Source organism: Lysobacter sp. Soil_C_59, from assembly GCF_057656415.1.
This window is the reverse complement of the sequence record NZ_JBDGKK010000003.1, coordinates 282,731-338,741: the sequence shown is the minus strand read 5'-3', so window position 1 is coordinate 338,741 and position 56,011 is coordinate 282,731. Positions and strand designations below refer to the sequence as shown.

Here is a 56,011-nt window from a genome sequence, read left to right as displayed (position 1 = left end):
GTCACGCTGGTGGCGCCCGACTACGGGACCGGGCCGCAGTCCTGCGACGATGGCAACGAAGGATTCGAGATCCTTCGCCTGCCGTCGCGCGAGATCTTCTTCGACCCCGAAGACCGCCTGATCAAGGGCCGCGACCTGGCACGGGCCGAGGCGGCGCTGCGTGAGCGCGAGTGGGACGTGATCCACATCCATACCCCGTTCCGCGCCCACTCGCTCGGCGTGCGCCTGGCGCGCCACGGCGACTGGCCGACGGTGGAGACCTACCACACCTATTTCGAGGAGTACGTGGGCCACTACCTGCCGTGGCTGCCGTCCTCGCTGACTCGCCTGCTGGCCCGGCGCGCCTCGCGCCACCTGTGCCACGGCGTGGACGAGCTGATCGTGCCGAGCCGGCAGATGGTCGAGGTGCTGGACCGCTACGGCGTGACCACGCCGTCGGCGGTGATCCCCACCGGCATCGACCTGGAGCAGTTCCGCGACGGCGACGGCGCCCGTTTCCGCGCCGCCCACGGCATCTCGCCGGAGCGGCCGACGCTGGTGACGGTCAGTCGCCTGTCGCTGGAAAAGAACATCGGCTTCCTGCTGCAGGTCGTACGCAAGCTGGTCGCGGCCTTCCCGGACCTGTTGTTCCTGATCGCGGGCGAGGGCCCGGACGAACCACGCCTGCGCCGACTCGTCCAGGAACTGGGCCTGCAGGGCCACGTGCGCTTCTTCGGCAACCTCGATCGCCGTACCACGCTGCTCGACGCCTACCGCGCCGGCGATGCGTTCGTGTTCGCATCACCCACCGAAACACAGGGCCTGGTGCTGATCGAGGCGATGGCACTGGGGGTTCCGATCGTGTCTACCGCTGTCATGGGCACGGCGACCGTGCTTCGCGACGCGCGCAGCGCGCTGGTCGCCGAACCCGATGTCGAGGATTTCGCGCGCCAGGTCGCGCGCTTGCTGCGCTCGCCTGAACTGCGCGCACAGTTGGCCGCCGCCGGTCCCGAGGATGCCCGCGCATGGGGTTCGGAAGGCATGGGGCGCAGGCTCGAGGCGTTGTATGCGCGCATGGCGCAGCGTCACGAGCTCGTGCCTGCGACCTGAACGCAGCGGCGCCCGAGTAGCGCGGCATCGCAACACATAAGCACGTCAATCGCGAGCCGATGACGAGCAAGAAGCATGCCGGTGCAGGCGCATCTCATGCGTGAACTTTTTCACGGTAACTCCACGTCCAAGGCGTGAGCCTCCGTTCAAGCATGTGATTGCGATGCCTGCGTGAAGGAAGACCCCTGCGTCGTCGCGCGTCTGGCGTTCGTTCATCTGCGATGGGCGTTGAGGGAATCAATGCCACGCATGACCCCGGATGCGTCATCGGGAGGCCGCGAGGCGGCCGTCGTGCACTTATTGCGTCTCGCGAGACTGCGCTGACACGTGGCGGGCTTTACGGGACCCATTCGCGAATTTTCAGCTCGCATGAGGAGCCCGTCGTGAACACCATTCCTGGCGTGTATGAGAACCAAGGTCGTCGTCGTGATTCAAACGTGCTGCGGATTGCAGTCGCGCTGGTGTTTGCCGGGGCATCGCCACTGGCCTTGGCGCAGGCAGCGTGCACGGGCGTGTTCACGCAGACGGTGGCCGGCGCCGGCTCGTTCGCCTGCGGCAGCAATGCCACGGCGACCGGCGGTAACGCGACCGCGTTGGGGAACCTGGCCGTGGCCACCGATCCCGGGGCGACGGCCGTGGGCGCGGGGGCGACCGCCTCGGCCACGAATTCAGTGGCCCTTGGCACCGGCTCCGTTGCCGACCAGGCCGACACCGTTTCGGTCGGCACGGCCGCGGCGCAGCGCAGGATCGTCAATCTCGCTCCCGGGACCGCCGCGACCGACGGTGTCAACGTCAGTCAGCTCGACGCCGTCATCCAGGCCACCGAGGGCATCCGCTATTTCCAGGCCGACGGACTGGGCGACGGTTCGGACGATGCCATTGCCGTGGGTCCATTCACCATTGCCGCTGGCAGCAGCGCGTCGGCCAACGGTCCTGGCGCTACGGCGCTGGGCTCCAATTCCGTTGCGGCAGGTGAGGCCGCACTCGCTGTCGGTGCGTTCGCCAATGCCGCGACCGACCAGACTCTGGCGGTCGGCACCGGCGCGCAGGCCACGGTCCTGGGCGCGCAGGCCTTCGGCATCGCCGCCAATGCCAGCGCCGACCGCAGCCTCGCGGTCGGTGGCGGCTCGCAGGCGAGCGGTGCGACCAGCATCGCGGTCGGCAACGAGGTGGTGGCCAGCGGGATGAGCAGCGTCGCTCTCGGCTATCGCACTTCGTCCACCAACATACTCACCACCGCGATCGGTGGTTGGAACGACAGCAACGCCAACGGCATCGTCGAAGCCAACGAGGTCACGCTGGCCTCGGGCCCCGGCGCGATCGCGCTTGGTCCCGCTGCGCAGGCGACCAATCAGGGCTCGGTGTCCATTGGGGCAGACAGCACTGCCACGGCGGCAGCAAGTACCGCGGTCGGTACGATTTCGCACGCCACCGGGACGGGCAGTGCCGCGTTCGGTTTTGATGCCCAGGCCACGCAGCAGGCGGCGTTGGCACTCGGCGGTGGAGCGCGCGCCACGGCGGCCAACAGCACCTCGGTCGGCACGCTGGCGCAGGCACAGGCCAACAACACCATCGCGGTGGGCTTCCAGGCCGTCGCAGCTGCCACCGACAGCATCGTGCTGGGAACCAACGCAGGCGTTGTCGTAGCAGGCATCAACGGCATCTCCATCGGCAACAACAGCGCGGTCAATTCAAGCAACGGCCTGGCGGTCGGTACCGGCGCAATAGTCGCAGCGACCGATCCCAGCGGCACAGCGGTCAACAACGGCATCGCGATCGGCAACAACAGTCGTTCCAACAACTCCGATGCCACGGCGGTGGGCGCCAATGCGATCGCCAACGGCCAGAACAGCGTCGCCTTCGGCACCGCGGCCAATGCGCAGGGGCCGCAGGCCAGCGCGATCGGCCAGGGCGCACGCGCGATCGGCAGCAACTCGGTGGCATTGGGCACCTCGGCGCTGGCGCAGGGCAACGTCAGCACCGCGCTCGGCCAGAACGCGACCGCGACCGGTTCGCTCAGCGTTTCGCTGGGACAATCCGCCGACGCCACCGCCAGCGAAGCGCTGGCGGTCGGCAACAACGCGCAGGCGACCGCATCCAATGCGACCTCGCTGGGGCGTTCGGCCAATGCCTCGCAGACCGGTGCACTGGCGCTGGGTGCGGACTCGATCGCTTCAGCCGTAGACGCATTCTCCGGCGGTCGCGGCAGTGCCGCGGTCGGTGCCGGCAGCACCGCGCTCGGCGCGGCCAGCCGAGCCGCCGGGCCTGACGACACTGCCATCGGCAGCGGTGCACAGGTGCTGGCCGACCAGAGCACGGCCGTGGGTGCTGACAGCATCATCGCCGTCGGTGCGCTGCGGTCGTCGGCCTTCGGTGCGACCAGCAGTGTCACCGTCAGCCAGGGAACGGCGCTCGGATTCGGCAGCCGCGTGACCGCAGTCAATTCGGTTGCCCTCGGCAATGCTTCCCTTGCCGACCAGGCCAACACCGTTTCGGTCGGCACCGTCGGCGGCGAGCGCAGGATCGTCAACGTCGCCGCAGGCACCGCGCTGACGGATGCTGTGAATGTCAGCCAACTCACCACGGCCACCGGCAGCCTGCGCTACTTCAAGGCCATCGGACTGAACGACGGCACCGACGATGCGCAGGCTACCGGCGCGGCATCGGTTGCAGTCGGCGCCGGCGCCATTGCCGATCGTGACAACACGACGGCGCTGGGCACTGGAGCAAGGGCCACCGCCGCTTTCGCCACCGCGCTGGGTCGCTCCGCCCTCGCCAACAGCACCGCGTCGACGGCGCTGGGGCAATTCAGCCAAGCCGATGGCGTCAACTCGTTGGCCGTCGGCGCGGATTCCCGGGCGCAAGCCGACAGTGCTGTCGCGGTGGGGCAGGCGAGCGTCGCGGCAGGCGTGGGAAGCGTCGCGGTCGGATCGCGGGCGGTGGCCTCGGCCAATGGTGCGTTTGCCGCCGGTACCGCCGCCAATGCGGCAACCGACGGTGCAGTCGCGATTGGCCGCAACGCGGCGGCCGGCGGTGGCGCGTCGGTGTCCATCGGCGATGCCAATACCGCCAGTGGCAACGGCGCAGTGGCGATCGGTGATCCCAACGTGGCCACCGGCGACGGCGCCGTCGCACAGGGCCTGGACAATACCGCCACCGGCAATGGTGCACTGGCCATCGGCAACACCAACAGCGCGTTGGGGCAGGGCGCAGTGGCGCTCGGCTTCCAGTCGCAAGCGCAGCAGGCCGGGGCGCTGGCCCTCGGCGACACGGCGGTGTCGTCCGTCGTCGGCGCGGTCGCGCTGGGATCCGGGTCGGTCTCCAATCGCGCACTCGCACCGACCACGGGATCGATCCCGGCCGGTTCGACGGCGATTCCCATCGACACCACCGATGCGACGCTGCTGGGCGCGGTCTCGCTCGGTTCGGGTACGTCCTATCGCCAGATCATCAACGTCGCCGACGGTACGCAAGCGCAGGACGCGGTGACCCTGCGGCAGTTGCAGGGTGCGTTGAACGCGGTCACCACGACCAGCACCGCCTACTTCCACGCAAATTCGGTGCTCGGCGATTCGCTAGCGGTCGGTACCGATTCGATCGCGGTCGGACCGACCACCGTGGTCAACGCCGACAACGGCATTGGCATCGGCAATGGCGCCGTGGTCGACGCGGCGGCTGCGGGGGCGATTGCCATCGGTCGCGACGCGCAGGTGCTGCTCGCTTCGGGCATCGCAATGGGCAGCCAGGCCCAGGTCAACGCCGAACAGGGCGTGGCGCTGGGCGCGGGCTCAACTGCCAACCACGCCCTGAGCGTGGCATTGGGTTCGGCGTCGCAGACCACCGTCGGTGCGCAGAGCGGCTACACCGCCTATGCGCTGGCCGCGCCGCAGAACTCGTTCGGCGAGGTCTCGGTAGGCAGTGCCGGGGCGGAGCGCCAGGTCACCAACGTCGCCGCGGGCAGTGCCGTCACCGATGCGGTCAACGTGGGTCAGCTGTCGACGATGAGCCAGAACGTGGTGACCATGTTCGGTGGTGGCGCGGCGGTCGGCCCGGGCGGCGCGATCACGCCGCCCAGTTACACCATCGGCGGCAATGTGTTCAACGATGTCGGCAACGCCCTGGCCAACCTGGACGGTCGCGTGACCAGCATCGAGGTCAACGGCGGCGGCGGTGGCGGCAGCCGCGATCCGCGTTTCATCGCCAACGGCGGCAGCGCCACGGCCACGGCAACCGGGAACAACAGCGTTGCCGCCGGTGGTGGTGCCAGCGCGACCGCCGCCAACAGCGTCGCCGTCGGCGCGAACTCGGTCGCCGACCGTGACAACACGGTCTCGGTCGGTTCCGCCGGCAACGCCCGCCAGGTGGTCAATGTCGCGGAGGGAACCGCGGCGACCGATGCGGTCAACGTGCGGCAGATGTCGAACCAGGCGGCGGTTACGCTGAACCAGGCCAACGCCTACACCGACCAGCAGGTCAACCAGATCGTGGCCCTGCCGATGCAGGCGATCGAGGACCTGCGCGGCGAGGTCAACGACGAGTTCCGCGCCACCGACCAGCGCATCAACCGCCAGGGCGCGATGACCGCGGCGATGGTGCACATGGCCAGCAGCGCGGCCAACATCCAGACCCTCAACCGCGTTTCGGTCGGTGCCGGCTATGCAGAAGGCGAGGAAGCTTTGGCGGTGGGCTACCAGCGACTGGTCAAGCGCAACGTCTCGCTGTCGGTGGGTGCGGCATTCAGTGGCAGCGAGCAGTCGGCCGGCGTAGGCATCGGCATCGGCTGGTGACTGCGATGGCGTCCCGGCCTTCATGCCGGGACGCTATGTTGCGCACGGCAACGGCAAGGTCGGAGCCGTCGCCCTGTACCATGCGCGGCTACGTCAACCAAACTTGAGGCAAGGCATGTCCATTTCGATGTACGACGCGTCGGTTCCGGTGTTCAGGCAGATGCTCGGCGCCATGGCCGGCCTGTTGGAAAAGGCCGAGGCCTATGCCGCGGAGAAGAAGATCGACGGCGGCGTGCTGCTGCAGTCGCGCCTGTTCCCCGACATGTTCCCGCTTGTGCGCCAGGTGCAGATCGCCTGCGACTTCGCAAAGAGCGTGCCGGCGCGCCTGGCCGACGTCGAGGTCCCGGCCTACGACGACACCGAGCAGGACTTCGCCGAGCTGCACGCGCGCATCGCGCGCACGCTGGCCTTCATCGACGGCCTCGACCCGCTGCTGTTCGAAGGCAGCCACGAGCGCGAGATCGTGCTGCGCCCGGGCACGCCGAAGGAACGCCGCTTCACCGGTACGGCCTACCTGCTGCACTATGGCCTGCCGCAGTTCTACTTCCACGTTACAACCGCATATGCACTGCTGCGCCACAACGGCGTCGCGGTGGGCAAGCTGGATTTCATGGGCGTGCGCTGATCGTTGTTTAGAGACCATCATCAATTCGGATCGTGGGAGTCGGGGTGATGTCGGGCATCGATGTCTCCGTGGGAATCAAGTACAGGGAGCGGGCACTGGCCCGCAACCTGGGGACTGTCGCGCTGGTGGCCATCGCCTGGTTCGCCTTCACTTGCACCGTGCTGCAGGGACTGCGCGACGACCTCGACTGGGTCCGGGCGCCGCTGAGCTTCTACCTGATCGGCCCCTACGGGCCCTGGCTGCAATTTGCCTACGTGATCCTGGCCAGCGCGATCGCGGTGCTGGCGATCGGCTACTACCGCGTCACCGTTCCGGGCCCGGGACGGCAGACGGTGCTGTTGCTGTTCCTGCTCGGTGCGGTGGCGCTGGCGATCACGGCCCAGGCCGAGACCGACCTGGGTGGCGACCGCAAGCTGACCGTGGGCGCCATCATCCACGCCATCTCCGCGCCGCTGGCGTTCCTTGGCACGACCCTGGGCATGCTCGGGCAGTCGTGGCGCTTCCGAGCCGACCCGCACTGGCGGCGCTGCTTCGCCATAGCCTTTGGCCTGGCCGTGTTCTGCTTTGCGGCGCTGTGGATCCACGCGCTGTGGCGCGAGCTGCCGCGTGGCCTGAGCCAGAAGTTCGTGGTCCTGGCGATCCTGGGATGGCTCGCCCTGGCCGCTGCGTGGCTTCGCCAGCCGCCGTCGATGAATCCAGATTAATCAATGACTTGGGCGGCGGGTCGGAGGTCCGCCCGGCGGCGCTTACAATGCGCACCATGCTGCTCAATATCGCCGCCTACCACTTCACCCCCATCCCGCACCCCGAAGACCTTGCCGCCCAGCTGCATTCGCGCGCCGAGGCGGCCGGGCTGCGCGGCTCCATGCTGGTGGCGGGCGAGGGCATCAACCTGTTCCTGGCCGGCACGGACGAAGCCATCCACGGCTTCCTCGATGCGCTGCGTGCGCAGGAAAGTTTTGCCGACCTCATCGTCAAGTTCAGCCGCAGCCGGCGCCAGCCGTTCGCGCGGCTGAAGGTAAAGGTCAAGCCGGAGATCATCGCCTTCCGCCGCGACAACGCCTCGCCGCTGACCGGCCGGGCGCCGGCAGTGATGCCCGAGACGCTGGCGCGCTGGCTCGACCAGGGCCACGACGACGCGGGCAAGCGCGTGGTGATGCTCGACACGCGCAACCGCGAGGAGTTCGGCTACGGCACCTTCAGCGATGCGTTGACGCTGCCGATCGACAACTTCACCGACCTGCCGCAGGCGCTGGAACCGCACCGCGATGCGCTCGGCGACGCCACGGTGGTCAGTTTCTGCACCGGCGGCATCCGCTGCGAGAAGGCCGCGTTGTGGATGCAGGCCGAGGGAATGAGCAACGTATTGCAGCTCGATGGCGGGATTCTGGGTTACTTTGAACGCGTTGGCGGACGCCACTACGACGGTCGCTGCTTCGTGTTCGACGAGCGCGTGGCGCTCGACCCGGAACTGAAACCGCTGATTGATGGCGTGATGGATGACGCGATCGACGACGCTGCCTGAGGGCAGTTCGAACCCGGCACGGCGTTACTCGCCAGAGGTTGCCGAGGGCGCGCCAGCGCCGTGGACCATGACAAGTGAGGACACTGATGGCATCTGCACGAGCGGTGAGTAAAGCGATCCCCAGCCTTCGCGCCTGCGGCGCCTTGACCATGGTGGTCGCCGCCACGTTGCTGCTGGCCGCATGCGAGAAGCAGGCGCCGGTCAACAGCGCTCCGCCGGAAGAAATCACCGCCCCTGCACCGGCGGCCAATCCGCAACCTGACGTCAACGCAGAGCCGGTCGAGCGCGCCGCGCCGCCGATGGTCAAGGCCGTGGCGATGGGAGAGTTCGAGCCGGGCAATCCGGTGGCGACGGCGGTGACGGGCAAGCTGACCATCGAAGACAACATGATGCGCGGCGACAACGGCGCCAGCTTCACCACCGAGCGCGTGGCGATCGTCAACGGCGCCGACCAGTACTCGGCCGGAAATACATTTGCCCAGGCGATGATGGTGCCGGCCGATCAGGAAATCGAACTGCGCCGCGTGCTCGAGCAGACCCCGCCGACGCAGATGCCGTCCAACGCCATGTGCGGCGGCAACCCGACCGGTTTCATCGCGCTGGCCAAGGTGACGGATGCTAACGGCGAAACGGTCAAGGTCATCGGCCTGAAAGGCACCGACATGCCGGCTGCCAGCGCCAAGGGCATCGAACTGTGTGCGAGCACGATGTACCTGCCTGTCGCTGCACCCCCCAAGGGCTGACCCGGTAGGAGCGAGCTTGCTCGCGATGCTCCGCGCCGATCGCGAGCAAGCTCGCTCCTACGAATGGGAGTCTTGCAGCCACGCGACCGCGCCGCGTGCGGCCCGCAATCCGCTGGCGAAGCACGCAGTGAGCAGATAGCCGCCAGTCGGCGCTTCCCAGTCGAGCATCTCGCCGGCGCAGAACACGCCGGGCATCGAACGGATCATCAACGACTTGTCGAGCGCCTCCAGCCGCACGCCACCGGCGCTGCTGATTGCTTCGGCAATCGGCCGCGGACGCAGCAGACGCAATGGCAGGCGCTTGATCGTTCGCGCCAGCGTCGCATCGTCGTGCAACCCTTCCTTGCCCAGCACCTCATGCAGCAGGCCGGATTTGACGCCGGTGATGCCGGCATGGCGTCGCAGGTGCTCGCTCAGGCTGCGCCCGCCGCGCGGCCGGGAGAGGTCGTGCTGCAGGCGTTGCAGATCGCGTCCCGGCGCCAGGTCCAGCTCGATGCGGGCCTCGCCGTTGGCCGCGATCGCATCGCGCAGGGTCGCCGACAGCGCGTAGACCAGGCTGCCTTCGATACCGGTCGCGGTGACGACGCATTCGCCTTGCAGTGCGTGTTCCGCGCCGGCATCGTCGCGCCAGTGGGCGATGACTGGCTTCAACGGCGCGCCGGCGTGGCGACCGGCGAAGTGCTCGCTCCAGCCGACGTCGAAACCGCAGTTGGACGGTTGCAGCGGGGCGACATCGACGCCACGCGTGCGCAGCAGATCCTCCCAGGTGCCGTCGGAACCCAGCTCCGGCCAGCTGCCACCGCCGAGCGCGAGCACGGTCGCGTCGGCGGCGAATGCCTGTTCGCCATCGGGCGTTTCGAAGCGCAGGACGCCGTCGTCGTTCCAGCCCAGCCAGCGGTGCTGGACGTGGAAGCTCACGCCCTGTTCGCGCAGCCGTCTCACCCAGCCACGCAGCAGTGGGGCGGCCTTGCGGTCCATCGGGAAGACGCGGCCGGACGTGCCGACATAGGTGTCGATGCCGAAGCCGTCGCGTGCCCATTCCCGCAACGCGTCCGCATCGAAATCGTCGAGCCAGGCGGCGATGTCGTCGCGACGTGATCCGTAGCGCGCGTCGAATCCGGGGCGCGGTTCGCCGTGGGTGAGGTTGAGGCCGCCCTTGCCGGCGATCAGGAACTTGCGGCCCACCGAGCCCTTGGCCTCGAACAGGTCAACCTGCAGCCCGGCCGCGCGCGCGACTTCGGCCGCCATCAAGCCGGCGGGGCCGCCACCGATGATGGCCAGGCGTGCGGGAGTGCGGGGCGGGGCGGGCATTGGCAAGGCAGCTGCAGGGTGGGGAAGAGCGGAATTATGCCTGCTTGCCTGGCAAGCGCCTCTTTCCTGCAAGGGGCAGGGCAAGGCGAAAGGGGTTGGGATCGCGTCCCTGTTTGGCTAAGGTGGCTGCAACCCTGGGGAGCAGACCACCGCATGTCTTTGCGATTGATTCCGGCGCGCGGCGCCGTATTGGGCCTGGCGCTGATGGCGCAGGGCATGGCAGTGGCGCAGGAAGCTCCCGCAGCGACGACGCTGCCGCCGCAGTTGCAGGACTTCGATGCCTATGTCGAAGGCGTGCGCAAGCAGTTCGATGTCCCCGGCGTCGCCGTGGCCATCGTCAAGGATGGCCAGGTCGTGCTCGAGCGTGGCTTTGGTTCGCGTGAAGTCGGCAAGGACGGCAAGACCCAGCCGGTCGACGCCAACACCCTGTTCGCCATCGCCTCCAATACCAAGGCGTTCACTGCAGCGGCGCTGTCGATCCTCGCCGACGAAGGCAAGCTCAACCTCGACGATCGCGTCACCGACCACCTGCCGTGGTTCCGCATGTCCGACCCGTACGTGACCCGCGAGATGCGCGTGCGCGACCTGCTCGCGCATCGCAGCGGCCTGGGCCTGGGCGCGGGCGACCTGCTGTACTGGCCCGGCACCGACTACAGCACCGAAGAGGTCGCACGCCGGCTCAAGGACGTGCCCCTGACCGGCAGCTTCCGCGGCCAGTACGCCTACGACAACATCCTGTACGGCGTGGCGCAGCTGGTGATCGAGAAGGCCAGCGGCCAGTCCTATGCGCAGTTCCTGCAGCAGCGCATCTTCAATCCGCTGGGCATGCGCGACACGCGCTTCAACAGCGACGCGTTGCGTCCACGCGACAACGTCGCCACCGGCTACGCCAAGGCCGACTTCAAGGACCTGCAACCGGCGCCGCGCATGTCGTGGGGCAATGTCTCCGGTGCCGGCGGCATCTATTCCAGCGTGCACGACATGAGTCGCTGGATGAACATGCAGCTCGCCGGCGGCACCTACCGTGATGCACGCGGCACCGAACACCGGGTGTTCAGCGAGGAGCGCCAGCAGGGCATGTGGTCGGTGCTGACGCCCATTCCGATCGCCAAGCCGTCGGTGCCGGAACTGGAAGCGGCCAAGCCCAACTTTCTTGGCTACGGCGAGGGTTGGCAACTGTCCGACTACCGCGGCAGCAAGCTGGTCTGGCACACCGGCGGCTGGCCGGGCATGGTCTCGCGCCTGACCCTGGTGCCGCAGCACAAACTGGGCGTGATCGTGCTGACCAACGCCGAGGTCGGCGGGGCATTCAACGCGGTCACCTTGCGCGTGCTCGATGCCTACCTCGATGCGCCAAAGACCGACTGGAGCGCCGCCTACGCCGCCGCCCTGGCCAAGTCGAAGGGCAAGGCCGACGAGGACTGGCAGAAACACCTGGACGCGCGCGCGTCCGCCGCGCCGCCGTCGCTGCCGCTGGCACGCTATGCGCGCACCTACCGCGACCCGTGGTACGGCGACGTGCTCGTCGAGCAGCGCGGCGACAAGCTGGTCATGCGCTTCAGCCGCACCCCGGAACTGGTGGGCGAACTCACGCCCTGGCAGCACGACACCTTCGTGGTCCGCTGGAACGAGCGCTGGCTCAATGCCGATGCCTTCGTCAGCTTTGCCCTGGATGCCGATGGCGGAATACGCGAAGCGCGCATGGAAGCGATCTCGCCGTTGACCGACTTCAGCTTCGACTTCCAGGACCTGCGCCTGGTGCCTGTGGCCGAAGGCGGCGGCAAGGCATCGGGGTAACGTTTGCTGCTCACAATCACCTCACGGCGATCGCAGGAGGCTGTTGCAATGGACGACGACCAGCGCTGGTGGCAGGACACGCAGGACATCCCGCGCCTGGTGCGGGCGATCTACGAGTGCATTTCCGGTCCGGCCGGGGCGCCGCGGGATTGGCCGCGCTTCCGCTACCTGCAGCATCCGCAGGCCCGCAGCCTGCGCACCGTCGTGGACGCCGATGGCAGTACGCGGGCGATGGTGTTCGACGTCGACAGCTACATCCTGGACGTGGCGCCGTTCTTCGCCGCCAACGATTTCCATGAGGTCGAGGTCGACCAGCGCATCCAGCGCTATGGCCAGGTCGCCCACGTCTGGAGCCGTTACGAAGCGCGGCCGGCGGCGGACTCGCCGGTGCTGCTCAAGCGCGGCGCCAACAGCATCCAGCTGTGCCACGAACATGGGCGCTGGTGGGTGTTCAGCACCATCTGGGACAACGATCGCGAAGGTGTAGTGTTCGATTTGTGGTGATTCCTCCGCTGGCGCGTCGCTGCAATGCTGCTCGCACACGGTTGGAACACTGACGCTCTGGAGTCGCCTCGATCCGCCCCCAGATCGTCGGTTCGCGCCAAGGAGTGCCCCCATGATTCATGCTCCAGTGATTCCATTCTCCGTCCTCGACCTGGCCCCGATCACCGAAGGCAGTGACGCCGCACAGGCCTTCGCCAACAGCCTCGAACTCGCCCAGCTTTCCGAGCGCCTGGGTTATCAGCGCTACTGGCTGGCCGAGCACCACAACATGCCGGGCATCGCCAGCGCCGCCACGGCGGTGCTGATCGGCCACATCGCCTGCGGCACCAAGTCGATTCGCGTCGGGGCCGGTGGCGTCATGCTGCCCAACCACGCGCCGCTGCAAGTGGCCGAGCAGTTCGGCACGCTGACGGCGCTGTATCCGGGTCGCATCGATCTGGGGCTGGGGCGTGCGCCGGGCACCGACCACGCCACCGCGCATGCTTTGCGTCGCTACTTCGAAGCCGCCGACATGTTTGCCCAGGACGTGGTCGAGCTGCTGCATTACTTCGAACCGGCGCAACCCGGCCAGGCCGTGCGCGCCGTGCCCGGTGCCGGCATCGAAGTGCCGGTGTGGCTGCTGGGGTCGAGCCTGTTCTCGGCACGCCTGGCCGCGCAGCTCGGGTTGCCGTTCGCGTTCGCCTCACATTTCGCACCCGATGCGATGGACATGGCGCTGTCCTCGTACCGGCGCGAGTTCCAGCCGTCCAAGCGCCTGGAGCAGCCTTACGCGATGCTGGCGCTCAACGTGGTCGGCGCGGAAACCGATGTGCAGGCGCGCCGGTTGTTCACCACCCAGCAGCAGGCGTTCGTCAACCTGCGTCGCGGCAAGCCGGGGTTGATCCCGCCGCCGATCGAAGACATCGAGTCGTACTGGACACCGCTGGAAAAGAGCGGCGTCGAGCAGGCGCTGGCGTGCGCGGTGGTCGGCGACGAGAACACGGTCCGTGACGGAATCGCCGCCTTCATCGAGCGTCACCGTCCCGACGAACTGATGATCACCGCCAACGTGTTCGATCACGCCGCGCGGCTGCGCTCGTTCGAGATCGCCGCCAAGGCACGCGAATCAATAGCCGCCTAAAACGGGGTCAGAGTACCTTTTCAGGGGCGTGCCGATGGGCTGCCGTGCTCGCGCACGTCGAGCAACTCGACTTCGAACACCAGTGATCCGTTCGGCGGAATGACGCCGCCCGCGCCGGCGCTGCCGTAACCGTAGGCGGACGGAATCATCAGCACGCGGCGACCGCCGACGCGCATGCCGGCCACACCTTCATCCCAAGCGCGGATGACGCGGCCGGCACCGAGCAGGAAGGTGAAGGGCTGATTGCGATCGCGCGAACTGTCGAATTTGCTGCCGCGACCGTCGGCGGCCTTCTGCTCGTAATTCCAGCCGGTGTAATGGACGGTCACGTCCTGGCCGGACTTGGCGACCGCGCCGGTGCCGACCTGCTGGTCGATCGCCTCGAAGCGGGCGATGGTGCCGCCGGGCGGCGGGCCCGGATCGGCGCAGGCGGCGAGGGCGGACAAGACGAAGATGACGAGGAGGCGCGACGCGGTTTTCATCGCAATAGCGTAGCGGCTTTCAAACCGGGGCCTCAAACCGGGGTCAGCCTCAAACCGGGGTCAGAGTACCTTTTCGCGAGAAAAGGTACTCTGACCCCGGTTTGGTTTGCTCTGACCCCGGTTTGAGGCCACAGGCTCACTCGCGCGGAAGCCGCTGCTCGTACTCGGCCTCGACGCGTGTGTGCGTTGCCCAGAACCCGGGTGGCGTACGACCGGCGAGGCGGTCGGCGAGGATGCCCAGGTGCGTGTGCCAGCCCGCGGCGACGCTGGTCATGTCGTTGCGAGTTGCCAGGCGACTGTGCGTGACGACCAGTTGCACATCCTTGCCGCGCGGTGTGAGTTCGAAGCGCACCTGTGAATCCGAGTCGGCCTCGCCCCAGGTGTATTCCAGCAGTCGTGGCGGATCGCAGGCGATGATGCGGCCGCGCATCTGGCTTGGGCCTGCGTACTGCGCGTACTTCTGCGGTGGCGGCTCGTCGTTCTCGGTCAGTTCCGAGTTGCGGAACTCCATGTCGACCCGGCCACCGGCGCGCAGCTCCATTTCGCCGGAGGCGAGCCAGCTGCCGCGCTTGTCCGACTCGGTCAGGTAAGCCCAGACGCGTTCGATCGGCCCCGGAAGGGTGCGCTCGATGCGCACGGTGTCGGCCGCGGTGACGACACCGAAATCATCGTTGGGGAGTGATGGGGGCATCTGGAACTCCTGCGGTATCGATCAGTCAAATTGGCGAGCGAGAGCGGCCAGCACCATCGTCCAGCCCGATTCGGCGGGCTTGGCGTACTCAGCGTTTTCCGGGGCCATCTCATGGGTCAGGGTCAGCAGGCTGCCATCGCCGTCGGCTGCGATCTCAACGGTTATGCGATCCCCTTGCTCGGCGTCTTCTTCCATGGCCAAGGTGAAAACCAGACGGCGCGGGCGGTCGATCTCCAGATACCGCCCGAAGTGCTCGGCATCGCCATTGGGTCGTCGCTCGACGATGGCGTAGTGACCACCCACGCGCGCTTCGATCTGCACCCGCTGCATCTGCCCGTCGGCGGTCGCGAACAGCCAGCGCCCGACCGTCGCCGGGTCGAGCCAGGCATCGAAGACACGTTCGGGCGTGGCGTCGAATCGGCGGGTGACACGGACGACGACAGGACTCATCGCTTGCTCCTGGAGGACTTGTTCGCGGGTTTGACGGTGGCGGGCGAGGCGCTCGTGGCAACTCGGTCCTCGGCATTGAGCAGCGCATCGAGAGCGTCGAGCCGCTGATTCCAGAAGCGCTCGTAGTGGCGCATCCACTCGAGCCCGGCGTGGAGTGGGCCGGCATCGAGCCGGCAGACATGCAGGCGGCCCTGCACTTCGCGCTGCACCAGGCCCGCACGCTCGAGGACCTTGATGTGCTTGGAGGCAGCCGCCAGCGAAATGTCGAACGGGGCCGCCAGCTCGCCGACACTGCGTTGCTGTCCGGACAGGTCGCGCAGCATCGCCCGCCGCGTCGGGTCGGACAGGGCGTGGAAGATCGCGTCGAGACGCTGGGCGTTACCTTCAACCATGTGGTTGAGGATTGCGGCGTCGGTCGTGATTGTCAACCATCTGGTTGAGCATGCCGACGAATGGCCGCCTTGGCCTACGCACATGGCTGTTCACGTTTGATGTTCACGGGGGGAGCCGCACGTTCAGGAACCACGCCGGAATCCAGTCGAATGCCGCACCAGACAAAGTCAGCTCCCCTCCGGCATTACGGCAAGCACCGTGGCGTGGTCGTCGACAACATCGATCCGCTGCAGCTCGGACGCGTGCTGGTGCAGGTGCCCAAGGTGATCGACGGCGGTGGCTCGCGCTGGGCGATGCCGTGCGTGCCGGTGGCCGGCCACCAGAGCGGTCTGTTCCTGCTGCCGGCGATCGGCGCACCGGTCTGGGTGGAGTTCGAACAGGGCGATCCCGAATTGCCGATCTGGGTCGGTGGTTACTGGGTGGATGCCGGCGAGCTGCCGGTGATGGCCCCGGCTGGCCAGGGCGTGCCGGCGATGCTGCTGCAGACGCCCGGCCAGAATTCGGTACTGGTGTCGGACATGCCCGGTCCCGACGGAGGCGTGCTGCTGCGCGCGCAGAACGGGGCGACCATCGCGGTCAATGAAGCGGGCATCACCATCAGCAACGGCCGCGGGGCGAGCATCGTCCTGGCTGGCACGATGGTGACCATCAACGACGGCGCATTGACGGTGGTGTAGCCATGGGCGGAGCCATCCTGCATCTCGGCGCGAGCGTCGCCTGCGCACACGGCGGTCCGGCCACGCCGACCGCGCCGTATTCGCGCGTCACCGTGTCCGGGCGGCCGGTGGTGACGGTCGCCGCGCCTTACACCATCGCCCACTGCAACCTGCCATGGCCGGCCGAGGCGCTGCGCTGCACGGGCGGGCAATGGCTGCAGGGCAGCACCCGCGTTTTTGCCGGCGGTCGCGCGCTGGTGCTCGATAGCAGCACGTCGATGTGCGTGCCCAATGGCGCGGCGATGGTGGTGATGGAATGCCAGCTGCGGGTTACGGCCTTGTAAGAGCGAGCTTGCTCGCGATCAGGCGAACAGGCGCAGTGCGATCGCGAGCAAGCTCGCTCCTACGCTGATGTGCGCAACGCTTCCGCAGTGGCGGCGTCGGCGGGGAAAAACGATTCGATCGCTATCTCCGCCAGGGTGATGTCCATCGGCGTGCCGAAGACCGTGGTGGTGCTGATGAAGGACAGCTCGCCCGACGCCGTGCGCAGGCGCAGGGGCACGACCACCGCAGGCGTGCCGGTCGTCGCTGGAGCATCGTCCGGTGCCGGATATGCGGCGAGTTCGTCGTACAGGGCGGCCAGTACTGCATCGCCGGTTGCATCCGCCTGGTGACGCAATCGATGCAGGATGTGCGCGCGCCACTGGCCAAGATTGACGATGCGCGGCGCGACGCCATCAGGATGCAGGCTCAGCCGCAGCACGTTGACCGGTGGTTGCAGCAATGCCGGTGCGGCGCCGTCCAGGAGCGGTGCGAGCGCGCGATTGGCGGCGACCAGGTTCCAGTGGCGGTCCACGGCCAATGCGGGGTACGGCTCATGCCCGGCGAGCACCAGGTCGATCGCGGCCTGCGCCTGCGCCATCGCCGGATCGTCGAGCCGGCGTTCGCTGTACATCGGCGCCAGTCCCGCCGCGGTCATCAGCACGTTGCGTTCGCGCAGCGGCACGTCGAGGCGGTCGGCCAGGCGCATCAGCATCGCCCGGCTCGGCAGCGAGCGGCCGGTTTCGATGAAGCTGATATGGCGCGTGGAGGTGTCAGCCAGGCCGGCGAGATCGAGCTGGGTCAGGTGGCGGCGCTGCCGCCAGTCGCGGATCAGCTCGCCGAGGGGACGGATCATGTTCATGGCCAGACCTTAGCCGTCCCGGGCGGTGAAGTGCATTACCCCTCAGGTAATCGCCATCGCGGCGCGACTAGACCGCCATGCCCGCCGCATGCCCGGACGCCCAGGCCCACTGGAAGTTGTAGCCGCCGAGCCAGCCGGTCACGTCGACCACTTCGCCGATGAAATACAGCCCGGGCACGCGTCGGGACTGCATGGTGCTGGACGACAGCTCGTCGGTGTCGACGCCGCCGAGGGTGACCTCGGCCGTGCGATAGCCTTCGCTGCCACTGGCGACCAGCGGCCAGTTCGAGAGCACGTCCGCGATCTCGCGCAGCTGCGGAAGGTTGAACTGCTTGATCGGCTTGTTCGGCAGCCAGACCTCGCACAGCCGCTGGGCGAAGCGCTTGGGCATTACTTCGCCGAGCACGGTCTTGAGCTCGGCGGCGGGGCGCTCGTGTTGCCACTGCTGCAGCGATTCCAGCGCGTCGCGTCCCGGCAGCAAGTCCAGGCGCAGGTCGTCGCCGGGTTGCCAATACGAGGAGATCTGCAGGATCGACGGGCCGCTGATGCCGCGGTGGGTCACCAGCATGAAATTGCTGAAGGACTGGCCGTTGCAGTTGGCGGTGACCGGCAGTGCCACACCGCTGAGGTCGGCCAGGCGCTCCTGGTGCTTGCCGCTGAGCGTGAGCGGCACCAGACCGGCACGGGTGGGCAACACCGCATGGCCGAACTGGCGGGCCAGTTCGTAGCCGAATCCGCTGGCGCCCATCGACGGGATGGACAGGCCGCCGCTGGCCACCACCAGCGCCGGTGCGGCGAACGCGCCGTGGCTGGTATGCAGGCGGAAGCTGGCGTTCTCGCCCTCGCCATGGCTGATCCGCTCGATGCTGCAGCTGGTCTCGATGCGCACGCCGGCGGCATGGCACTCGTCGACCAGCATCTTCACGATCAGCTTCGAGGAGATGTCGCAGAACAGCTGGCCGAGTTCCTTCTCGTGGTACGCGACGCGGTGGCGTTCGACCATCTCGATGAAATGCCACGGCGTGTAGCGCGCCAGCGCCGACTTGCAGAAATGCGGGTTGGCCGAGAGGAAATTGGCCGGGGTGGTGCCGGTGTTGGTGAAATTGCAGCGACCGCCACCGGACATCAGGATCTTCTTGCCAACGCGGTTGGCGTGATCGACCACCAGCACGCGCTTGCCACGCTGGCCGGCGGTCAGCGCGCACATCAGTCCGGCTGCGCCGCCGCCAATGATCGCGACGTCGTAGTGCCCCGTCATGCCCGCGCGGCTTCCTCGTCTGAGGCCATGCGGGTGAGGGGTCGGAAGGTGAAGGAGTGGCCTTCGCCCAGCCATTGCACTTCGCCGTCCTGGATCAGCACGTTCACGCGCATGCCGCGCTGCTGCACGCCAGCCAGCGCCTCGACGATGTCGGCGCCGATGTCGATGACGGTGAGGTTCTTCAGGCGCTTGAGGGCGTAGCTGTTCTTCTCCCACCAGATATCCGAGGAGCGGCCCGCGTAGTTCACGACCACGACCTGGCGCGCGCGTCCGCAGGCCTTGCGGATCCGCGACTCGTCGGGCTGGCCCAGGTCGATCCACTGCTCGATCTCGCCGGTGTAGTCGCGGCGCCACATGTCCGGGTCGTCCTCGCTGCTCAGGCCACGGCCGAACTCGAGCCGATCCTCGGCGAACAGGGCATAGGTGAGCAGCCGCACCATCAGCCGCTGTTCCGTCTCCGACGGATGCTGGGCGAGGGTGAGGTTGTAGGTTGCGTAGTGATGGCGGTCCAGGTCGCTGACTTGCAGCTCGGCCTTAACCACGGTGGCCTTGAGCGCCATGGGGGTACATCCGGTGGGGGCAGGAAAACAGGGCGCATTCTAGGCGCTGGCGGGGTGGCGTGCCGTTCTCATCGTCATTGCGACGGGGAGGCCGCCCTTCGGGGGACAATGTGCTGTGGAACCACTCCCTACCCATCGAAATGGCGTCGCCGCCAGCCGATTGCAACTGCCGCCAGGACCGTGGTCGACGGTGCTGGAGGGGCTGTGCGCGCGGTTCCCGGCGATCGGGCGTGAGCGCTGGCTCGACCGGATCGAGCGCGGGCTGGTCCGCGATGCCGACGGCCGGGCGGTCGCGGCCGATGCCGCGTACCGCGTCGGCGCGGAGCTGACGTATTACCGCGAGGTCGGGAGCGAACCGGAGATTCCATTCGACGAGGTCGTGCTGCATGCCGACGAGCACCTGGTCGTCGTCGACAAGCCGCATTTCCTGCCGGTGACGCCGGCCGGCAAGCATGTGGAGCAGACGCTGCTGGCCAGGCTGGTGCGGCGGCTGGGCAACCCGGACCTGGTGCCGCTGCACCGCATCGATCGCGGTACGGCAGGCCTGGTGCTGTTCTCGGCGCGGACGGATTCGCGCGGGCTGTACCAGGCGCTGTTCCCGCAGCGCAGGATCAGCAAGCGCTATGAAGCGCTGGCACCGGCGCTGCCGGGTGCCACGTTTCCGATGGTGCGCAGGTCGCATCTGGAACGCGGCGAGCCGTTCTTCCGGATGCGCGAGGGCGAGGGCGCGGCGAACAGCGAGACGCGGATCGAGGTGCTCGATCGCGGCGATGGCCTCTGGCGCTACGGGTTGGAGCCGGTGACCGGCCGCAAGCACCAGTTGCGCGTGCACATGGCGGCGCTGGGTGCGCCGATCCTCAACGATCCGCTGTATCCAGATTGCGGCGACCAGGTCGACGACTACGCCCATCCACTGAAACTGCTGGCGCGCTCGTTGCAGTTCGTCGATCCGCTCAGCGGGCAGAAACGGCGCTTCGAGAGTCAGCGGGACCTGTAGACCACCGTCACCCCGGCGAACGCCGGGATCCATCTCCGCCGAAGACAGTGCAACGAATTGCCTGAGCGTTGTCCGCAGGGGCGGGGAGTGCGGAGCAGCGGGACATGGATGTCCCGCGTCCCGCATAAAGACAGGAAGTCGTCTGCGGGACGTAGCACTCCCCGCCCCTGCGGACAACGCCGCTCCGGAGGAAGAAACGCCGCTCCGGAGCAAAGGCAACGTCAAGATGGATCCCGGCGTTCGCCGGGATGACGGTGACGGGGCGGAAGGCGTGTCGGCCTGGATCCCGGCGTTCGCCGGGATGACGGTCTCACGTCCACTCGCGCGACGGCAGGGTGATCCTGCGCTGCGGCGTGCCGACCAGGTCGAGGAAACGGTTGAACACATCGTGGGCCCGGCCCTGCATCGCCGCGATGTGCTCGCGCGTCTTCTGCCGGATCGTCTCCTCGCTCGCCTGCGCCGGATCCAGACCTGCCAGCTCCGCCAACTCCTCGCGATACGCCGGATTGGCCAGCCAGCGTTCGATCAGGCGCTCGTCCATCTCCAGGTGGAACTGGAACCCGTAGGCGTTGTCGCCATAACGGAACGCCTGCTGCTCGCAGCCGTCGGTGCGCGCCAGGTGCTCGGCTTCGCGCGGGACCTCGAAGCTGTAACGGTGCCACTGGAATACCGGAGCGGTGTCGCCCAACGGCGACAACACCGCGTCGGCGCGCCCGGCGGCGGTGGTCTGCAGCGGGTACCAGCCGATCTCGGGCTGGTGGTGGCGCCGCACCGGCGCGCCCAGAACGTGTGCCAGCAGCTGCGCGCCAAGGCAGATGCCCAGCACCGGCTTGCCCTGTTCGAGCATGCGTTCGATCGCCATCAACTCGGTGCGCAAATGCGGGCGCTGCGCCTGGTCCTCGACGTTCATCGGCCCGCCCAGCACGATCAGCCCGCGGTAGCGGTCGACGTTGGGCTGGAAGTCGGGCTGGCGCTCGAAATTGGCGAAGCGGATGCGGTGCCCGCGCCGGCGGATCAGCGGGTCCAGGGTGCCGAGCGGTTCGGCGGCGACGTGCTGGAAGACGAGCAGGCGGGGCATGGCGCGGGCAGGGCGGGTCGACAGCCCGACTATGCCAAATCCCGTGCCCTCGCCGGTAGCGCTATGCGCGTGGTGCAGTGGCTATGACGGCAATGGCGACCACGGCCAGGACAATCGCGGCACGGTTCCACACGCTGGTCTTCTCGCCGAAGGCGAGCACGCCGACCAGCGTGCCCAGCACCACCACGCCGATGTTCATCGCCGCGAACACCACCGACGGGTTATCCGGGAAGGCCTGGTGCGCACGCACGTAGAAGACGATGTTGCCGAAGTTGAGCAGGCCCAGCAGCAGGCCGGCGCCGAAGCTCCGCAGGCTCGGCTGCGTCTTTCCGCGCCAGAGGCGAACCGCCTGCCAGCCCAGCATCAGCACGAAGGCAATCGCGAACGCCACCTGCAGCGCCGCCAGTGAAGGCGTGCCGGCCAGCGCGATGCGTTTGAGCATCACGTCGACCACGGCGAAGCCGACCCAGACCACCAGCAGCAGGCCCATGCCGCTTGCGCCGGGCACCGCAGCGTTGTCGTCTCGCGGCCTGATCACGATGCCGGCCACGGCCAGCAGGCCCAGGGCAAGCCCGGCCATGCGCGTGGCATCGGCTGTTTCGCCGAAGAGGGTGAAGGCTGCCAGCAGCGACAGCAGCAGTGACAGGCGCTGCGCCACGTCGGTGCGGACGATGCCGGCGGTGCGCACGCAGGCGGCGAGCACCAGGAACAGCGAGGGCAGCACCACCGCCAGGCCGAGCAGTGCGGCCCATGGCGCCTGCGGCGTCCTCAGGCTGGCCAGCGATGGCTTGAGCAGCAACGCGCTCAGCACGGTGGCGGCAAGGTAGTTCCAGGTCACCAGCTGCGCCACGTCCAGACGGAAACGTGGCGCAAGCTTGAGGACCACCGCGACGAGCACGCTGCACAGCGCGCTGAACAGGATCAGGTGCATCGGCTACCGCGGTGGAGGGTGAAGGCTCTCAGGTCAGCGCGGCTCGATCAGCGCGGCTTGAACGGCTTGCGCGGACCGCCGCCATGCGGCCCGGCACCGTGCGGCTTGGGACCACCGTGCGGACGAGGACCGCGCGGCGGCGGCCGGCGATCGTCGTCGAAGCTGCGCGGTGCATCGCCATAACGGCCATGCGGGCGCTGGCCGTGACCGTGGCCGGCGTCCTCATCGGCGCGGCTGATGCGCAGCTGCTGGCCGGCGACGCGCACGCGCTTGAGGTGGTCCATGACTTCGCGCGGCATGCCTTCGGGCAAGTCAATCAGGCTGAAGTCGTCGCGGATGTCGATGCGGCCGATGAAGCGGCTCTCCAGCTCGGCCTCGTTGGCGATGGCGCCGACGATGTTGCCCGGCTTGACGCCGTGCGTGTGGCCGACCTCGATGCGGAATGTCTCCATGCCGACTTCCGGGGCGCGCTCGCCACGCGGTTCGCGCGGCTCGCGCGGTTCATGGCGGTGCTGCGCCGGACCTTCGTCGGCGAACATCGACTCGGCGGCATTGACCGACGGGCGCTCGAACGAACGCTCACCGGCGGCCGGCGGAGTGAACTGACGATCGGCATGGCGCGGGCGTTCGTCGCGCTGCTGCGGCTCGCGCGGCGTGAACTCACGCGGCGGCCTCGGCGCAGCATCACGCTCGCGGCGCGGATCGCGCTGGCCGTCACGCGGGCCACGCTCGTAGCGATCGCGCGGCGATTGCTCGCGCGCACCGCGCTCGGGGCGGTCGAAACTCGGCGCGTGCGGGCGCAGGCGCTCGGCGGTGACGTCCAGCAGCAGCGGCATGTCGCCCTGCACCAGCTTGGCCAGGGCGGCGGCAATCTCGACCGCCGGCACGTTCTGCTCGCGCTCGTAGCGCTCGACCAGGTCGCGGAACTGGCTCACGTCCGACGATTCCAGTGCCGTGGTGATGCGGCCGAGGAAGCGGTTGACGCGCTGCTCGTTGACCGTTTCCACCGTCGGCAGCTGCATCTGCTCGATCGGCTGGCGCGTGGCGCGCTCGATCGCGCGCAGCATGCCGCGCTCGCGCGGAGTGACGAACAGTATCGCCTCGCCCTTGCGACCGGCACGGCCGGTGCGGCCGATGCGGTGCACGTAGCTCTCGGTGTCGTACGGGATGTCGTAGTTCAGCACGTGGCTGATGCGTTCCACGTCGAGGCCGCGCGCGGCGACGTCGGTGGCGACCAGCACGTCGATCTTGCCGTCCTTGAGATTCTGGATGGTCTTCTCGCGCTGCGCCTGGACCACGTCGCCGTTGATGGCGGCGGCGGCGATGCCACGCGCGGCCAGCTTGTCGGCCAGCTCCTCGGTCGCCAGCTTGGTGCGGGCGAACACGATCATCGCGTCGAACGGCTCGGCTTCCAGGATGCGGGTGATGGCATCGAGCTTGTGCACGCCGCTGACGGCCCAGTAGCGCTGGCGGATGTTGGCCGCGGTCGAGGTCTTGGACTTGATCGCGATCTCGACCGGGTCCTTCAGGTAGGTCTGGGCGATGCGCTTGATCGGCGCCGGCATGGTCGCCGAGAACAGCGCGACCTGGCGCGTCTCCGGGGTCTTCTTCAGCACCGCCTCGACGTCGTCGATGAAGCCCATGCGCAGCATTTCGTCGGCTTCGTCCAGGACCAGGCAGCGCAGCTGCGACAGGTCGAGCGAACCGCGTTCGAGATGGTCGATGACGCGGCCCGGCGTGCCGACGATGACCTGCACGCCACGCTTGAGCGCCTGCAACTGCGGGTAGTAGCTCTGGCCGCCGTAGATCGGCAGGACCTGGAAACCGGGCAGGTGATGGGCGTACTTCTGGAACGCCTCGGCGACCTGGATGGCCAGCTCACGCGTCGGCGCCAGCACCAGCGTCTGCGGTGCGCGCTGGTTGGGATCGATGCGGGCCAGCACCGGCAGCGCGAACGCTGCGGTCTTGCCGGTGCCGGTCTGGGCCTGGCCGAGCACGTCGCGGCCTTCCAGCAGCGGCGGGATGGTGGCGGCCTGGATCGGGGACGGCGACTCGTAGCCGACATCGGCCAGGGCCCGCATCAGCGGTTCGGGCAGGCCCAGGTCGGAGAATTTGATGGACGGAGTGTCCGCGGACGGGTCCGTGGAGGGGGTGTTGGGCGTTTCGGCGCTCATGGGGGAGGGCTCGGCAGCGCCGGCGAACGCCGGTCGGAAGACCGCACAGTGTACCGGACAACGGTGTGTCGGCCGGGTGTAGTGCAGTGGCGACGCCAGAAAACCCCGTGCAGCAACCTGTCTGCGTTGCTGCTTTTTGCCAGTCAGCGCGCCAGTCAGCGCGCCGTCGAACTTGCCGCGGCAGCGGCCTGCAAGCCGCGAACGTCCTTCTCGACGCGACCCTCTTTCATGACGAATTGAACCTGCTTGAGCACCGTCACATCACTGAGCGGGTCGCCCGACACCGCAATCAGATCGGCGCGCTTGCCGGGCTCGAGGCTGCCGACCTGGTCGGCCAGGCCCAGCAGGTCGGCGGCGTTGACGGTGGCCGCCTGGATGGCGGTCGCCGGCGTCATGCCGTGGGCGACCATCAGCTCGAACTCGTCGGCATTGCGGCCGTGCAGGCTGACACCGGCATCGGTGCCGAAGGCAATGCGCACGCCGGCCGGCACCGCGCGCTCGAGCGACTTGCCGGTGATGCCGATGCGCCATTCGATCTTGCTGCGGACCTCGCCGGTGTAGGCGTCCGGGTTCTTCGCCAGGCGTTCCTTGTAGCCGTTGACGGTCGACAGCGTCGGCACGTAGTAGGCGCCGGTCTTGCGGAACAGGGCGATGTCGGCGTCGTCGAGCAGCGTGCCGTGCTCGATCGAATCGGCACCGGCACGCAGCGCCACGGCAATGCCGTCGGCGCCATGGGCGTGCACGGCGACCTTCTTCTTGTACAGGTGCGCGGTTTCCACGATCGCGCGTGCTTCGTCGTCGAACATCTGCTGGCCCAGGCCAGCGCCGATGCGGCTGTTGACGCCGCCGGTGGTGGCGATCTTGATCACGTCGACGCCGCGCCCGACCTGGCGGCGCACGGCGCGGCGGCAGTCTTCGGCGCCGTCGCAGGTGTTGCCGTGGACGTCGATGGCATCGTGCAATTCGTCGCGGAAGCCCAGCGTCGGGTCCATGTGGCCGGCGGTGGTGGAGATCGCGTTGCCGGCATCGATGATGCGCGGTCCGGGCACTTTGCCGGCGGCAATGGCATCACGCAGGGCGAGGGTGACGCCGTCCTCGTCGCCGAGGTTGCGCACGGTGGTGAAACCAGCGGCCAGGGTCTTGCGCGCGTTCACCGCGGCCTCGTAGGCATGGTCGGCCACGCCCTTCGATATGCCTTCCAGCTGGCCCTCGACGCCGGCCTTGTCCGAGGTCAGGTGGACATGGCTGTCGATCAGGCCCGGCAGCACGTAGCGGTCGCGCAGGTCGATGACGGTAACGGTGGCCGGCACGCCCGTGAATTCCGAAGCCTGCAGCAGTCCATCGCGAACGGCTTCGATCCGGCCATCGCGCAGCAGCAGCGTGCTCGCGCCGCGCGCCGGTCGGCCCGGGCGATCGAGCAGATGACCGGCCTGGACCAGCGTCCACTGCGGTGCGGCTTCCTGCGCGACAGCGGGCGTCATGGCGCCGGTCGCCAGCAGGGCGGGCAGCAGCAGGAGCGCCGATGGGCGGCGGGTCGTCATGGTCATTGCGGTGGATCCCCGGTGGCGTGGTTGCTCGCCGGAGCATAAGCGCGACGACCGAAGGCCGTCATCAGGCCGTCGTCAGGCCGTCCTACGGGGACGCTTCGCAGCCGGTCCTGAGGCGGGCCGGCCGGGATGGTGTGCGTCAGGACTTGTTGCTGGAGCCGCTTTCCGGGGGCTCGGGGTTGCCAGGAGGATTGGCGGTGTCACGGGCCTGCTGCTTCTTGGCCTGCTTCTCGTCCTGCTTCTTTTTCTTGGCGATTTCGCGCTGGCGCTTTTCGAAGGAGTAATTGGGCTTTGCCATGGGCGATCTCGTTGTGCGGGTGGCCAGTGTAGGGCATCGAGCTCGATTTGCCCGTGTACGGCGCATTGACGCAGCTCCGGCGCAACCGGCGCCACGCCGTTGGAAAAACGCCGCGAGGCCCGCACATCAGGCCTGCGAGCGCTGGCCGGGCCAGCCGCGACACCCCATATTGCAGCGGTGACCATGCCCACACTCGAGTTCGACAACGCCTTCGTCCGCGACCTGCCCGCCGATCCGGACACCGGTCCGGGCATACGCCAGGTCCACGGCGCCCTCTATTCGCGCGTGGATCCCACGCCGGTGGCGGCACCGCGGCTGCTGGCGCATTCGACCGAGATGGCCCGGCGCCTGGGTTTCAGCGAGGCCGACGTCGCCTCGCCGCAGTTCGCCCAGGTGTTTGCCGGCAACGCGCTGATGGCGGGCATGGAGCCGTTCGCGGCCAACTACGGCGGCCACCAGTTCGGCAACTGGGCCGGACAACTGGGCGACGGACGCGCGATCAGCCTGGGCGAGATCATCAATGCCGCCGGCGAGCGCTGGGAACTGCAACTCAAGGGCGCCGGGCCGACGCCTTACTCGCGCAGCGCCGATGGCCGCGCAGTTCTGCGTTCCTCGATCCGCGAGTTCCTGTGCAGCGAGGCGATGCATCACCTTGGCGTGCCGACGACGCGCGCGCTGAGCCTGGTCGGCACCGGCGAGTGGGTCGAGCGCGACATGTTCTACGACGGCCATCCCGAGCTTGAGCACGGCGCGATCGTCTGTCGGGTCGCGCCGTCGTTCATCCGCTTCGGCAACTTCGAGCTGCCTGCGTCGCGCGACGACGTGGAGCTGCTGCGACGCCTGGTCGACTTCTGCATCCGCCGCGATTTCCCCGAGCTGCGCGGGCAGGGCCAGGCCCTGTACGCGCAATGGTTCGCGCAGGTGTGCGAACGCACCGCGGTGATGGTCGCGCACTGGATGCGGGTCGGCTTCGTCCACGGCGTGATGAACACCGACAACATGTCGATCCTCGGATTGACCATCGACTACGGCCCCTACGGCTGGGTCGACAATTTCGATCCGGGCTGGACACCCAACACCACCGACCGCCATAACCGTCGCTACCGCTTCGGCCAGCAAGCGCAGGTGGCCTACTGGAACCTCGGACGCCTGGCCGGTTCGCTGTCGCTGCTGTTCGACGGTGTCGAAGCTTTGCAGGACGGCCTGCGCCGCTTCGTCGAAACCTGGACAGCGGCCGACCGCGACAACATCGCGCGCAAGCTCGGCCTGGACGAATGCCGCGACGAGGACGTCGGCCTGATGCAGGCGCTGCAGGACCTGATGACCGAGGCGGAAGTCGACATGACGCTGTTCTTCCGCGGCCTGGCCGATCTGGACATCGACACGCTGGACCTGGCGCCGCTGCACGAGGCGTTCTACAACGAAACGCGGCGCCAGGCCGCCGCGCCGGCGTTGCAGGAATGGCTGGGCCGCTACGCGCTGCGGTTGCGCGACCAGGCCACTGCGGCAAGCGATCGCCGTGCGCGCATGAATGCCGCCAACCCCCGCTACGTGTTGCGCAACTACCTGGCGCAACAGGCCATCGATCGCGCCACCGAAGGCGACTTCTCCGGCGTCGTCGAACTGCTCGACGTGATGCGCCATCCCTACGATGAACAGCCGGGTCGCGAAGCGTTCGCCGGGCGCCGGCCCGACTGGGCGCGCGAACGGGCCGGTTGTTCGATGCTGTCGTGCAGTTCATGAGACCGGCCACGGCCGGTTGACGGCCAGGCCTGCCACACACGCCGCCTACACGAAGCTGGCGGATGATGACGCCAACGTTCGCGGCAGGAGGGGTCCTGACATGGCCAGCATGCACGCCATCGACCGCATTCGACCGAGCGCCGCATGGGGCGCCATGGCCGCCTTCGCGCTGATGTGCTGCGCGGCTGCGGCGACGTTCGCTTCCCCACCGGTTGCAGGCGACCACGCCGTGGGCACGCTGGTGCGTGTCGACGTCAATGCCAGGCGCCTGGCCATCGCCACGGACGCCCAGACCGGCAGCGAGCTGGGGCAGGGCGGCGAGATCAATCTCTACGTCGATGCCACAACCACCGCCAGCCGTGCCGGCAAGAACATCAAACTCATCGAGCTCAAGCCCGGTGAGCGCCTGCTGGTGCGGACCACCACCAGCCGCAACCGCACCCAGGCCAACAAGATCCTGGTGCTGCCCGACACGGACATGGACCAGGGCCCCGGCCGCTATCTGCATGGCACCGTGGGCGAAGTCCGGACGGGCACGCGGATGTTGCACATCAGCCAGTCCGAAAGCCGGATCCTCAACAAGATCGGCTATGACGAGCAGACCACCGTGGTCACGCTCGATGGCAAGTCGATGGCGGTCACCAGCCTCAAGCCCGGCGACGAGATCGACACCTCGTTGCGCCTGCGCAGCAGGATCACCACGGCCAAGCAGATCGTGCTGTTGCGTCCGGGCAAAGGGCCCTGACCGCGCACGGGGGCCCTGACCGTTTGCTAGCCCCCGGGCCAGCGGTCTAGCACTGATTCGTCGATGCCCAGGCGCCGGCAGGCGCGTGGAGCGACGCCGTCGTTGAGCGCCAGGCGGAACAACGGCGCGATCGTCCGCAACGTCCTCGCCGCGACCGCGGCCTGCAGGCGCCGCGGGCGAGACATCGGCAGCCGTGCCATCGCCCACGGCGGCAGCAGCGCGGTTGCCGCGCCCAGGAACAGATCCCGCGACAGGCCGGCGGCGGGCACCGGCAGCTGGATCCGGGCCAGCACCGCCAGCACTTCGCGCGAGCGCTCGTCGTAGCGCAGGTCGTCCTGCACGCTGGCGAAGTACTCGGCGACCTGCGCCTGCGAAGCGGGCACGTCGCGCGCGCCCAGCGCTTCGGCGACGCGGCGCGATTCGGCGAAGTAGCGATCGGCGACGCCGTCGGGCATGGCCACTGGCGCGTAGCGACGGAACCCCTCGAGGAATCCGTAGCTTTCGGTGACATGCACCCAGGTCAGCAGGCGCGGATCCTGGGCCAGATAGGGCTGCCCGTCGGCGCTGACGCCGCGCACCCTGGCATGGATGGCATCGACGTGGGCGATGAGGCGTTCAGCTTCGGCGCGCCCGGCGTAGGTGGTGCCGGCGACGAAGTTGGTGGTGCGGCGCAGCCGTCCGAGCAGGTCGGTGCGGAACTGCGAATGGTCCCAGACCCCGGCCAGCGCCAGCGGGTGCAGCGTCTGCAGGATCAGCGCGCACAGGCCGCCGGAGAGCATTCCGGGGAAGTCGGCGTGGATGCGCCAGGTGACGCTGTCGGGGCCGAACAGGCCCGGGTCGCCGGGCGGATGGTCGTAGTCGATGCCGCTCTGGCCGCGCGGGAAGGCGCCCAGGACCCATCGGCGTATCCGCGCGGTGGCGGGAGCGGCGAGGGCGTGCAGCGGGGAGTTCATCGGCTTGCGCTCAACCCGTCGCGAGTGGGGGCGGCTGGTTCCAGTCGCCCCTTGTCACGTGCCGTGCTTGCAGCGCCGAGATCGCCGCGACCGCCGCGATCAGGCCTTGCCGGCCTTCTTCTCGCTCTTCGCGGCGCGCTTTTCCTTCATCGTCTTCTCCGGCTTCTTCTTCGTTTCTTTCTTGCGATCCATGCCCTTGCTCATGGTTTTCCCCTTGTCAGGTGGCCACGGCACCGTGCTGCGGCCTGGCGCCAAGTATGCGCCGGCGGCAACGCGCTTGGCACTGTGACGGCCCGTGCCAAGTAGAATGGCCGGATGCCCCTGATGACCCTGCAAAACGTCGACTACAGCGTCGGCGGCCCGCTGCTGCTGGAAAATGTAGCCCTGACCATCGATGCCGGTGAGCGAATCGCCCTGATCGGGCGCAACGGCGCCGGCAAATCCACCCTGATGCGCCTGCTGGCCGGAGAGATCCACCCCGACGGTGGCGAAGTCCGCCGCGAAGGCGGCGTGCGCGTGGCGCGGCTGGAGCAGGAAGTGCCGAGCGATGCTGGCGGCGACGTCTGGGACGTGGTCGCCGGCGGACTGGGCGACCTGGGCAAGTGGCTGGCCAAGTACCACCACATCATTCATGCCGACCACGTCGACACCGACGCGTTGGCCAAGGTGCAGGCGAAGATCGAGGACGCCAACGGCTGGTCGCTCGATCAGCGCGTGACCGAGACCCTGGATCGCCTGGGCCTGGATGGCGACGCGCTGTTCTCGAGCCTGTCCGGTGGCCTCAAGCGCCGCGTGCTGCTGGCCCGCGCGCTGGTCTCGGCGCCGGACCTGCTGCTGCTGGACGAACCGACCAACCACCTCGACATCGAAGCAATTGATTGGCTGGAAAACTTCCTCAAGGGCTGGCAGGGCGCATTGCTCTTCGTCACCCATGACCGCCGCTTCCTGCGGTCGCTGGCCACGCGCATCGTCGAGATCGACCGCGGCCAGGTCACCAGCTGGCCCGGCGACTGGGCCAACTACGAGCGACGCCGCGAGGAGCGGCTCAACGCCGAAGCGCAGGAGAACGCGCGCTTCGACAAGATGCTGGCGCAGGAAGAAGTGTGGATCCGCCAGGGCATCAAGGCCCGCCGCACCCGCGACGAAGGCCGCGTGCGTCGCCTGAAGGCGATGCGCGTGGAACGCATGCAACGTCGCGACCTCACCGGCAACGTCAAGATGGCGCTGGCGCAGGGCGAAGCGTCCGGACGCAAGGTGGTCGAGGCCAAGGGCGTCAGCTTTGGCCACGGCGAGCGGCAGCTCATCACCGATCTGTCGACGACCATCTTCCGCGGTGACCGAATCGGCCTGATCGGCCCCAACGGCAGCGGCAAGACGACACTGATCAAGTTGCTGCTGGGCGAACTCAAGCCCGACGTCGGCGAGATCCAGCTCGGCAGCAACATCCAGGTGGCGTATTTCGACCAGTACCGCGCAACCCTGCGCGAGGACTGGAACGCACTGGAGAACGTCGCCGAAGGCCGCGAGTTCGTCGAGGTCGGCGGCAAGTCCAAGCACGTCATCGGCTACCTGCAGGATTTCCTGTTCACGCCCGAGCGCGCCCGAGCACCGATCACCCGCCTGTCCGGCGGCGAGCGCAACCGCCTGCTGCTGGCCAAGCTGTTCGCGCAGCCGTCCAACCTGCTGGTGATGGACGAACCGACCAACGATCTCGACGTCGAGACGCTCGAGCTGCTCGAAGAGATGCTCGGGGATTACCCCGGCACCCTGCTGCTGGTCAGCCACGACCGCGACTTCCTCGACAACGTCGTGACTTCGACCCTGGTCATGGAAGGCGAGGGCCGCGTCGGCGAGTACGTGGGCGGCTACACCGATTGGCTGCGACAGCGCCCGGTTGCTTCGGTCAGCGCGCCGGGCAAGCCGGTTCTGGCACCGGCAACGCCGGTGGCCGCCGCTCCCGCAGCGGCACCCAAGCGCAAGCTGAGCTACAAGGAAACGCGCGAGCTGGAGCAGTTGCCGCTGCGGATCGAATCCCTCGAGACCAGGCTGGCCGAGCTCACCGCGCAGATGAACGAGCCGTCGTTCTTCCAGCGCGATGCGGCGGCGATCAACGCGCACAACGCGCTGCTGGCGCAGACGCAGCTGGATCTGGACGGGGCCTACGCGCGCTGGAGCGAGCTGGACGCCTGAGGCACACCACCGTCGTTCCCGCGAAGGCGGGAACCCATGGACGTTGCCCTTGCTCCGTCATCCCCGCGAAGGCGGGGACCCAGCGACTTTGCACCTGAAACCGTCGTCCCGGCGAACGCCGGGCCCCTTTCTGACTTTGCCGTCTCAACCGCTGAGACGCTCCCGAACCAAAGTCATCCGGATGCGCCACGCCTCCGCCCAGCCCGAACTCTTCGCGTCCGGCCCACGCACGCTGATCACCGACGCCGAGGGCGGCGTGCGCTACTGGCCGCGGTTCATAGACGACGGCCTGGCGGCGCGCTGGTTCGCCATCCTTCGTGAAGCGGTCGATTGGCAGGCGCAGCAACGCCCCATGTACGACCGGGTCGTCGACGTGCCACGCCTGGTCGCCGGCTATCGGCTCGATGACGCAGCGCTGCCTGGGCCGCTCGCCGATGCCGCCGTGCGCCTGCGCGAGCATCTGTCGGCGCCGTTCAATGCGGTGGGCCTCAACTACTACCGTGACGGCAACGACAGCGTCGCCCCACACAACGACAAGCTGCACAGCCTCGTGCCCGCCCAGCCGATCGCGCTGCTCTCGCTCGGTGCGCCGCGGCGCATGGCCATTCGTGCCAAGGTGCCGCCGGCGCGCAGCATGCACATCGACCTGGAGCCCGGCAGCCTGCTGGTGATGAGCCATGCCTCGCAACTGCACTACCTGCACGGCATCGCCAAGACGCGTGAGCCGGTCGGGCCGCGGATCAGCCTGGCATACCGGGTGAGGCCGCCGGACCGGCACTGACCGCACTTGCGGCGACCGGTGGGCGATGGGTTAATTGCGCCGGATCCTGCCGGAGGTGATGCATGCAATCTACGCACATCGCAATTGTCATGGCACTTGCCTGCGCATCGCTGCCGGCCACGGCGGCGGTCAAGGACTCGTCGCCGACGGGATTCACCGTCGAGAACAGCGAAGTGGTGCCGGTCGACGCGGACACGGCGTGGACGGCGTTGGTCGGCGATGTCGATCGCTGGTGGCCGAAGGATCACACCTGGTGGGGCAAGGCATCGAAACTGTCCATCGATGCGCGCGCCGGTGGCTGCTTCTGCGAGATCGCCGGATCGCAGCAGGCACAGCATCTGACGGTCAGCTTCGTCGACCCGGGCAAGACCCTGCGCATGCTCGGTGGACTGGGACCGTTGCAGGGGATGGGCATCAGCGGCGCGCTGGAGTTCCGCCTGGCCGCGGCCGAAGGCGGGGGCACGCGCATCACCCTGTACTACCGCGCCGGTGGCTATTCGCCAGACGACCTGGGCAAGTTCGCGCCCGTGGTCGACCAGGTCCAGGGCCTGCAACTGCGCGGGCTGGCGGACTACCTGCGCAAGCAGGCGCCATCGTCAGGACGCTGACGAGCAGGGCGCGTTTGCATGAGTGACGGCCCGCAGAGGCATCGCCTGTTCTTCGCCCTGTGGCCGGACGATGCGCTGCGGCATTCGATCGACGAGGCGGCGGCTCGCCTCGAGAAGGAACTCGCTCCCGGTGGGCGCCGGCTCAACGCCGCGCGCTTGCACATGACGCTGCAGTTCCTCGGTGACTTCGCTTCGTTGCCGCCGGCATTGCTCGACGACGCATGCGCGGCTGCGGCGCAGGTGCGCGCGTCGCCCTTTGGACTGGAACTGGATCGCGCCGGCAGCTTCCGCGGCAGCAATGTCTGGTGGCTGGGCCCGACAGAAACTCCCGCAGGCCTGCAGGAACTTTGGGAGTCGCTGGGCACCGCGCTGCGCCAGCGCGATGTGCCGATGCGGCCGGCACCGGCCTTCAGTCCGCACGTGACCATCCAGCGCAACGTGCGCCGCCATCTTTCCGCCACGCCGATCGCGCCACTGCCGTGGCCGGTGCGCGACTTCGTCCTGGTCGACAGCCAGTCCGGCCAGACCTACCGGATCATCGAACGCTGGCCGCTGCATTAGCAGCCAGACTTCAGTGTCGAATCTCGATCTGCGGTTCGCGGTCGATACTGCCGTCTTCGCGCACGACGACGAAGTCGCGGGCCGTGGCGAACAGCACCGGCGTCGGATGTTCCAGCGGCTCGCGGATGAAGGCCAGCTTCCAGCCGTAATGTTCGCAGGCGACCAGCATCCGGGCCTGCGGACCGGTCAGGCCGATGCGCCGCTGCCGTACATGGATGTCGCTGCCGGGTGTACGTCGATCACGCAGGGCCATGGCCGTTCCCCCTTCGCTGCCGGTGACATTTTCCGCCCCTCGTCTATTCCAACGTGGAAGCATGTGCACAATAGGACGCGCTCACTCCGGACCCGTCCATGGCTGCCCTCGACCCGCGAATCGACGCCTATATCGCCCGTTCCGCGGAGTTCGCCAGGCCATTGCTCACGCACTTGCGCGCGGTCGTCCATGGCGGCTGCCCCGAGGTCGAGGAAACGATCAAATGGGGCATGCCGAGTTTCACCTACCGCGGCAAGATCCTGTGCGGAATGGCGGCCTTCAAGCAGCACGTCGGATTCGGTTTCTGGCAGGGCGAGCAGATCGAGGGCGCCGCGCGCAGCGAGCAGGGCATGGGCCAGTTCGGCCGCATCACGCGCCTTGCGGACCTGCCCGGCAAGCGTGAATTGACCGGCTTCATCAAACAGGCGATGGCGCTGATCGACAGCGGCAGCACGCGTCCGGCCAGCAAGGCCGCCAAGGCCAGGCCGGCGCTGGAGGTTCCCGAGGATCTCGCCGCCGCATTGCAGGGCAACGCGACGGCGCGCGCGCATTTCGAAGCGTTCCCGCCCAGCTATCGGCGCGACTACATCGAGTGGATCGTCGAAGCCAAGCGCGCGGAAACCCGGCAGCGACGGCTGCAGCAGACCCTGGAATGGGTGGCCGAGGGCAAGTCGCGCAACTGGAAGTACATGTCGTAGCGGCACACGCCTTCAGTCCCGCAGGAAGGCGCCGCAACCCTTGTATGTCTTGTCACCGGCGCTGAGTTGCGCGCTGGCCTCGAACGAACTGCCGCTCATGTCGTCCTGGCATGGCTTGCGTTCGATCTTCAGCTCGACCTGCGTGCCGTTGGCGGTCTTGCCACTGAAGCCGGTTCCACCCTTGATGGGCTGCGCGTTGGCGACCTCGATCTTGCGTGCGCCGTAATCGAGCTCGGCGCGCATCACCGGCGCCTCGCCCATGCCGACCTCGACCCACCAGCCCGGTTCGTTACCGACCGCGCGGAAACCGATGTCGCGTGCCTTGGCCGCTTCCCACGGCGAGGGACCATCGGCCTGCTTGCACTCGCGCTTCTCTTCGCCGGTCAGCGTAAGCGTGCCGCTGTCACCCTTGGTCCAGAACTCGTTGCCCTTGTCGTCGGCATAGCGTGCGCCGGAGGCGGACATCGCCAGCGGGATCGTCAGGTCGCGACCGGAGAACGAAAGCACGGTGCGTTCGGGCTGGCTGAAATCGGCGCTGAGGCGAAGCTCGCCGCATTGCCAGTAGCTGGTCTTGTCTGCGGCGGCGGCCGGCGCGGGCGACGTCACGCGCACCAGCTGCAATTCGACCGGCACGTTGGCGGCGGGGTCCACCGTCGTGCGCGTGTCGGTGACGAACCAGAGCTTGCCATCGGGCCCGATCAGCGACGCATGCAATCCATACTGGCCACCGCTGCGCAGCTTGACCGGGTCATAGGGCAGGCTGAAGGCGAACGGCGGGCCCGAAAGGTCCTTGAACGTCATGTCCGACAGCACCGCATCGGGCGTGTCGGCGAGCTGGTTGTCGATCAGCTGCACGCGCAGGCTCGAGCCCGGCGGCATCATGATCCGCTCGCGGTAAGCCGCGCTGCCGGTGATCGCGTGCGCACCCTGGGTCAGCGGTGGCGCGGGCGCGGTCGAAGCAGCCCCGGAGTCGTTGCCTGGCTGGCAAGCCGCCAGTGACACCGCCAGGGCGATGCCGAACAGGCTGGGCAACGACGACGAAAACGGCTTCGACTCGAACATGGGCATCTCTCCTGGGAAGATGCCCAGCCTAACGGCGCGAATGTTGAAAACGCGTCAGCGCGGTGTGCCATCGGTGCGCAGCACCGGGTACAGGCGGTAGCGCGAATCCCACGAAGAATGGCGCCGGGCGAAGAATTCCAGTCGCGCCTGCGGGTCGGCGGCGAAGGCGGCGTCGTCCTTGAGACGTTGCTCAAATTCGGCCTTGACCTTCGGGTCCTTGAGCATCTGCCGGGCCACGTCCTCGGCGACGTAGTCCTCCATGTATTCCTTGCGCTCGAAGTTGTTGTTGAACTCGCCCCAGGCCACCAGCGCATCAGGCGCCTGCGGTTCCAGCAGCGCCATGACCAGCCGCGCCTCGGGCTGTGCGATCGGCACGAACAGGGCGCCGGCGGCGACGTCCTGGGTCTCGGCCTTCCACTGGCCGCTGAGCGTCAGGCGCTGGTGCCCTTCGACCGACTGCGCGCCGAAGCTGGCCTTGTCGGCGCGGAATGCTTCGACCCTGGCCTTCGACTGTGCGCCGGCAAGGCGGCGGTAGCTGATGCCGTGCTGCTCGAGCTTGGCCGCAACCCAGCCCGCATGCGCGGCCGGCACGAGGTAACCGCCCCGCGGTGCGGTGACGACGTGGTCGGGCACGATCTGGTCGCGGAGCGGGAGCTTCCAGATCTGAGGCCTGGTCTCGTCGTAACGGGTCATCAGCGCGCCCGACACTTCCGACGGCGTGCGCGTGTAGGCATATCCGCGGAAGTCGATGGTGCGGCTCTTGTCGGTGGCCTTGTAGTCGAGGGCGACCGGCTGGCCGCCGAGGGCTGCGGCGCGCCTGTCGGCCTCCGCGGTCTGCTGCTGCCATTGCGCGCCATTGCTGGCGACCAGGTCGAGCAGGGCGACGATGATGTTGCGCGTGACCTTGACGCGATGCGGATACTCGCGCCAGGAATGCGTCTCGACCAGCATGCCCAGGCGATTGCGCAGCTGGAAGTAACCGTGCGAGAAGCGTGGCGTGGGAACGCCGTCCTCGAAGCCGGAATCGGGTTCGTCGCTCTTCACGAACGACGGATAGAACGGCAGCGGCAGCGAGCCTTCCGCGGCCAGCCGCTCGATCACGCCGTCGCGCAGGGCGGTGCCGGCCGCGCGCAGTGCCTCGTCGCCGCTGTTCACCGGTTCGACCTGGATCGAGACGTCGTGTTCGAACTTGGCGCCGTCGGTGACGTGCAGGTCGACGTAGGCCAGCGGATCCCAGGCGTCGACCAGCTTCAGCATCGCCTGCATTTCGGCCGTGTCGGCCTTCACGTAGTCGCGGTTGAGGTTGTAGTTCTGCGCGGTGGTGCGCCAGCCCATCTCCCCCGGGCCGCGCTGGTTGGGACGGTTCCAGCGGGCGAAGCGCTCGTGGCCGTCGACGTTGAACACCGGCACGAACAGCAGCACCTGCTTGTCGAGCGCGCCGGGCGCGGCTTCGCCGTCGAGCGCCTGGCGCAGGGCGAGGAATCCGGCGTCCTTGCCGTCGATCTCGCCGGCATGGATGCCGCCCTGGATCAGCATGACCGGCAAGCCCTTGGCCTTCGCCGCTTCCGGCGTGAACGCACCGGCCTTCGACACGACCAGCACCTTCATCGGCCGGCCTTCGGGCGTGGTGCCGAAGTCGCTGCAACGCACCGCGTCGGGATAGCGCCGTGCGAACTCGGTGCACAGGGCGATGACCTCGTCATAGCGACCGGTTTTCACGAAGCCGCTGCGCTCGGACACGGTGGTGAGCGCGGACGAGGTCGGGGCGGCGAGGGCGGGGAGCGTGGTGAGCAGTGCGGCGAGGGTTGCGACGGCGAGCGGCGAACGGGTCATTGCGCGGGCATCTCACGAAAATGTCGCGGCATGGTAGCCGAGATGAGTCAGGGCCTTTGCTGGCTCGGGTCACGCTGCTGCCATCGGTATGGCAGCAGCAACTCTCCTTCCCGTCGTCCCGGCGAACGCCGGGACCCAGGCCCGTAACGCATCAAGGACCTTGGTCATTGACACTTCGACACTGGATCCCGGCGTTCGCCGGGATGACGGATTGCATGTTCACGCATGCGATCATTGCCACCTAGATCGAATTACCTCCCGGGGATCCAATCATGTACAGCCTCTATTACTCGCCCGGCGCGGCGAGCCTCGTCGTCCATTGGTTGCTGATCGAGTTCGACGCACCGCACGAACTGCGCCTGGTCGACACGCAGGCCCGGCAGCACAAGTCCGACGACTACCTCGCGCTCAACCCCAACGGCCTGGTGCCGACCCTGGTCGCCGACGGCAAGCCCCTCTACGAGGCAGCGGCACTCGTGCTGCATCTGGCCGATCGCCATGCCGACTCAGGCCTCGCGCCCGCGGTCGACAGTCCGCTGCGCGGCCCCTACCTGCAGTGGATGTTGAACCTGGCCAACACCGTGCAATCGCCGATGCGGTTGTGGTGGTACCCCGGCGACATCATCGGCGACGACCAGGTCGATGAAGTGCGCGAAGGCACCCGCCGCCGCGTCGAGGCCGCCTGGGATCGACTGGACGCACACCTGGCCGCCAATGGCCCGTACCTGCTCGGCGAGCGCCTGAGCGCGGCCGACTTCTACCTCGCCATGCTGATGCGCTGGACCCGCAACATGCCGCGCCCCGGTCACGACTGGCCGCACCTGGCGGCGCTGGCGCAGGCCCTGAAGGCACGACCGTCCTTCAAGACCCTGTACGAACGCGAAGGCCTGACCGACTGGGCCTGAGCGACGGAGAGCACTGATCGGGTAGGCTTGCCCATCCGCCGCTGCCGGCGCTGCCGGCCGCGGCACGCCCGCACTGAATCCGTGAACGTACCCGCAGGACCGCCGTAGATGACGACCACCGCAAGCGCCGCCACCGCCGAACACCAGGGGGATTCCCAGGGCAAGATGCCCCGGCAGATTCCCTACATCATCGGCAACGAGGGCTGCGAGCGGTTCAGTTTCTACGGGATGCGCAACATCCTGACGCCGTTCCTGGTCAGCACGCTGCTGCTGTACGCACCTGAAGCCGAACGTGCAGGCATCGCAAAGGACGTCTTCCACAGCTTCGTCATCGGCGTGTACTTCTTCCCGCTGCTCGGCGGCTGGCTGGCCGACCGCTTCTTCGGCAAGTACCAGACCGTGCTGTGGTTCTCACTGGTCTACTGCGTCGGCCACGCCTGCCTGGCCATCTTCGAGGACAACCGCACCGGCTTCTACACCGGTTTGTTCCTGATCGCGCTGGGGTCAGGCGGCATCAAACCGCTGGTGGTGTCGTTCTGCGGCGACCAGTTCGACCAGAGCAACAAGCACCTGGCGAAGATCGTCTTCGACGCCTTCTACTGGATCATCAACTTCGGCAGCTTCTTCGCCTCGCTGCTGATGCCGATCTTCCTGCGCGAGTACGGCCCGGCCGTGGCCTTCGGCATTCCCGGCGTGCTGATGTTCATCGCCACCTTCATCTTCTGGCTGGGCCGCAAGCAATACGTCAACGTGCCGCCGGCCGCGGCCGACCCGCACTCGTTCCTGCACGTGGCGCGAACCGCGCTGCTGTCGCAGTCGCCTGGGCAGGGCCGGCCGGGCCTGGTCGTGGCGGCCATCGGCGGCGTGCTTGCGGTCGGCGCGCTGCTGCTGATTCCCAAGCTGGGATTCGTGATCTGTGCCTGCATGGCGCTGGGCCTGATCATCGCCTTCGGCGGCATGGGCACCTCGATGCAGCTCGACCGCGCCCGCGGCAAGCACCCGCAGGCCGCGGTCGATGGCGTGCGCGCGGTGCTGCGCATCCTGATCGTGTTCGCGCTGGCGACGCCGTTCCACTCGCTGTTCGACCAGAAGGCCTCGACCTGGGTGCTGCAGGGCAACGAAATGGTGATGCCGCACGACTCCTGGTGGTGGCCGAGCTGGCTGATCAAGGACGCCGCGCAGATGCAGGCGATCAATCCGCTGCTGGTGATGCTGCTGATCCCGTTCAACAACATCGTGCTGTATCCAGCGCTGCGCAGGCTCGGCTACGAGCCGACCGCGCTCAAGCGCATGGGGTGGGGCATCGCGTTCTCCGGCGTGGCCTGGATCGGCGCCGGCCTGATCCAGCTGTACCTCGATGGCGGCCATGCGGTGACGCTGGACTGGCAGATGCTGCCATACGCATTGCTGACCTTCGGCGAAGTGCTGGTGTCGGCGACCGCGCTGGAGTTCGCCTACAGCCAGGCGCCGCGCGCGATGAAGGGCGTGATCATGGCCTTCTGGTACCTGGCCATCACCTTCGGCAGCCTGTGGGTGCTGCTGACCAATGCCAGCGTCCGCAACGACGCGGTGATCTCGCATATCGCCAACACCGGACTTAGCGAGAACGCCTTCCTGATGTTCTTCTTCGCCGGCTTCGCATTCGTCGCCGCGGCGGCGTTCGCTCTGTACGCGCGCACCTACCCGATGCAGGACAACTACCGCAGCGCATGATGCCGACCACTGCCGACATCGATGCCAGGAGCTTCAACGGATGCTGACTTTCATACTGATCGCCGTGACCGTGGGCGTCTCGTGGCTGGCCTTCGAGCGGCCGCAGCTGCTCAACCGCCTGATCCTGTGGCCGCCGGCGATCGACCGCAACCACCAGTACGACCGACTGGTGACGCATGGATTCATCCATGCCGACTGGTCGCACCTGCTGTTCAACATGATCACGCTGTATTTCTTCGGTCGCGTGATCGAAGGCGTGATCGGGCAGTTGATCGGGCCGTTCGGCTTCCTGCTGTTCTACCTGTCGGCGATAGTGATCGCGATCCTGCCGACGTATCTGCGCCATCGCCACGATCCGAGTTACCGCAGCCTCGGTGCCTCCGGCGCGGTGTCGGCGGTGCTGTTCGCCTACGTGCTGCTCAAGCCGTGGTCGCTGATCATCGTGTTCGTGCTGCCGATGCCGGCGATCCTGTACGCGGTGGCCTACGTCGCCTATTCGTTCTGGATGGATCGTCGCGGCGGAGACAACATCAACCACAGCGCGCACCTGTCGGGTGCGATCTATGGCGTGTTGTTCATGCTGCTGATGGAGCCGCGCGTGGGAACGATCTTCCTGGAGCGCCTGATGAATCCGTCCTTCGGCTGAGAAGGACGGACCGCGGCAGCAGGAGGGACTGCGGCGGACCTGCGACACGCAGGCCCGCCGCGCTCAGGGCGCCCCCCAGCTACCCGAGCTGGTGCCGACCGGGCCGCAAGACCCGGTCGAACGCAATCAGTCAGGCCGCGTGGCGGTCCGACGTCGGTTCGCCGTCGGCGCCGTAGGTCTCGAGCAGGCGGGCGTAGATTTCGGCATCGATCTGTGACGACTCGATCGAGCCTTCCTTGCCGTTCTGGACCAGGTCGAACATGCGCGTCATCAGGGCGTCGTCGCTGACGTGGCCGAGGGTCAGGTGGTGCACGGTCATGGGTGTTCTCCGTACTGACTTTCCTGCTTGGTATCACGCAGATTCCGTGCCAGCCGTCTCACCTTGGCCTGGCCTCGGGTCGAGCGTGAAAATGTGACGCAATCGGTCATTACTGGTCGCGGCCGGGACTGAACGGATGACGTAATGCGGCGCTCGGGCACGCGTTCCGCTCACCCGGCATGAATGTCGGCCGTGATATCCAAAAACTTCCCCCAGACGATGCCCAGGAGTGCCAGGCATGGCGATCAGGAAGGCAGGCAAGACCACCGCCCGCAAGGCCACCGCGAAGAAACCGGCGAAGAAGACCGCCAAAAAGGCTGCAAAGAAGTCCGCCAGGAAGGTCGTCGCCAAGACGGCCCGGAAGAAGACCACCGCCAGGACCGCGGCGCGCAAGACCCCCGCGCGCAAGACGGCAGCAAAGAAGGCCGTGGCAAAGAAGACTGCAACCAGGAAGGTCGCGAAGAAAGTCGCGAAGAAGACCGCTACCAGGAAGGTAGCGAAGAAGGTCGTGAAGAAGACGACCGCGCGCAAGGCGCCAGCACGCAAGACGGCATCGGCTCGCAAGGTTGCCAAGAAGGTCACGAGCAAGAAGGTCGCCCGGAAGACGGTTCGCAAGACCGCTGCAAAGGCACCGGCCAGGAAGGTCGTCGCCCGCACCGCGCGCAAGGCTCCTGCTAAGGCAGCGGTAAAGACTCCGGTCCCGCGCAAGCGCGCCGCACGCGCCCCCAGCAAGCCGCGCATCACCCCCGAGCAGGCCCTGGCCAACACCCAGGAACTGCTGGCGCTCAAGCACGAGCGCGACCACCAGCCGCAGCCGTGGCAGCAGTTCGATCCCGCCCACGGGCACGTCCCCAAGCCCGGTTTCCAGTCCGACAGCGCGGCCGCCAAGGCCGGTGAACTGCATGCCGCCGAAAGCCGCATGGAGGCGATCCAGGGCAGCATCGGCACCCAGGACCGTCATAACCAGGGCAAGCGCGACAGCCGTTGAGCTACCGTTGCCAGTGAATCCGGGCGCACGCGCCGTGCGCCCGTTTCCCTGGCACCCCACACCAAGAGACCCCCATGACCCAGCACCAGATCCATCATGACCCGGTGATCGGCGCGTTCATTACCACCGTCGATGGCGTCGACGCCCGCCTGGAGTACCACCGCGAGGGCAGCAAGATGGTGATCACCCACACCGGCGTGCCCGAGGCGATAGGCGGTCGTGGCATTGCCGGCGAACTGGTCCGCGAGGCGTTCGAGTTCGCCAGGGCGCAGGGCTGGCATGTCCACCCGCAGTGCTCTTACGCCGCGGCCTGGGTGGAGCGCCACCCCGAGTACAACCAGCTGCTGGCCTGACCCGGGACCGGCCGGCGGCAGCGTCCAGGCCGGCCAGGATGATTGGCCGGTCCTCGGCGCTGTCCCCCCGCGCTCATGTGTGACAGCATGCGCGCCCATCCCCCGACTGCCGCGCCCCTGGCGCCTGCCCGCATGCGCCTGAACAAGCACATCAGCGACACCGGCTTCTGCTCGCGTCGCGAAGCCGACAACCTCATCGCAGAGGGCCGGGTCACCGTCAACGGCGCGCGCGCGCGGATCGGCGCCGAGGTCGGCGAGGGCGACCAGGTCCTGGTCGACGGCCAGCCGCTGAAGGTGCGCCAGGCCAGCAAGGGCAAGCGCCAGCACGTCTACATCGCCCTCAACAAGCCGGTCGGCGTCACCAGCACCACCGAAGCCGGGGTCAAGGGCAACATCGTCGACTTCGTCGGCCACCAGCACCGCATCTTCCCGATCGGCCGGCTCGACAAGGACTCCGAGGGCCTGATCCTGCTGACCAGCAACGGCGACATCGTCAACGAGATCCTGCGCGCCGAGAACAAGCTTGAGAAGGAATACCTGGTGGTGGTGAACCACGCGGTGACCGACGAGTTCGTGCGCGCGATGGCGCGTGGCGTCCCGGTCCATGGCCAGATGACGCTGCCGTGCCGGACCGGCAAGCTGGGCAAGTTCGGTTTCCGCATCGTCCTGGTGCAGGGCCTCAACCGGCAGATCCGCCTGATGGCGGCGCACTTCGGCATGCGCGTGAAACAGCTGCTGCGCGTGCGCATCGGCAACGTCAAGCTCGGCCACCTCAAGCCCGGCCAGTGGCGCAACCTGACCGACGCCGAGCTGCAGGGGCTGTTGCCGCAACGGACGCAGTGGTAACTCCTGCGCCGCAAAGTCGAGCGATGCCGAGTGGGGAAGCGGGCACCGGCAAACGTTTCAGCAGGTGTTGTCCTGCCCGGTGAAGTGTCGTGCCGTTGCCGAAGTCCAATCTGCCCATGTACCAATTCGAACCAACCCCGACTTCAACGCCATCGAGGCTGCCTTCCCGGCGCCGCGCCGTGCGTGCATACGGGCATCACGCCGTCGCCGCTAACCTGATGCGCATCGACAAGGGATGGCCCATGAAGCAACTGCTCATGCTGTCGTTGCTTGGCCTGGCGGTACTTGCAGGCTGCAAGCGCGAAGGCGAGCCGGCGGCGCCGGCAACCACGACCACCGCCACGGGCGCACCCGCCACGCCGGCCGCTGCGGCCGACGTACCTGTCGCGGTCGAACTCAAGGATGTGTCCGAGTCCACGCCGGACTACATCATCGGCATCAGCTACCAGGTCCCCGCCGGACAGCATCCGGCGCTTGCCGCCGAACTGAAGAAGTTCGCCGATGCCGCGCGTGCCGACCTGATCGAGGCGGCGAAGTCGCGTAGCCAGCCGGGCGGCGCGACCAGCGCACCCTACGACCTCTCGCTCAGTTTCACCGAGCTGATGAACACCCCCAGCGTGGTCGCGGTCGCTGCCGACGGCAGCAGCTATACCGGCGGCGCGCACGGTGCACCGCTGATCGCGCGCTTTGTCTGGTTGCCGCAGCAGCAACGCCTGCTCACCGCGCGCGAGCTGGTGCGCGACGACAAGGGCTGGGCGGCGATTTCCGGTTACGTCCGCGAGCAGCTGCATTCGGCGCTGTCGCAGCGGGTCGACGCCGATGACCTGCCGGCCGAGGAGCGCGCCGAGGTGGTCAAAAACGCCTCGCGCATGATCGACGACGGCACCGAGCCGGCGCCCACCGACTTTGCCCTGTTCGAACCGATGGCCGCGCCTGACGGCAAGCTGGGCGGCCTGCGCTTCGTGTTCGCCCCGTACCAGGTCGGCCCGTATTCCGACGGCACCCAGACGGTGGAAGTGCCCGCCGACGTGCTGCTGCCGTTCGTGGCCCCCGAGTACCGGTCGCTGTTTAGCGGGGGCTGATGTCCGCCTGGGCGGCAGTTGATGCCGTCTTTCCCGGCATCGCGATAGGATCGGGCTGCCCGCCAGTTGCGCGGGGCCAGGCCCGAGGGGGGCCAGACGCATAGCCGAGGTCGCCATGTCCGCATTGCGCAGTCGGGTAGAGCAGTTGCTGTCGATGGCCGACGTCCGGGTCGGCGGCAATCGTCCCTGGGACGTCCAGATCGAGGACGACCGTTTCTTCGCCCGTGTCCTGGTCGAGGGATCGCTCGGGCTGGGTGAGTCGTACATGGACGGCTGGTGGCGAGCCGCGTCGCTGGATGGCTTCCTGTACAAGGTCATCAGTGCCGACCTCGACCGCCGGGTGCGCGGCTGGAAGGCATGGGCCGATGGGGTCAAGGCCTACCTGACCAACCTGCAGAGCCGACGCCGCAGCTTCGTCGTGGGCGAGCGCCATTACGACCTCGGCAACGACCTGTATCGCGCCATGCTCGGCCAGCGCATGGTCTACAGCTGCGGCTACTGGCGCGACCGCGAAGGCGCGCGCCTGCACGACCTCGACGCGGCGCAGGAGGCGAAGCTCGACCTGGTCTGCCGCAAGCTCAATCTCAAGCCCGGCATGCGCGTGCTCGACATCGGTTGCGGCTGGGGTGAGGCGTTGAAGTTCGCCGCCGAACGCTACGGCATCAGCGGCGTCGGCATCACCGTGTCGCGGGAACAGGCGGCCTTCGCGCGCGATCTGTGCGCGGGCCTGCCGATCGAGTTCCGGCTGCAGGATTACCGGGAGGTCGGGGCAGGCGAGGGCGACGAGCGTTTCGATGCGATTTTCTCGCTCGGCATGTTCGAGCACGTCGGCGTCAAGAACTACCGCACCTACTTCGAAGTGGCACGGCGGTCCCTGGCCGCGGACGGCTTGTTCCTGCTGCATTCGATCGGCACCAATGTCTCGGTGCGTGTCACCGACCCGTGGATCGCGCGCTACATCTTCCCCAACTCGATGCTGCCCTCGGCCGCGCAGATCGCGGCCAGCTGCGAAGGCCTGTTCGTGATGGAGGACTGGCACAACTTCGGTGCCGACTACGAGCTCACGCTGCAGGCGTGGCTCGACAACGTCGAGCGTGCCTGGGCGCACCTGCCCGCCCGCTACGACGAGCGCTTCCAGCGCATGTGGCGGTTCTACCTGTCGGCCTCGATGGCCAGCTTCCGCAGCAGGCACACGCAGCTGTGGCAACTGGTGCTGTCGCCCAGGGGCGTGCCGGGCGGATACATCGCTCCGCGCTGACCGAGCGGATACTCCCGACGCGCAACTCCTTGCCGCCCGGCGGCAGGGACCGTTGCAGCAATCGCTGCCCGGCGGCCACACCCCAACACCCCGTCCCATGCAAGCTGCAGTGCACATCGCATCGCCGCCGGCTTTGCCCCACTATGTGCGTCCATTTCGCCAGCTCGACAGAGGGTTCTATGCAGACTTGGTTCCGGCGCAAGGACATCGACCGGGTCACGGTCCACGAGGAAGGGCGCCGCCTGGTGCCAACCCTGGGCTGGCCGCACCTGATCGCGCTGGGCATCGGCGCCATCGTCGGCACCGGCATCTACACCCTGATCGGCGTCGGCGCCAATCTCGCCGGCCCCGCGGTGCTGCTGTCGTTCCTCGTCGCGGGCATCGTCTGCGCCTGCGCTGCCCTGGCCTACGCCGAAATGGCCACGATGATGCCGGCCGCCGGCAGCGCCTATACCTACAGCTACATCGTGCTGGGCGAGGCGATCGCCTGGGTGGTGGGCTGGAGCCTGATCCTGGAGTACTCGCTGGTGGTGAGCACCGTGGCGGTCGGCTGGTCCGGCTACGCGGTCGGCTTCCTCAAGGGGCTCGGAGTGGACCTGCCGTTGTGGCTGACCGCCGGCCCGCACGCAGGCGGCCTGATCAACCTGCCCGCGGTGGGCATCGTCTTCGTCGTGGCCGGCCTGCTGATGGCGGGCACGCGCGAGAGCGCCACGCTCAACGCGGTCCTGGTGGTGCTCAAGATCATCGCGCTGGGCATCTTCGTCGCCATCGCCCTGCCGCATTTCGATGTCGCCAACACCCAGCCCTTCATGCCGTACGGCTTCGCCAAGTCGATGGGTGCGGACGGAGTGGAGCGCGGCGTGATGGCCGCGGCGGCGATCATCTTCTTCGCCTTCTACGGGTTCGATGCGATCTCCACGGCGGCCGAGGAAACCAAGAACCCCGGCCGTGACCTGTCGATCGGCATCGTCGGTTCGATGGTCGGCTGCACGCTGATCTACATGGTCGTGGCCCTGGCCGCCGTCGGCGCGCTGAGCTACACCGTGTTCGGCAACAGCCCGGAGCCGCTGGCGCTGATCCTGCGCGAACTGGGGCAGGGCAAGGCCGCCACCGTCATTGCCGCCGCCGCCGTGATCGCATTGCCGACGGTGCTGCTGGCATTCCTGTACGGCCAGAGCCGCATCTTCTTCGTGATGTCGCGTGACGGCCTGCTGCCGCGTGGCCTGTCGAAGGTCAGCCCGCGCACCGGCACGCCGATCGCCACCACGCTGTTCACCGCGACGCTGGTGGCGGCGCTGGCCGGTGTGGCGCGCCTGGACGAGATCGCCGCACTGGCAAACGCCGGCACGCTGGCGGCCTTCATCGCCGTGGCGGTGTGCCTGCTGGTGCTGCGCAAGCGCGACCCGGAGCGCAAGCGCCTGTTCCGCACGCCGCTGGCGTGGGTGGTCGGACCGATCGCGATCTTCGGCTGCCTGTACCTGTTCTGGAGCCTGCCGCATCGCACGCAGCTGTGGTTCCTGGTGTGGAACGTGATCGGCGTGGTTGCCTATCTGATCTACGGCCGCAAGCACAGCCTGCTGGCCGTGGGCAAGGAAGCCTGATCGACCCGGACGCGACGGGCGTTGCAACGCCCGTCGCGTCAAACCTGTAGGAGCGAGCTTGCTCGCGATCGCCTGCCGGCGGCGCCGGTTCGCGAGCAAGCTCGCTCCTACATCATCATCGCCGCCGACAGCACCGCGCCGGCGTCGGCTTCGAGCTTGAGCCCGGCCAACTCGTCGGCACGCGTCCTTCCGCGGTTGACGATCGCAATCGGCATCCCGGCCTCGTGCGCGCTGCGCACGAAGCGGAAACCCGAATAGACCATCAGCGACGAGCCCACCACCAGCACCGCATCGGATGCCTGCAGCGCCTCCTGCGCCTGCAGGTAGCGCGGGCGCGGCACGTTCTCGCCGAAGAACACCACGTCGGGCTTGAGCATCCCCGCGCAGCGCGCACAAGGCGGCACGCGGAATGCGCTGAAGTCGTGGCCGTCGAGATCGGCATCGCCGTCAGGTGCGGTAGCAGCGTCGATACCGAGCCAATCGGGATTCAGTGCGGCCAGTCGCTCCTGCATCGTCGCGCGCGGCAGACGATCGCCGCAGGCCAGGCAGACCACGTCGTCGAGCCGACCATGCAGGTCGATGACGTCGCGGCTGCCGGCACGCTGGTGCAGGCCGTCGACATTCTGGGTGAGCAGGGTCGTCAGGCGCCCCTGCTGCTCCCAGCCCGCGAGCGCGAGATGCGCGGCATTGGGCCGGGCCTGCGCGATGCGCGGCCAGCCGATGAAGCTGCGCGCCCAGTAGCGGGCGTTGACCCGCGGTTCTGCCGTGAACGCCTGGTAGGTGACCGGCGGCGTGCGCTTCCACTGGCCGTCGCCATCGCGGTAGTCGGGGATGCCCGAATCGGTGCTGCAACCGGCGCCGGTGAGCACGAACACACGCTGATGCGGACGCAGCCACTCGCGCAGGCGGTCGGCGTCCTCGTGGGTGGCAGGGGCGAGGTTATTGGGTGCTGCGGTCATGCCCCCATCTTCTCATTCACCGCGTCATTCACCTCGTCTTCCGGCCTGCCAACCTGAACGTCGTCTCATGGACTGAGACGGCCCTGCGACAGGATTCCGTCATGCCCCTGGATGCCTTCCATCCCGCCGTTGCCGCCTGGTTCTCCAAGGCATTTCCTGCGCCGACCCCGGCGCAGGTGCAGGCGTGGCCGGCGATCCGCAGCGGGCGCAACACCCTGGTCGCTGCGCCGACCGGTTCAGGCAAGACCCTGACCGCATTCATGACCGCGATCGACGGCCTGATCCGGCAGGGCCTGGCGAACGCTGACGCCCCGGGCCTGTTCGGCAACGAACCGGCCGCGGCATTGCCTGACGAAACGGTGGTCGTCTACATCTCGCCCCTGAAGGCGCTGTCGAACGACATCCGCATCAACCTGGAGGCCCCGCTCGCCGGCATCCGCGCCGAGCTGGAGGCGATGGGCCTGCCCGACGTCGAGATCCGCACCGCGGTGCGCACCGGCGACACCCCGCAGGCCGAGCGCGCACTGACGCGACGCAAGCCGCCGCACATCCTGGTCACCACGCCCGAGTCGCTGTACGTGCTGCTGGGCTCCGAATCCGGTCGCGCGATGCTGTCGACCGTCCGCAGTGTGATCGTCGATGAAATCCACGCCGTCGCCGCGAGCAAGCGCGGCAGCCACCTGGCGCTGTCGCTGGAGCGATTGGAGGCGTTGGCCGGCCGCAACCTCACCCGCATCGGACTGTCGGCAACGCAGAAGCCGATCGAGGCAGTCGCGCGATTCCTCGTCGGCGCCTCAAAGCCCTCCCCTTCAAGGGGAGGGTTGGGAGGGGATGGGTTGGATGACGTCGATTGCACCATCGTCGACATCGGCTACACCCGCGAACGCGACCTCGCCCTCGAGCTGCCGCCGACTCCGCTGAGCGCGGTGATGTCCACCGATCAATGGGACCAGGTCTACGTGCGCCTGGCCGACCTGGTCGAACAGCACCGCACCACGCTGGTGTTCGTCAACACACGGCGCATGGCCGAGCGCGCGGCGCGCCATCTCGGCGAACGCCTGGGCAAGGATGCGGTCGCCGCGCACCACGGCAGCCTCGCCAAGGAACTGCGCCTGGATGCCGAGCAGAAGCTCAAGCGCGGCGAGTTGCGCGTGCTGGTGGCGACCGCCTCGCTGGAACTGGGCATCGACATTGGCGACGTCGACCTGGTCTGCCAGCTTGGTTCGCCGCGATCCATTGCCGCCTTCCTGCAGCGTGTCGGACGTTCCGGCCACCACGTCGGCGGCGTGCCCAAGGGCCGGCTGTTCCCGCAGACGCGCGATGAACTGGTCGAGTGCGCGGCGCTGCTGGACTCGGTGCGTCGTGGCGAACTCGACGCGCTGGTCATGCCCGACGCACCGCTCGACGTGCTCGCCCAGCAGATCGTCGCCGAAGTGTCCTGCCGGGAATGGGACGAGGACGCGCTGTACGACTGGGCGCGGCGCGCCACGCCGTACGCGCAGCTTTCGCGCGAGGACTTCGACGCGGTCGTGCGCATGCTCGCCGAGGGCTTCACCACCCGACGCGGCATCCGTGCCGGTTACCTGCACCGCGATGCGGTCAACCGCAAACTGCGTGGTCGCAAGGGCGGGCGCATGACCGCGCTGATGTCCGGCGGCACCATCCCCGACACCGCCGACTATTCGGTGGTGGTGGAACCGGAATCGTTGTTCATCGGCACCGTCAACGAAGATTTCGCCATCGAGAGCATGGCCGGCGACATCTTCCAGCTCGGCAACGCCAGCTACCGCATCCTGCGCGTGGAGCCGGGCAAGGTTCGCGTCGAGGATGCGCAGGGCGCGCCACCGAGCATCCCGTTCTGGCTCGGCGAAGCGCCCGGCCGCAGCGACGAGTTGTCGTTCGCGGTGTCGCGCCTGCGCGAGGAAGTGGCTTCACGGCTAGACGCCACCGTGCCGGCGGACGGTGAGGCAATGACGCCGGTACAGGCAACCAGTGAAGACTGGCTTGGCGACGAACTCGGCCTGCCCGCGGCCGCCGCGCAACAGGTCAGCGATTACCTCGCCAGCACCCATGCCGCGCTGGGCGCGATGCCCAGCCAGCACACGTTGGTGCTGGAGCGCTTTTTTGACGAAAGCGGCGGCACCCAGCTCGTCATCCACACCCCCTACGGCAGTCGCATCAACCGCGCCTGGGGCCTGGCCCTGCGCAAGCGCTTCTGCCGCCAGTTCAACTTCGAGCTGCAGGCGGCCGCTACCGAGGATGCGATCGTGCTGTCGTTGTCGACCAGCCACAGCTTCCCGCTGGAAGAGGTCTCGCGCTATCTGCATTCCTCGTCCGCCGAGCACGTTCTCATCCAGGCCCTGCTCGACGCGCCGATGTTCGGCGTGCGCTGGCGCTGGGCCGCCACGACCGCGCTGGCGCTTCCGCGCTTCATCGGCGGCAAGAAGGTGCCGCCGCAGTTGCAGCGGATGAAGTCCGAGGACCTGCTGGCGACCGTGTTCCCCGACCAGGTTGCCTGCGCCGAGAACCTCGTCGGCGAGCGCGAGGTGCCCGACCATCCGCTGGTTGCACAGACCCTGCACGACTGCCTGCACGAAGCGATGGATGTCGAAGGCTGGCTGCGCCTGCTGCGGGCGATGGAGGCGGGCGAGGTCAAGATTGTCGCGCGCGACCTCAGTGCGCCGTCGCCGTTCGCGGCCGAAGTGCTCAACGCGCGTCCGTATTCCTTCCTCGACGACGCACCGCTGGAGGAACGCCGCACCCAGGCCGTGCAGACCCGGCGCTATGCCGATGCGCAGAGCGCCGACGACCTCGGTCGCCTCGATGCGTCCGCGATCGAGGCGGTACGCGAAGAGGCGTGGCCGCAGGTACGCAGCGTCGACGAGATGCACGAGGCGCTGATGGGCCTGGGCGCGGTGACAGCGCGCGAAGTGCGCGAGAACGGCTGGGCCGACTGGCTCGCGCGACTGGCGAAGGACCACCGCGCCACGTCGCTGCACGATCCGTCGGGTCGCGACGGCATCGCCCTGAGCGGAGGCGTCGCCGTGCTCAGCGGCGATGGCAGTGACCTGTGGTGCGCCGCCGAGCGACTGCCGCAGCTGCTGGCGATCCATCCACAAGCGGTGCTGAAACCCGCCATCGAGGCTCCGGCCGAGTTCGCGCAGCAGCTGTGGACGCGCGACGAGGCCCTGGTCGAACTGCTGCGTTCGCGCCTGACCGGACTCGGACCGACGCCGGTGCAGGTGCTCGCCGATGAACTCTCGCTGCCGCGAACCGACGTCGAACAGACCCTGCTGCGCTTGCAGAGCGAGGGCTACGTGATGCAGGGGCGCTTCACGCCCGGCATCGACGCCGACGAATGGTGCGAGCGTCACCTGCTGGCGCGCATCCATCGCTACACCCTGCGACGCCTGCGTCGCGAGATCGAACCACTGGCGCCGCGCGACTTCATGCGCTTTGCCTTCGACTGGCAGCGCGTCAGTCCCTCTGCCCGTGTCCAGGGCCCGGAAGCGCTGGTCGGCGTGCTGTCGCAACTGGAAGGCTACGAGGCGCCAGCTTCGGCGTGGGAAGCCGAACTGCTGCCGGCACGCGTCAGCGACTACTCCATCTCCTGGCTCGACGACCTGTGCACATCAGGTCGCACGCTATGGACACGCCTGCGCGCTGGCAGCAACGAGGCCAATGCCGCGCGCGGCAGCACGCCGGTCCGCAGCACCCCCATCGTCCTGCTGCCGCGTCGCGACGCCGCGACCTGGACACGGCTGGCACCGCCGGCCGCCGCCGACGAAGCCATGTCTACCCGCGCGCAGCGTGTCCTCGACTACCTGGCCGAGCACGGTGCCTCGTTCTTCGACGAACTCGTCTCCGGCGCACACCTGCTGCGCACGGAACTGGAGGATGCTCTGGCCGAACTGGTCGCGCGCGGACGCATCCATTGCGACAGCTACGCGGGTCTGCGCGCGCTGCTGGTGCCGGCGTCGAAGCGCCCCGGCGCACAGAGTGGACGTCGCCGGCGCGCGGCTTTGTTCGGCATCGAGGATGCCGGCCGCTGGGCACTGATCAGGCGTCCTCCGGGCAGCGACAGGCGCGACCCGGAAGACGTGGAGCACATTGCCCGCGTGCTGCTGCGACGCCACGGCGTGGTGTGCTGGCGCATGCTCGAGCGCGAAGCCACCTGGCTGCCGCCGTGGCGCGAACTGGTGCGTGTCTACCACCGGCTCGAGGCACGCGGCGAGATCCGCGGAGGCCGCTTCATTGCAGGGCTCTCCGGCGAGCAGTTCGCGCTGCCCGAAGCGATCGGACTGATGCGCCAGGTGCGGCAACGGCCGCACGACGGTGCACTGGTCTGCGTGTCGGCGGTTGATCCCCTGAACCTGCTCGGCACCGTGCTCACCGGCACCAAAGTGCCGCGCCTGGCCGGTTCGCGCATCGCATTCCGCGACGGCATCGCCGTGGCGACCCTGGTGTCGGGCGAGGTTGAAATGCTGGCGGACCTTGAGCCCGATGATGCGCGCGCGGTGCGCAAGGCATTGCTGCGCGAACCTGACTCGATCCTGCCTCAGCCCGTCACCCGGTAGGAGCGAGCTTGCTCGCGATCGGCGTCTCAGGGATCGGGCACGCCCATCGCGAGCAAGCTCGCTCCCACATGTCCCACAACGGTCAAAGCTTCGCAACCTGTGGCGGTCACCATCGCGCCACCGGCTGCACGGGGGAGCCGGTTCTCCGAACCGCACAAGGACCGTCACATGCCCGCACTGCGCCCCTCCGTTACGCATTTCCTCGCGCTCGCCGGATTGCTGCTTGGCACCGCCTGCGCCACCGCGGTTGCCAAGGACGCCGCCGCACCCGATGCTCGCCCCGTGAGCGCCGTGGACCGCAACCACCGACCTGACCATCAAGACCATCAGGGTCACGAAGGCCTGATCGTGATCGGCCATCGCGGCGCCAGCGGCTATCGCCCCGAGCACACGCTGGAGTCCTACCGCCTGGCGATCCGCCAGGGTGCCGATTTCATCGAGCCGGACCTGGTCGCCACCCGCGACGGCGTGCTGGTTGCGCGCCACGAGAACGAGATCTCCGGCACCACCGACGTCGCCGCACACACGCAGTTCGCCAGCCGTCGCACCACCAAGGTCATCGATGGCGTTTCCATGACGGGCTGGTTCACCGAGGACTTCACCCTCGCCGAACTGAAGACGCTGCGGGCGAGGGAGCGCATTCCGGCGATCCGTCCGGCCAACACCCGCTTCGACGGCATGTACACGATCCCGACCCTGGCCGAAGTAATCGCGCTGGTGAAGCGCGAGAGCCGCAACGGTCGCAAGGTCGGCATCTACCCCGAGACCAAGCACCCGACGTACTTCGCCCGCGAGGGCCGGCGACTGGACGGTCGTCCCATCGCCATCTCGCTGGGCGCCAAGCTGGTCGAGACACTGGTGGCGGAAGGCTTCACCGACCCGAAGCGCATCTACGTGCAGAGCTTCGAGTTCGGCAACCTGATCGAGCTGAAGAAGAAGCTGATGCCGGCCGCCGGCATCGACCTGCCGCTGGTGCAGTTGTATGACGACCTCAACGACGCGCGTCCCTACGACGTGGTCTACAACGCCAGCCATGGCGCTGACATGCAGGCCCTCTATGGCGGGCTGACCGGTGAGGTCGCAGGTGGCCTGACCACGGCAACGCGCTACGGTGCGCTGGCCACCGAGCCCGTACTGCAGTGGATGATGGCCAACTACGCCAGCGGCGTCGGCCCATGGAAAGGCAACCTGCTGCCGCGCCAGCCAATCGCGCCGCCGGTCGATGCCAACGGCGACGGCAAAGCCGAACTGGCGGGGCAGGGCACCGCCCTGGTGCATCCGATGCTGGCCTGGGCGCTGAAGGCGGGTTTGCAGGTCCACCCGTACACATTGCGCGCAGAGGAAACTTTCCTTGCACAGACGCCAGGTGGCGTGGCCCAGTCAGTGGTAGCCGAAGCGATGCAGTTGTATGGGCTTGGCGCACAGGGCTTCTTCATCGACCAGCCCGACCAGGGCGTGCTGGCGCGCGAGATGTTCCTTGAACTCAGTCGCGTGGAGCCATAGCAGGGCGGACGACGCTTCGGCAGTTCGTTTCACCGTCTTCGGCGTCTCTCTCCCCAACCCCTCTCCCACAAGGGGAGAGGGGCTAAGGGCGCAAGTGGTTTCGGAACAACCAATTCCTTTCGCGGGCGTCCGGGACCGAGCTCACCGAGCAGACGTGCGAATGACCGAGGGCACGGACACCGCCCAAGGCCGGCACAGCGCGAGTCCTACCGCCGCAGATGCATCACGCGGGCACTGCGCTCTCGCCAACAGCCGAAGTCAATAAAACAGTAGAAGCTTCCGGAAGGAGGGGGTGGGGTGTATTTCGCGAACAATAAACGGAGCGAAGCGGAGGTTCGCGGAATACACCCCACCTCCTCCCCAATCACGCCACGCACAAAGCACAGACGAAAAAAAACCGCCCAGGTCACCCCGGGCGGTTTTCATGGAAGCATCGCAAAGAGCGACTTACTTCTTGGCAGCCTTGCCGGTTGCCTCGGAGGAACCCGAGGTCGCGGTCAGGCCACGCTTCTCCAGCAGCGGCTCGATCTTCGGATCGTGGCCGGCGAAGTTGCGGAACAGCTGCAGCGCATCCACGCTGCCACCCTGCGACAGCAGCGACTGGCGGAAATGGTCGCCGTTCTTGCGGGTCAGGCCACCGTTTTCCTTGAACCACTCCACCGAGTTGGCGTCCAGCACTTCCGACCAGATGTAAGCGTAGTAACCAGCCGCATAGCCACCCATGATGTGGCTGAAGTACGGCGTGCGGTAACGCGGCGGCACGGCGTAGAAGTTGACGCCATCCTTCTTCAGCGCCGTGGCCTCGAAGCCCATCACGCCATTGGCGGCCGGCAGCTGCGAAGCAGTCGCCTGGTGCCAGTTCTGGTCGAGCATCGCCGAACCCAGGTACTCGGTCGTGGCGAAGCCCTGGTTGAACTTCGAGCTGGCAAGCACCTTGTCGAGCAGTTCCTTCGGCATCGCCGCGCCGGTCTGGTAGTGCTTGGCGTAGTTGGCCAGGATCGACGGCCAGTCAGCCCACATCTCGTTGACCTGCGACGGATACTCGACGAAGTCGCGCGGCACGCTGGTGCCCGAGAAGTAGGGGTACTCGACGTTCGAGAACATGCCGTGCAGCGCATGGCCGAACTCGTGGAATGCCGTGGTCACCTCGTCCCAGGTCATCAGCGTCGGCTTGCCATCCGACGGCTTGGGGATGTTGAGGTGGTTGGCCACCACCGGCTTGAAGCCGGTCAGGCCGGACTGGTCGACGTACGAGTTCATCCACGCACCACCACGCTTGGACGAGCGCGCGTACGGATCGAAGATGAAGATCGCCAGCTGCGAACCGTCCTCGTTGAACACGTCGTACACCCAGGTGTCGGCGTGGTACTTCGGCAGGTCCGTGCGCTCCTTGAACTTCAGGCCGTACAGCTGGCCGGCGGCAAAGAACACGCCGTTCTCCAGCACGTTCTTCATCTCGAAGTACGGCTTGAGCTGCGACTCGTCGAACGCGTACTTCTCCTGGCGGACCTTCTCGGTGTAGAAGGACCAGTCCCACGGCTCGAGCTTGAAGGTCGGCTGGCCCTTGGCCTTCTGTTCCTTGTCGATCATCGCCTGCAGGTCGGCGCCTTCGCGCTCGGCGTTGGCGACGGCGGC

50 protein-coding genes (2 of these 50 cut by a window edge) are annotated in these 56,011 nt (G+C 67.8%); 30 read left to right on the top strand and 20 right to left on the bottom strand.

What is annotated here, in order from left to right:
- The 6 genes from AC3A3Q_RS08275 to AC3A3Q_RS08250 form a co-directional block, all read left to right on the top strand.
- Window positions 1-1,089: the 3' portion of a glycosyltransferase gene (locus AC3A3Q_RS08275; RefSeq protein WP_487585788.1), read on the top strand. 102 nt of this gene lie to the left of the window's left edge; the window shows 1,089 of its 1,191 coding nt (coding positions 103-1,191); its start codon lies beyond the left edge, outside the window; its stop codon occupies window positions 1,087-1,089.
- Window positions 1,090-1,472: 383 nt separating this feature from the next.
- Window positions 1,473-5,876, top strand: coding sequence for a beta strand repeat-containing protein (locus tag AC3A3Q_RS08270; RefSeq protein WP_487585787.1), 4,404 nt, complete (start codon window positions 1,473-1,475; stop codon window positions 5,874-5,876).
- A gap of 115 nt (window positions 5,877-5,991) precedes the next feature.
- Window positions 5,992-6,501 carry a DUF1993 domain-containing protein gene (locus AC3A3Q_RS08265; protein WP_487585786.1) on the top strand — a complete coding sequence of 170 codons (510 nt, stop codon included), beginning with the start codon at window positions 5,992-5,994 and terminating at the stop codon, window positions 6,499-6,501.
- Window positions 6,502-6,548: 47 nt separating this feature from the next.
- Window positions 6,549-7,205 carry a DUF998 domain-containing protein gene (locus AC3A3Q_RS08260; RefSeq protein WP_487585785.1) on the top strand — a complete coding sequence of 219 codons (657 nt, stop codon included), beginning with the start codon at window positions 6,549-6,551 and terminating at the stop codon, window positions 7,203-7,205.
- Window positions 7,206-7,261: 56 nt separating this feature from the next.
- On the top strand, window positions 7,262-8,026 hold the full coding sequence (locus AC3A3Q_RS08255; protein ID WP_487585784.1) for a sulfurtransferase: 765 nt from the start codon (window positions 7,262-7,264) through the stop codon (window positions 8,024-8,026).
- A gap of 86 nt (window positions 8,027-8,112) precedes the next feature.
- A complete protein-coding gene (locus tag AC3A3Q_RS08250; RefSeq protein WP_487585783.1) occupies window positions 8,113-8,769 on the top strand; it encodes a hypothetical protein in 657 nt (218 codons plus the stop codon).
- 57 nt (window positions 8,770-8,826) lie between these two features.
- Here the strand turns inward: AC3A3Q_RS08250 and AC3A3Q_RS08245 are convergent, their stop codons facing one another.
- Window positions 8,827-10,080 carry a TIGR03862 family flavoprotein gene (locus AC3A3Q_RS08245; protein ID WP_487585782.1) on the bottom strand — a complete coding sequence of 418 codons (1,254 nt, stop codon included), beginning with the start codon at window positions 10,078-10,080 and terminating at the stop codon, window positions 8,827-8,829.
- Window positions 10,081-10,233: 153 nt separating this feature from the next.
- Here AC3A3Q_RS08245 and AC3A3Q_RS08240 point away from each other — a divergent pair, with 153 nt between their 5' ends.
- The 3 genes from AC3A3Q_RS08240 to AC3A3Q_RS08230 all read left to right on the top strand — a co-directional run bounded on the left by AC3A3Q_RS08240 (window position 10,234) and on the right by AC3A3Q_RS08230 (window position 13,501).
- A complete protein-coding gene (locus AC3A3Q_RS08240; RefSeq protein ID WP_487585781.1) occupies window positions 10,234-11,877 on the top strand; it encodes a serine hydrolase in 1,644 nt (547 codons plus the stop codon).
- A gap of 48 nt (window positions 11,878-11,925) precedes the next feature.
- On the top strand, window positions 11,926-12,381 hold the full coding sequence (locus AC3A3Q_RS08235) for a hypothetical protein (RefSeq protein ID WP_487585780.1): 456 nt from the start codon (window positions 11,926-11,928) through the stop codon (window positions 12,379-12,381).
- Between the two features lie 127 nt (window positions 12,382-12,508).
- Window positions 12,509-13,501 (top strand): LLM class flavin-dependent oxidoreductase, encoded by a 993-nt coding sequence (locus AC3A3Q_RS08230; protein WP_487585976.1) that lies wholly within the window; start codon window positions 12,509-12,511, stop codon window positions 13,499-13,501.
- A gap of 20 nt (window positions 13,502-13,521) precedes the next feature.
- Here AC3A3Q_RS08230 and AC3A3Q_RS08225 read toward each other — a convergent pair whose 3' ends face one another.
- The 4 genes from AC3A3Q_RS08225 to AC3A3Q_RS08210 form a co-directional block, all read right to left on the bottom strand.
- A complete protein-coding gene (locus tag AC3A3Q_RS08225; RefSeq protein WP_487585779.1) occupies window positions 13,522-13,983 on the bottom strand; it encodes an FKBP-type peptidyl-prolyl cis-trans isomerase in 462 nt (153 codons plus the stop codon).
- A gap of 136 nt (window positions 13,984-14,119) precedes the next feature.
- Entirely contained in the window at window positions 14,120-14,674 is a 555-nt protein-coding gene (locus AC3A3Q_RS08220; protein ID WP_487585778.1) for an SRPBCC family protein, read from the bottom strand.
- A 21-nt stretch (window positions 14,675-14,695) separates the two neighbouring features.
- Window positions 14,696-15,124 carry an SRPBCC family protein gene (locus AC3A3Q_RS08215; protein ID WP_487585777.1) on the bottom strand — a complete coding sequence of 143 codons (429 nt, stop codon included), beginning with the start codon at window positions 15,122-15,124 and terminating at the stop codon, window positions 14,696-14,698.
- The gene (locus AC3A3Q_RS08210) at window positions 15,121-15,516 is read right to left on the bottom strand and encodes an ArsR/SmtB family transcription factor (protein ID WP_487585776.1); all 396 of its coding nucleotides are present in this window, start codon (window positions 15,514-15,516) and stop codon (window positions 15,121-15,123) included. Before AC3A3Q_RS08210 ends, AC3A3Q_RS08215 begins: the two co-directional genes overlap by 4 nt.
- A gap of 150 nt (window positions 15,517-15,666) precedes the next feature.
- On the opposite strand from AC3A3Q_RS08210, the gene AC3A3Q_RS08205 reads away from it, so the two are divergent.
- Together AC3A3Q_RS08205 and AC3A3Q_RS08200 are read left to right on the top strand one after the other, a co-directional pair.
- Window positions 15,667-16,194 (top strand): phage baseplate assembly protein V, encoded by a 528-nt coding sequence (locus AC3A3Q_RS08205; RefSeq protein WP_487585775.1) that lies wholly within the window; start codon window positions 15,667-15,669, stop codon window positions 16,192-16,194.
- Window positions 16,195-16,196: 2 nt separating this feature from the next.
- Window positions 16,197-16,517: a hypothetical protein gene (locus AC3A3Q_RS08200; protein ID WP_487585774.1), complete on the top strand. Its 321-nt coding sequence runs from the start codon at window positions 16,197-16,199 to the stop codon at window positions 16,515-16,517.
- Between the two features lie 59 nt (window positions 16,518-16,576).
- Here AC3A3Q_RS08200 and AC3A3Q_RS08195 read toward each other — a convergent pair whose 3' ends face one another.
- The 3 genes from AC3A3Q_RS08195 to AC3A3Q_RS08185 all read right to left on the bottom strand — a co-directional run bounded on the left by AC3A3Q_RS08195 (window position 16,577) and on the right by AC3A3Q_RS08185 (window position 19,174).
- Entirely contained in the window at window positions 16,577-17,356 is a 780-nt protein-coding gene (locus AC3A3Q_RS08195) for an MmyB family transcriptional regulator (RefSeq protein WP_487585773.1), read from the bottom strand.
- Window positions 17,357-17,423: 67 nt separating this feature from the next.
- Complete coding sequence (locus tag AC3A3Q_RS08190; protein WP_487585772.1) at window positions 17,424-18,614, bottom strand: BaiN/RdsA family NAD(P)/FAD-dependent oxidoreductase; 1,191 nt, start codon at window positions 18,612-18,614, stop codon at window positions 17,424-17,426.
- Window positions 18,611-19,174: a YaeQ family protein gene (locus AC3A3Q_RS08185; RefSeq protein ID WP_386701210.1), complete on the bottom strand. Its 564-nt coding sequence runs from the start codon at window positions 19,172-19,174 to the stop codon at window positions 18,611-18,613. The genes AC3A3Q_RS08190 and AC3A3Q_RS08185 overlap by 4 nt, the downstream gene beginning before the upstream one ends.
- Before the next feature lie 115 nt (window positions 19,175-19,289).
- Here AC3A3Q_RS08185 and AC3A3Q_RS08180 point away from each other — a divergent pair, with 115 nt between their 5' ends.
- A complete protein-coding gene (locus AC3A3Q_RS08180) occupies window positions 19,290-20,171 on the top strand; it encodes a pseudouridine synthase (RefSeq protein ID WP_487585771.1) in 882 nt (293 codons plus the stop codon).
- A gap of 310 nt (window positions 20,172-20,481) precedes the next feature.
- On the opposite strand, the gene AC3A3Q_RS08175 is transcribed toward AC3A3Q_RS08180, so the two are convergent.
- The 5 genes from AC3A3Q_RS08175 to AC3A3Q_RS08155 form a co-directional block, all read right to left on the bottom strand.
- A complete protein-coding gene (locus AC3A3Q_RS08175) occupies window positions 20,482-21,249 on the bottom strand; it encodes a type 1 glutamine amidotransferase (RefSeq protein WP_487585770.1) in 768 nt (255 codons plus the stop codon).
- Window positions 21,250-21,310: 61 nt separating this feature from the next.
- Window positions 21,311-22,180 carry an EamA family transporter gene (locus AC3A3Q_RS08170; protein WP_487585769.1) on the bottom strand — a complete coding sequence of 290 codons (870 nt, stop codon included), beginning with the start codon at window positions 22,178-22,180 and terminating at the stop codon, window positions 21,311-21,313.
- A 47-nt stretch (window positions 22,181-22,227) separates the two neighbouring features.
- Window positions 22,228-24,261 (bottom strand): DEAD/DEAH box helicase, encoded by a 2,034-nt coding sequence (locus AC3A3Q_RS08165; protein ID WP_487585975.1) that lies wholly within the window; start codon window positions 24,259-24,261, stop codon window positions 22,228-22,230.
- A 248-nt stretch (window positions 24,262-24,509) separates the two neighbouring features.
- A complete protein-coding gene (locus AC3A3Q_RS08160) occupies window positions 24,510-25,895 on the bottom strand; it encodes a metal-dependent hydrolase family protein (RefSeq protein ID WP_487585768.1) in 1,386 nt (461 codons plus the stop codon).
- A gap of 145 nt (window positions 25,896-26,040) precedes the next feature.
- Window positions 26,041-26,199 carry a hypothetical protein gene (locus AC3A3Q_RS08155; RefSeq protein ID WP_199253101.1) on the bottom strand — a complete coding sequence of 53 codons (159 nt, stop codon included), beginning with the start codon at window positions 26,197-26,199 and terminating at the stop codon, window positions 26,041-26,043.
- Window positions 26,200-26,382: 183 nt separating this feature from the next.
- On the opposite strand from AC3A3Q_RS08155, the gene AC3A3Q_RS08150 reads away from it, so the two are divergent.
- Both AC3A3Q_RS08150 and AC3A3Q_RS08145 read left to right on the top strand, forming a co-directional pair.
- Window positions 26,383-27,942 carry a protein adenylyltransferase SelO gene (locus AC3A3Q_RS08150; RefSeq protein ID WP_487585974.1) on the top strand — a complete coding sequence of 520 codons (1,560 nt, stop codon included), beginning with the start codon at window positions 26,383-26,385 and terminating at the stop codon, window positions 27,940-27,942.
- Between the two features lie 100 nt (window positions 27,943-28,042).
- On the top strand, window positions 28,043-28,687 hold the full coding sequence (locus AC3A3Q_RS08145; protein ID WP_487585767.1) for a hypothetical protein: 645 nt from the start codon (window positions 28,043-28,045) through the stop codon (window positions 28,685-28,687).
- A gap of 26 nt (window positions 28,688-28,713) precedes the next feature.
- Here AC3A3Q_RS08145 and AC3A3Q_RS08140 read toward each other — a convergent pair whose 3' ends face one another.
- Window positions 28,714-29,640 carry an oxygenase MpaB family protein gene (locus AC3A3Q_RS08140; RefSeq protein WP_487585766.1) on the bottom strand — a complete coding sequence of 309 codons (927 nt, stop codon included), beginning with the start codon at window positions 29,638-29,640 and terminating at the stop codon, window positions 28,714-28,716.
- 315 nt (window positions 29,641-29,955) lie between these two features.
- On the opposite strand from AC3A3Q_RS08140, the gene AC3A3Q_RS08135 reads away from it, so the two are divergent.
- The 4 genes from AC3A3Q_RS08135 (at window position 29,956) to thpR (ending at window position 33,780) form a co-directional block, all read left to right on the top strand.
- The gene (locus AC3A3Q_RS08135; protein WP_487585765.1) at window positions 29,956-31,830 is read left to right on the top strand and encodes an ATP-binding cassette domain-containing protein; all 1,875 of its coding nucleotides are present in this window, start codon (window positions 29,956-29,958) and stop codon (window positions 31,828-31,830) included.
- Between the two features lie 181 nt (window positions 31,831-32,011).
- Window positions 32,012-32,611 carry an alpha-ketoglutarate-dependent dioxygenase AlkB family protein gene (locus tag AC3A3Q_RS08130; RefSeq protein WP_487585764.1) on the top strand — a complete coding sequence of 200 codons (600 nt, stop codon included), beginning with the start codon at window positions 32,012-32,014 and terminating at the stop codon, window positions 32,609-32,611.
- 62 nt (window positions 32,612-32,673) lie between these two features.
- Entirely contained in the window at window positions 32,674-33,219 is a 546-nt protein-coding gene (locus tag AC3A3Q_RS08125; protein WP_487585763.1) for an SRPBCC family protein, read from the top strand.
- 18 nt (window positions 33,220-33,237) lie between these two features.
- Window positions 33,238-33,780 carry an RNA 2',3'-cyclic phosphodiesterase gene (gene thpR / locus AC3A3Q_RS08120; RefSeq protein WP_487585762.1) on the top strand — a complete coding sequence of 181 codons (543 nt, stop codon included), beginning with the start codon at window positions 33,238-33,240 and terminating at the stop codon, window positions 33,778-33,780.
- Between the two features lie 10 nt (window positions 33,781-33,790).
- On the opposite strand, the gene AC3A3Q_RS08115 is transcribed toward thpR, so the two are convergent.
- Entirely contained in the window at window positions 33,791-34,033 is a 243-nt protein-coding gene (locus tag AC3A3Q_RS08115; RefSeq protein WP_487585761.1) for a hypothetical protein, read from the bottom strand.
- A 98-nt stretch (window positions 34,034-34,131) separates the two neighbouring features.
- Here AC3A3Q_RS08115 and AC3A3Q_RS08110 point away from each other — a divergent pair, with 98 nt between their 5' ends.
- The gene (locus tag AC3A3Q_RS08110) at window positions 34,132-34,731 is read left to right on the top strand and encodes a YdeI/OmpD-associated family protein (RefSeq protein ID WP_487585760.1); all 600 of its coding nucleotides are present in this window, start codon (window positions 34,132-34,134) and stop codon (window positions 34,729-34,731) included.
- A 12-nt stretch (window positions 34,732-34,743) separates the two neighbouring features.
- Here AC3A3Q_RS08110 and AC3A3Q_RS08105 read toward each other — a convergent pair whose 3' ends face one another.
- Window positions 34,744-35,793, bottom strand: coding sequence for a YbaY family lipoprotein (locus AC3A3Q_RS08105; protein ID WP_487585759.1), 1,050 nt, complete (start codon window positions 35,791-35,793; stop codon window positions 34,744-34,746).
- A 54-nt stretch (window positions 35,794-35,847) separates the two neighbouring features.
- The gene (locus tag AC3A3Q_RS08100) at window positions 35,848-37,626 is read right to left on the bottom strand and encodes a M14 family metallopeptidase (protein ID WP_487585758.1); all 1,779 of its coding nucleotides are present in this window, start codon (window positions 37,624-37,626) and stop codon (window positions 35,848-35,850) included.
- Between the two features lie 269 nt (window positions 37,627-37,895).
- Here AC3A3Q_RS08100 and AC3A3Q_RS08095 point away from each other — a divergent pair, with 269 nt between their 5' ends.
- From AC3A3Q_RS08095 to AC3A3Q_RS08085, 3 genes are all read left to right on the top strand, one after another.
- A complete protein-coding gene (locus tag AC3A3Q_RS08095; RefSeq protein ID WP_487585973.1) occupies window positions 37,896-38,531 on the top strand; it encodes a glutathione S-transferase family protein in 636 nt (211 codons plus the stop codon).
- 108 nt (window positions 38,532-38,639) lie between these two features.
- A complete protein-coding gene (locus AC3A3Q_RS08090; protein WP_487585757.1) occupies window positions 38,640-40,244 on the top strand; it encodes a POT-type proton-dependent oligopeptide transporter in 1,605 nt (534 codons plus the stop codon).
- A 40-nt stretch (window positions 40,245-40,284) separates the two neighbouring features.
- Window positions 40,285-40,890, top strand: coding sequence for a rhomboid family intramembrane serine protease (locus AC3A3Q_RS08085; protein ID WP_487585756.1), 606 nt, complete (start codon window positions 40,285-40,287; stop codon window positions 40,888-40,890).
- A gap of 130 nt (window positions 40,891-41,020) precedes the next feature.
- Here AC3A3Q_RS08085 and AC3A3Q_RS08080 read toward each other — a convergent pair whose 3' ends face one another.
- Window positions 41,021-41,209, bottom strand: a complete 189-nt coding sequence (locus AC3A3Q_RS08080; protein WP_487585755.1) for a hypothetical protein — start codon at window positions 41,207-41,209, stop codon at window positions 41,021-41,023.
- Between the two features lie 238 nt (window positions 41,210-41,447).
- Between AC3A3Q_RS08080 and AC3A3Q_RS08075 the strand changes: the two genes are divergently transcribed.
- The 6 genes from AC3A3Q_RS08075 to AC3A3Q_RS08050 all read left to right on the top strand — a co-directional run bounded on the left by AC3A3Q_RS08075 (window position 41,448) and on the right by AC3A3Q_RS08050 (window position 47,337).
- Window positions 41,448-42,197, top strand: coding sequence for a hypothetical protein (locus AC3A3Q_RS08075; protein ID WP_487585754.1), 750 nt, complete (start codon window positions 41,448-41,450; stop codon window positions 42,195-42,197).
- 74 nt (window positions 42,198-42,271) lie between these two features.
- Window positions 42,272-42,550, top strand: coding sequence for a GNAT family N-acetyltransferase (locus AC3A3Q_RS08070; protein WP_487585753.1), 279 nt, complete (start codon window positions 42,272-42,274; stop codon window positions 42,548-42,550).
- A gap of 87 nt (window positions 42,551-42,637) precedes the next feature.
- A complete protein-coding gene (locus tag AC3A3Q_RS08065) occupies window positions 42,638-43,396 on the top strand; it encodes a pseudouridine synthase (protein ID WP_487585752.1) in 759 nt (252 codons plus the stop codon).
- Window positions 43,397-43,638: 242 nt separating this feature from the next.
- Window positions 43,639-44,478, top strand: coding sequence for a DUF3298 and DUF4163 domain-containing protein (locus tag AC3A3Q_RS08060; RefSeq protein WP_487585751.1), 840 nt, complete (start codon window positions 43,639-43,641; stop codon window positions 44,476-44,478).
- 115 nt (window positions 44,479-44,593) lie between these two features.
- Window positions 44,594-45,736: a cyclopropane fatty acyl phospholipid synthase gene (gene cfa / locus AC3A3Q_RS08055; RefSeq protein ID WP_487585750.1), complete on the top strand. Its 1,143-nt coding sequence runs from the start codon at window positions 44,594-44,596 to the stop codon at window positions 45,734-45,736.
- A gap of 179 nt (window positions 45,737-45,915) precedes the next feature.
- The gene (locus AC3A3Q_RS08050) at window positions 45,916-47,337 is read left to right on the top strand and encodes an amino acid permease (RefSeq protein ID WP_487585749.1); all 1,422 of its coding nucleotides are present in this window, start codon (window positions 45,916-45,918) and stop codon (window positions 47,335-47,337) included.
- A 107-nt stretch (window positions 47,338-47,444) separates the two neighbouring features.
- Here AC3A3Q_RS08050 and AC3A3Q_RS08045 read toward each other — a convergent pair whose 3' ends face one another.
- Window positions 47,445-48,296, bottom strand: a complete 852-nt coding sequence (locus tag AC3A3Q_RS08045; RefSeq protein ID WP_487585748.1) for an NAD-dependent protein deacetylase — start codon at window positions 48,294-48,296, stop codon at window positions 47,445-47,447.
- 101 nt (window positions 48,297-48,397) lie between these two features.
- Here AC3A3Q_RS08045 and AC3A3Q_RS08040 point away from each other — a divergent pair, with 101 nt between their 5' ends.
- Together AC3A3Q_RS08040 and AC3A3Q_RS08035 are read left to right on the top strand one after the other, a co-directional pair.
- Window positions 48,398-52,873 (top strand): DEAD/DEAH box helicase, encoded by a 4,476-nt coding sequence (locus AC3A3Q_RS08040; protein WP_487585747.1) that lies wholly within the window; start codon window positions 48,398-48,400, stop codon window positions 52,871-52,873.
- 168 nt (window positions 52,874-53,041) lie between these two features.
- Window positions 53,042-54,376, top strand: coding sequence for a glycerophosphodiester phosphodiesterase family protein (locus tag AC3A3Q_RS08035; protein ID WP_487585746.1), 1,335 nt, complete (start codon window positions 53,042-53,044; stop codon window positions 54,374-54,376).
- A gap of 447 nt (window positions 54,377-54,823) precedes the next feature.
- Here AC3A3Q_RS08035 and AC3A3Q_RS08030 read toward each other — a convergent pair whose 3' ends face one another.
- Window positions 54,824-56,011, bottom strand: the 3' portion of a protein-coding gene (locus AC3A3Q_RS08030) for a M3 family metallopeptidase (protein ID WP_487585745.1). 1,026 nt of this gene lie beyond the right edge of the window; the window shows 1,188 of its 2,214 coding nt (coding positions 1,027-2,214); its start codon lies off the right edge, out of view; its stop codon occupies window positions 54,824-54,826.

Coding starts and splice junctions, on each gene's coding strand:
- AC3A3Q_RS08060 (WP_487585751.1), top strand. CDS start 43,639: ATGAAGCAACTGCTCATGCTGTCGTTGCTTGGCCTGGCGGTACTTGCA.
- AC3A3Q_RS08175 (WP_487585770.1), bottom strand. CDS start 21,249: ATGCCCCGCCTGCTCGTCTTCCAGCACGTCGCCGCCGAACCGCTCGGC.
- AC3A3Q_RS08160 (WP_487585768.1), bottom strand. CDS start 25,895: ATGACGACCCGCCGCCCATCGGCGCTCCTGCTGCTGCCCGCCCTGCTG.
- AC3A3Q_RS08070 (WP_487585753.1), top strand. CDS start 42,272: ATGACCCAGCACCAGATCCATCATGACCCGGTGATCGGCGCGTTCATT.
- AC3A3Q_RS08105 (WP_487585759.1), bottom strand. CDS start 35,793: ATGTTCGAGTCGAAGCCGTTTTCGTCGTCGTTGCCCAGCCTGTTCGGC.
- AC3A3Q_RS08155 (WP_199253101.1), bottom strand. CDS start 26,199: ATGGCAAAGCCCAATTACTCCTTCGAAAAGCGCCAGCGCGAAATCGCC.
- AC3A3Q_RS08235 (WP_487585780.1), top strand. CDS start 11,926: ATGGACGACGACCAGCGCTGGTGGCAGGACACGCAGGACATCCCGCGC.
- AC3A3Q_RS08245 (WP_487585782.1), bottom strand. CDS start 10,080: ATGCCCGCCCCGCCCCGCACTCCCGCACGCCTGGCCATCATCGGTGGC.
- AC3A3Q_RS08240 (WP_487585781.1), top strand. CDS start 10,234: ATGTCTTTGCGATTGATTCCGGCGCGCGGCGCCGTATTGGGCCTGGCG.
- AC3A3Q_RS08220 (WP_487585778.1), bottom strand. CDS start 14,674: ATGCCCCCATCACTCCCCAACGATGATTTCGGTGTCGTCACCGCGGCC.
- AC3A3Q_RS08130 (WP_487585764.1), top strand. CDS start 32,012: ATGCGCCACGCCTCCGCCCAGCCCGAACTCTTCGCGTCCGGCCCACGC.
- AC3A3Q_RS08170 (WP_487585769.1), bottom strand. CDS start 22,180: ATGCACCTGATCCTGTTCAGCGCGCTGTGCAGCGTGCTCGTCGCGGTG.
- AC3A3Q_RS08215 (WP_487585777.1), bottom strand. CDS start 15,124: ATGAGTCCTGTCGTCGTCCGTGTCACCCGCCGATTCGACGCCACGCCC.
- AC3A3Q_RS08200 (WP_487585774.1), top strand. CDS start 16,197: ATGGGCGGAGCCATCCTGCATCTCGGCGCGAGCGTCGCCTGCGCACAC.
- AC3A3Q_RS08225 (WP_487585779.1), bottom strand. CDS start 13,983: ATGAAAACCGCGTCGCGCCTCCTCGTCATCTTCGTCTTGTCCGCCCTC.
- AC3A3Q_RS08045 (WP_487585748.1), bottom strand. CDS start 48,296: ATGACCGCAGCACCCAATAACCTCGCCCCTGCCACCCACGAGGACGCC.
- AC3A3Q_RS08255 (WP_487585784.1), top strand. CDS start 7,262: ATGCTGCTCAATATCGCCGCCTACCACTTCACCCCCATCCCGCACCCC.
- AC3A3Q_RS08125 (WP_487585763.1), top strand. CDS start 32,674: ATGCAATCTACGCACATCGCAATTGTCATGGCACTTGCCTGCGCATCG.
- AC3A3Q_RS08090 (WP_487585757.1), top strand. CDS start 38,640: ATGACGACCACCGCAAGCGCCGCCACCGCCGAACACCAGGGGGATTCC.
- AC3A3Q_RS08035 (WP_487585746.1), top strand. CDS start 53,042: ATGCCCGCACTGCGCCCCTCCGTTACGCATTTCCTCGCGCTCGCCGGA.
- AC3A3Q_RS08065 (WP_487585752.1), top strand. CDS start 42,638: ATGCGCGCCCATCCCCCGACTGCCGCGCCCCTGGCGCCTGCCCGCATG.
- AC3A3Q_RS08115 (WP_487585761.1), bottom strand. CDS start 34,033: ATGGCCCTGCGTGATCGACGTACACCCGGCAGCGACATCCATGTACGG.
- AC3A3Q_RS08265 (WP_487585786.1), top strand. CDS start 5,992: ATGTCCATTTCGATGTACGACGCGTCGGTTCCGGTGTTCAGGCAGATG.
- AC3A3Q_RS08195 (WP_487585773.1), bottom strand. CDS start 17,356: ATGAACATGATCCGTCCCCTCGGCGAGCTGATCCGCGACTGGCGGCAG.
- thpR (WP_487585762.1), top strand. CDS start 33,238: ATGAGTGACGGCCCGCAGAGGCATCGCCTGTTCTTCGCCCTGTGGCCG.
- AC3A3Q_RS08050 (WP_487585749.1), top strand. CDS start 45,916: ATGCAGACTTGGTTCCGGCGCAAGGACATCGACCGGGTCACGGTCCAC.
- AC3A3Q_RS08150 (WP_487585974.1), top strand. CDS start 26,383: ATGCCCACACTCGAGTTCGACAACGCCTTCGTCCGCGACCTGCCCGCC.
- AC3A3Q_RS08250 (WP_487585783.1), top strand. CDS start 8,113: ATGGCATCTGCACGAGCGGTGAGTAAAGCGATCCCCAGCCTTCGCGCC.
- AC3A3Q_RS08205 (WP_487585775.1), top strand. CDS start 15,667: ATGCCGCACCAGACAAAGTCAGCTCCCCTCCGGCATTACGGCAAGCAC.
- AC3A3Q_RS08165 (WP_487585975.1), bottom strand. CDS start 24,261: ATGCGGGCCCTGGCCGATGTCGGCTACGAGTCGCCGTCCCCGATCCAG.
- AC3A3Q_RS08040 (WP_487585747.1), top strand. CDS start 48,398: ATGCCCCTGGATGCCTTCCATCCCGCCGTTGCCGCCTGGTTCTCCAAG.
- AC3A3Q_RS08075 (WP_487585754.1), top strand. CDS start 41,448: ATGGCGATCAGGAAGGCAGGCAAGACCACCGCCCGCAAGGCCACCGCG.
- AC3A3Q_RS08185 (WP_386701210.1), bottom strand. CDS start 19,174: ATGGCGCTCAAGGCCACCGTGGTTAAGGCCGAGCTGCAAGTCAGCGAC.
- AC3A3Q_RS08210 (WP_487585776.1), bottom strand. CDS start 15,516: ATGGTTGAAGGTAACGCCCAGCGTCTCGACGCGATCTTCCACGCCCTG.
- AC3A3Q_RS08260 (WP_487585785.1), top strand. CDS start 6,549: ATGTCGGGCATCGATGTCTCCGTGGGAATCAAGTACAGGGAGCGGGCA.
- AC3A3Q_RS08110 (WP_487585760.1), top strand. CDS start 34,132: ATGGCTGCCCTCGACCCGCGAATCGACGCCTATATCGCCCGTTCCGCG.
- AC3A3Q_RS08080 (WP_487585755.1), bottom strand. CDS start 41,209: ATGACCGTGCACCACCTGACCCTCGGCCACGTCAGCGACGACGCCCTG.
- AC3A3Q_RS08190 (WP_487585772.1), bottom strand. CDS start 18,614: ATGACGGGGCACTACGACGTCGCGATCATTGGCGGCGGCGCAGCCGGA.
- AC3A3Q_RS08100 (WP_487585758.1), bottom strand. CDS start 37,626: ATGACCCGTTCGCCGCTCGCCGTCGCAACCCTCGCCGCACTGCTCACC.
- AC3A3Q_RS08140 (WP_487585766.1), bottom strand. CDS start 29,640: ATGAACTCCCCGCTGCACGCCCTCGCCGCTCCCGCCACCGCGCGGATA.
- AC3A3Q_RS08085 (WP_487585756.1), top strand. CDS start 40,285: ATGCTGACTTTCATACTGATCGCCGTGACCGTGGGCGTCTCGTGGCTG.
- AC3A3Q_RS08145 (WP_487585767.1), top strand. CDS start 28,043: ATGGCCAGCATGCACGCCATCGACCGCATTCGACCGAGCGCCGCATGG.
- cfa (WP_487585750.1), top strand. CDS start 44,594: ATGTCCGCATTGCGCAGTCGGGTAGAGCAGTTGCTGTCGATGGCCGAC.
- AC3A3Q_RS08135 (WP_487585765.1), top strand. CDS start 29,956: ATGCCCCTGATGACCCTGCAAAACGTCGACTACAGCGTCGGCGGCCCG.